The organism is Pseudarthrobacter leeuwenhoeki, from assembly GCF_055412885.1.
On sequence record NZ_JBVAYY010000011.1, the window covers coordinates 55,316 to 112,664 of the forward strand.

Annotated in this window: 51 protein-coding genes and 2 tRNA genes (2 of these 53 cut by a window edge); 45 read left to right on the forward strand and 8 right to left on the reverse strand. The window is 67.5% G+C overall.

Going from position 1 to position 57,349, the window contains the following annotated elements; genetic code table 11:
- The 4 genes from ACZYX4_RS11570 to ACZYX4_RS11585 all read left to right on the forward strand — a co-directional run.
- Positions 1 to 131: the final stretch of an ATP-dependent Clp protease proteolytic subunit gene (locus tag ACZYX4_RS11570; RefSeq protein ID WP_463876166.1), read on the forward strand. 529 nt of this gene lie to the left of the window's left edge; the window shows 131 of its 660 coding nt (coding positions 530-660); the start codon falls outside the window, past its left edge; it ends in the stop codon at positions 129 to 131.
- 216 nt (positions 132 to 347) lie between these two features.
- Positions 348 to 1,628 carry an ATP-dependent Clp protease ATP-binding subunit ClpX gene (clpX, locus tag ACZYX4_RS11575; protein WP_463875968.1) on the forward strand — a complete coding sequence of 427 codons (1,281 nt, stop codon included), beginning with the start codon at positions 348 to 350 and terminating at the stop codon, positions 1,626 to 1,628.
- A 102-nt stretch (positions 1,629 to 1,730) separates the two neighbouring features.
- Entirely contained in the window at positions 1,731 to 2,342 is a 612-nt protein-coding gene (locus tag ACZYX4_RS11580) for a mycothiol-dependent nitroreductase Rv2466c family protein (protein WP_463875970.1), read from the forward strand.
- 457 nt (positions 2,343 to 2,799) lie between these two features.
- Positions 2,800 to 3,093, forward strand: coding sequence for a putative quinol monooxygenase (locus tag ACZYX4_RS11585; protein WP_463875972.1), 294 nt, complete (start codon positions 2,800 to 2,802; stop codon positions 3,091 to 3,093).
- A gap of 95 nt (positions 3,094 to 3,188) precedes the next feature.
- On the opposite strand, the gene valS is transcribed toward ACZYX4_RS11585, so the two are convergent.
- Positions 3,189 to 5,807 (reverse strand): valine--tRNA ligase, encoded by a 2,619-nt coding sequence (gene valS / locus ACZYX4_RS11590; protein WP_463875974.1) that lies wholly within the window; start codon positions 5,805 to 5,807, stop codon positions 3,189 to 3,191.
- 203 nt (positions 5,808 to 6,010) lie between these two features.
- On the opposite strand from valS, the gene ACZYX4_RS11595 reads away from it, so the two are divergent.
- On the forward strand, positions 6,011 to 7,582 hold the full coding sequence (locus ACZYX4_RS11595; RefSeq protein ID WP_463875976.1) for an alanine/glycine:cation symporter family protein: 1,572 nt from the start codon (positions 6,011 to 6,013) through the stop codon (positions 7,580 to 7,582).
- A 17-nt stretch (positions 7,583 to 7,599) separates the two neighbouring features.
- Positions 7,600 to 8,361, forward strand: coding sequence for an SDR family oxidoreductase (locus tag ACZYX4_RS11600; RefSeq protein WP_463875978.1), 762 nt, complete (start codon positions 7,600 to 7,602; stop codon positions 8,359 to 8,361).
- A gap of 109 nt (positions 8,362 to 8,470) precedes the next feature.
- Here the strand turns inward: ACZYX4_RS11600 and ACZYX4_RS11605 are convergent, their stop codons facing one another.
- Complete coding sequence (locus ACZYX4_RS11605) at positions 8,471 to 9,493, reverse strand: endonuclease/exonuclease/phosphatase family protein (protein WP_463875980.1); 1,023 nt, start codon at positions 9,491 to 9,493, stop codon at positions 8,471 to 8,473.
- 364 nt (positions 9,494 to 9,857) lie between these two features.
- Here ACZYX4_RS11605 and ileS point away from each other — a divergent pair, with 364 nt between their 5' ends.
- The 4 genes from ileS to ndk are packed head-to-tail and all read left to right on the forward strand — an operon-like array spanning position 9,858 to position 15,507.
- The gene (gene ileS, locus ACZYX4_RS11610; protein ID WP_463875982.1) at positions 9,858 to 13,238 is read left to right on the forward strand and encodes an isoleucine--tRNA ligase; all 3,381 of its coding nucleotides are present in this window, start codon (positions 9,858 to 9,860) and stop codon (positions 13,236 to 13,238) included.
- 3 nt (positions 13,239 to 13,241) lie between these two features.
- Entirely contained in the window at positions 13,242 to 14,600 is a 1,359-nt protein-coding gene (locus ACZYX4_RS11615; protein WP_463875984.1) for a bifunctional folylpolyglutamate synthase/dihydrofolate synthase, read from the forward strand.
- A gap of 3 nt (positions 14,601 to 14,603) precedes the next feature.
- Positions 14,604 to 15,047 carry a DUF4233 domain-containing protein gene (locus ACZYX4_RS11620; protein WP_463875986.1) on the forward strand — a complete coding sequence of 148 codons (444 nt, stop codon included), beginning with the start codon at positions 14,604 to 14,606 and terminating at the stop codon, positions 15,045 to 15,047.
- A 40-nt stretch (positions 15,048 to 15,087) separates the two neighbouring features.
- Positions 15,088 to 15,507 (forward strand): nucleoside-diphosphate kinase, encoded by a 420-nt coding sequence (gene ndk, locus ACZYX4_RS11625; RefSeq protein WP_463875988.1) that lies wholly within the window; start codon positions 15,088 to 15,090, stop codon positions 15,505 to 15,507.
- Positions 15,508 to 15,653: 146 nt separating this feature from the next.
- Here ndk and ACZYX4_RS11630 read toward each other — a convergent pair whose 3' ends face one another.
- Positions 15,654 to 16,325, reverse strand: coding sequence for a vitamin K epoxide reductase family protein (locus ACZYX4_RS11630; protein WP_463875989.1), 672 nt, complete (start codon positions 16,323 to 16,325; stop codon positions 15,654 to 15,656).
- Positions 16,326 to 16,799: 474 nt separating this feature from the next.
- Between ACZYX4_RS11630 and ACZYX4_RS11635 the strand changes: the two genes are divergently transcribed.
- The 13 genes from ACZYX4_RS11635 to ACZYX4_RS11695 all read left to right on the forward strand — a co-directional run bounded on the left by ACZYX4_RS11635 (position 16,800) and on the right by ACZYX4_RS11695 (position 28,984).
- Positions 16,800 to 20,036 (forward strand): Rne/Rng family ribonuclease, encoded by a 3,237-nt coding sequence (locus tag ACZYX4_RS11635; RefSeq protein WP_463875991.1) that lies wholly within the window; start codon positions 16,800 to 16,802, stop codon positions 20,034 to 20,036.
- 185 nt (positions 20,037 to 20,221) lie between these two features.
- Positions 20,222 to 20,377, forward strand: a complete 156-nt coding sequence (locus ACZYX4_RS11640; protein ID WP_463875993.1) for a hypothetical protein — start codon at positions 20,222 to 20,224, stop codon at positions 20,375 to 20,377.
- Between the two features lie 354 nt (positions 20,378 to 20,731).
- Complete coding sequence (gene rplU / locus ACZYX4_RS11645; protein ID WP_282380108.1) at positions 20,732 to 21,040, forward strand: 50S ribosomal protein L21; 309 nt, start codon at positions 20,732 to 20,734, stop codon at positions 21,038 to 21,040.
- 61 nt (positions 21,041 to 21,101) lie between these two features.
- On the forward strand, positions 21,102 to 21,365 hold the full coding sequence (gene rpmA / locus ACZYX4_RS11650) for a 50S ribosomal protein L27 (protein ID WP_069952019.1): 264 nt from the start codon (positions 21,102 to 21,104) through the stop codon (positions 21,363 to 21,365).
- Between the two features lie 117 nt (positions 21,366 to 21,482).
- Complete coding sequence (gene obgE / locus ACZYX4_RS11655) at positions 21,483 to 23,072, forward strand: GTPase ObgE (RefSeq protein ID WP_463875995.1); 1,590 nt, start codon at positions 21,483 to 21,485, stop codon at positions 23,070 to 23,072.
- Positions 23,062 to 24,270, forward strand: coding sequence for a glutamate 5-kinase (gene proB / locus ACZYX4_RS11660; RefSeq protein ID WP_463875997.1), 1,209 nt, complete (start codon positions 23,062 to 23,064; stop codon positions 24,268 to 24,270). Before obgE ends, proB begins: the two co-directional genes overlap by 11 nt.
- A 26-nt stretch (positions 24,271 to 24,296) precedes the next feature.
- Entirely contained in the window at positions 24,297 to 25,691 is a 1,395-nt protein-coding gene (locus tag ACZYX4_RS11665) for a glutamate-5-semialdehyde dehydrogenase (protein WP_463875999.1), read from the forward strand.
- 80 nt (positions 25,692 to 25,771) lie between these two features.
- Positions 25,772 to 26,011 carry a hypothetical protein gene (locus ACZYX4_RS11670; protein ID WP_463876000.1) on the forward strand — a complete coding sequence of 80 codons (240 nt, stop codon included), beginning with the start codon at positions 25,772 to 25,774 and terminating at the stop codon, positions 26,009 to 26,011.
- A gap of 40 nt (positions 26,012 to 26,051) precedes the next feature.
- Complete coding sequence (nadD, locus tag ACZYX4_RS11675) at positions 26,052 to 26,711, forward strand: nicotinate-nucleotide adenylyltransferase (protein ID WP_463876168.1); 660 nt, start codon at positions 26,052 to 26,054, stop codon at positions 26,709 to 26,711.
- 7 nt (positions 26,712 to 26,718) lie between these two features.
- The gene (locus tag ACZYX4_RS11680) at positions 26,719 to 27,927 is read left to right on the forward strand and encodes a hypothetical protein (RefSeq protein ID WP_463876002.1); all 1,209 of its coding nucleotides are present in this window, start codon (positions 26,719 to 26,721) and stop codon (positions 27,925 to 27,927) included.
- A 156-nt stretch (positions 27,928 to 28,083) separates the two neighbouring features.
- A complete protein-coding gene (rsfS, locus tag ACZYX4_RS11685) occupies positions 28,084 to 28,485 on the forward strand; it encodes a ribosome silencing factor (RefSeq protein WP_463876004.1) in 402 nt (133 codons plus the stop codon).
- A 140-nt stretch (positions 28,486 to 28,625) separates the two neighbouring features.
- A tRNA-Ala gene (locus ACZYX4_RS11690) sits at positions 28,626 to 28,698 on the forward strand.
- A 213-nt stretch (positions 28,699 to 28,911) separates the two neighbouring features.
- Positions 28,912 to 28,984 (forward strand) — tRNA-Ala (locus ACZYX4_RS11695).
- An 81-nt stretch (positions 28,985 to 29,065) separates the two neighbouring features.
- On the opposite strand, the gene ACZYX4_RS11700 is transcribed toward ACZYX4_RS11695, so the two are convergent.
- Positions 29,066 to 29,569, reverse strand: coding sequence for a DoxX family protein (locus ACZYX4_RS11700; protein ID WP_463876006.1), 504 nt, complete (start codon positions 29,567 to 29,569; stop codon positions 29,066 to 29,068).
- An 86-nt stretch (positions 29,570 to 29,655) separates the two neighbouring features.
- On the opposite strand from ACZYX4_RS11700, the gene ACZYX4_RS11705 reads away from it, so the two are divergent.
- The 5 genes from ACZYX4_RS11705 to ACZYX4_RS11725 all read left to right on the forward strand — a co-directional run bounded on the left by ACZYX4_RS11705 (position 29,656) and on the right by ACZYX4_RS11725 (position 34,245).
- Positions 29,656 to 30,009 carry a zinc ribbon domain-containing protein YjdM gene (locus tag ACZYX4_RS11705; RefSeq protein ID WP_463876008.1) on the forward strand — a complete coding sequence of 118 codons (354 nt, stop codon included), beginning with the start codon at positions 29,656 to 29,658 and terminating at the stop codon, positions 30,007 to 30,009.
- 6 nt (positions 30,010 to 30,015) lie between these two features.
- Positions 30,016 to 31,377 carry a DUF2254 domain-containing protein gene (locus ACZYX4_RS11710; RefSeq protein WP_463876010.1) on the forward strand — a complete coding sequence of 454 codons (1,362 nt, stop codon included), beginning with the start codon at positions 30,016 to 30,018 and terminating at the stop codon, positions 31,375 to 31,377.
- The gene (locus tag ACZYX4_RS11715) at positions 31,377 to 31,625 is read left to right on the forward strand and encodes a hypothetical protein (protein WP_463876012.1); all 249 of its coding nucleotides are present in this window, start codon (positions 31,377 to 31,379) and stop codon (positions 31,623 to 31,625) included. Before ACZYX4_RS11710 ends, ACZYX4_RS11715 begins: the two co-directional genes overlap by 1 nt.
- Positions 31,626 to 31,708: 83 nt before the next feature.
- Positions 31,709 to 32,908: a class I SAM-dependent methyltransferase gene (locus tag ACZYX4_RS11720; protein WP_463876014.1), complete on the forward strand. Its 1,200-nt coding sequence runs from the start codon at positions 31,709 to 31,711 to the stop codon at positions 32,906 to 32,908.
- Positions 32,909 to 32,991: 83 nt separating this feature from the next.
- Entirely contained in the window at positions 32,992 to 34,245 is a 1,254-nt protein-coding gene (locus ACZYX4_RS11725) for an ROK family transcriptional regulator (protein WP_463876016.1), read from the forward strand.
- Positions 34,246 to 34,281: 36 nt separating this feature from the next.
- Here ACZYX4_RS11725 and ACZYX4_RS11730 read toward each other — a convergent pair whose 3' ends face one another.
- Positions 34,282 to 34,479: a hypothetical protein gene (locus ACZYX4_RS11730; protein ID WP_463876017.1), complete on the reverse strand. Its 198-nt coding sequence runs from the start codon at positions 34,477 to 34,479 to the stop codon at positions 34,282 to 34,284.
- A gap of 151 nt (positions 34,480 to 34,630) precedes the next feature.
- Between ACZYX4_RS11730 and ACZYX4_RS11735 the strand changes: the two genes are divergently transcribed.
- From ACZYX4_RS11735 to metE, 8 genes are all read left to right on the forward strand, one after another.
- Positions 34,631 to 35,626, forward strand: a complete 996-nt coding sequence (locus ACZYX4_RS11735; protein WP_463876170.1) for an AAA family ATPase — start codon at positions 34,631 to 34,633, stop codon at positions 35,624 to 35,626.
- A 2-nt stretch (positions 35,627 to 35,628) separates the two neighbouring features.
- Positions 35,629 to 36,528 (forward strand): DUF58 domain-containing protein, encoded by a 900-nt coding sequence (locus ACZYX4_RS11740; RefSeq protein ID WP_463876019.1) that lies wholly within the window; start codon positions 35,629 to 35,631, stop codon positions 36,526 to 36,528.
- Between the two features lie 20 nt (positions 36,529 to 36,548).
- Complete coding sequence (locus ACZYX4_RS11745; protein ID WP_463876021.1) at positions 36,549 to 37,058, forward strand: hypothetical protein; 510 nt, start codon at positions 36,549 to 36,551, stop codon at positions 37,056 to 37,058.
- A complete protein-coding gene (locus ACZYX4_RS11750; protein ID WP_463876172.1) occupies positions 37,058 to 38,050 on the forward strand; it encodes a vWA domain-containing protein in 993 nt (330 codons plus the stop codon). The genes ACZYX4_RS11745 and ACZYX4_RS11750 overlap by 1 nt, the downstream gene beginning before the upstream one ends.
- Positions 38,047 to 39,132 (forward strand): vWA domain-containing protein, encoded by a 1,086-nt coding sequence (locus tag ACZYX4_RS11755; RefSeq protein WP_463876023.1) that lies wholly within the window; start codon positions 38,047 to 38,049, stop codon positions 39,130 to 39,132. The genes ACZYX4_RS11750 and ACZYX4_RS11755 overlap by 4 nt, the downstream gene beginning before the upstream one ends.
- Positions 39,129 to 39,935 (forward strand): hypothetical protein, encoded by an 807-nt coding sequence (locus ACZYX4_RS11760; protein WP_463876025.1) that lies wholly within the window; start codon positions 39,129 to 39,131, stop codon positions 39,933 to 39,935. The genes ACZYX4_RS11755 and ACZYX4_RS11760 overlap by 4 nt, the downstream gene beginning before the upstream one ends.
- A gap of 341 nt (positions 39,936 to 40,276) precedes the next feature.
- A complete protein-coding gene (locus tag ACZYX4_RS11765) occupies positions 40,277 to 41,281 on the forward strand; it encodes a methylenetetrahydrofolate reductase (protein ID WP_463876027.1) in 1,005 nt (334 codons plus the stop codon).
- 28 nt (positions 41,282 to 41,309) lie between these two features.
- Complete coding sequence (gene metE / locus ACZYX4_RS11770; RefSeq protein WP_463876029.1) at positions 41,310 to 43,655, forward strand: 5-methyltetrahydropteroyltriglutamate--homocysteine S-methyltransferase; 2,346 nt, start codon at positions 41,310 to 41,312, stop codon at positions 43,653 to 43,655.
- Positions 43,656 to 43,747: 92 nt separating this feature from the next.
- Here the strand turns inward: metE and ACZYX4_RS11775 are convergent, their stop codons facing one another.
- Together ACZYX4_RS11775 and ACZYX4_RS11780 are read right to left on the reverse strand one after the other, a co-directional pair.
- On the reverse strand, positions 43,748 to 44,254 hold the full coding sequence (locus tag ACZYX4_RS11775; protein WP_463876031.1) for a DUF2004 domain-containing protein: 507 nt from the start codon (positions 44,252 to 44,254) through the stop codon (positions 43,748 to 43,750).
- Between the two features lie 63 nt (positions 44,255 to 44,317).
- Positions 44,318 to 46,213 carry a BCCT family transporter gene (locus ACZYX4_RS11780; RefSeq protein WP_463876033.1) on the reverse strand — a complete coding sequence of 632 codons (1,896 nt, stop codon included), beginning with the start codon at positions 46,211 to 46,213 and terminating at the stop codon, positions 44,318 to 44,320.
- A gap of 91 nt (positions 46,214 to 46,304) precedes the next feature.
- On the opposite strand from ACZYX4_RS11780, the gene ACZYX4_RS11785 reads away from it, so the two are divergent.
- Positions 46,305 to 47,711: an aldehyde dehydrogenase family protein gene (locus ACZYX4_RS11785; RefSeq protein ID WP_463876035.1), complete on the forward strand. Its 1,407-nt coding sequence runs from the start codon at positions 46,305 to 46,307 to the stop codon at positions 47,709 to 47,711.
- Positions 47,712 to 47,734: 23 nt separating this feature from the next.
- Here ACZYX4_RS11785 and ACZYX4_RS11790 read toward each other — a convergent pair whose 3' ends face one another.
- Complete coding sequence (locus tag ACZYX4_RS11790) at positions 47,735 to 48,667, reverse strand: LysR family transcriptional regulator (protein ID WP_463876037.1); 933 nt, start codon at positions 48,665 to 48,667, stop codon at positions 47,735 to 47,737.
- A 183-nt stretch (positions 48,668 to 48,850) separates the two neighbouring features.
- Between ACZYX4_RS11790 and ACZYX4_RS11795 the strand changes: the two genes are divergently transcribed.
- From ACZYX4_RS11795 to ACZYX4_RS11830, 8 genes are all read left to right on the forward strand, one after another.
- Positions 48,851 to 50,236, forward strand: a complete 1,386-nt coding sequence (locus ACZYX4_RS11795) for an NAD(P)/FAD-dependent oxidoreductase (protein ID WP_463876039.1) — start codon at positions 48,851 to 48,853, stop codon at positions 50,234 to 50,236.
- Positions 50,233 to 50,964: a DUF1365 domain-containing protein gene (locus ACZYX4_RS11800; protein ID WP_463876041.1), complete on the forward strand. Its 732-nt coding sequence runs from the start codon at positions 50,233 to 50,235 to the stop codon at positions 50,962 to 50,964. The genes ACZYX4_RS11795 and ACZYX4_RS11800 overlap by 4 nt, the downstream gene beginning before the upstream one ends.
- A complete protein-coding gene (locus ACZYX4_RS11805; protein WP_463876043.1) occupies positions 50,961 to 52,334 on the forward strand; it encodes a class I SAM-dependent methyltransferase in 1,374 nt (457 codons plus the stop codon). Before ACZYX4_RS11800 ends, ACZYX4_RS11805 begins: the two co-directional genes overlap by 4 nt.
- A complete protein-coding gene (locus ACZYX4_RS11810; protein WP_463876045.1) occupies positions 52,331 to 53,581 on the forward strand; it encodes a class I SAM-dependent methyltransferase in 1,251 nt (416 codons plus the stop codon). The genes ACZYX4_RS11805 and ACZYX4_RS11810 overlap by 4 nt, the downstream gene beginning before the upstream one ends.
- Positions 53,582 to 54,117: 536 nt before the next feature.
- On the forward strand, positions 54,118 to 54,363 hold the full coding sequence (nrdH, locus tag ACZYX4_RS11815; protein ID WP_463876047.1) for a glutaredoxin-like protein NrdH: 246 nt from the start codon (positions 54,118 to 54,120) through the stop codon (positions 54,361 to 54,363).
- 42 nt (positions 54,364 to 54,405) lie between these two features.
- On the forward strand, positions 54,406 to 54,876 hold the full coding sequence (gene nrdI / locus ACZYX4_RS11820; RefSeq protein WP_463876049.1) for a class Ib ribonucleoside-diphosphate reductase assembly flavoprotein NrdI: 471 nt from the start codon (positions 54,406 to 54,408) through the stop codon (positions 54,874 to 54,876).
- Positions 54,877 to 54,914: 38 nt separating this feature from the next.
- Complete coding sequence (nrdE, locus tag ACZYX4_RS11825; RefSeq protein ID WP_463876174.1) at positions 54,915 to 57,035, forward strand: class 1b ribonucleoside-diphosphate reductase subunit alpha; 2,121 nt, start codon at positions 54,915 to 54,917, stop codon at positions 57,033 to 57,035.
- 32 nt (positions 57,036 to 57,067) lie between these two features.
- Positions 57,068 to 57,349: the start of an NUMOD3 domain-containing DNA-binding protein gene (locus ACZYX4_RS11830; RefSeq protein WP_463876051.1), read on the forward strand. 513 nt of this gene lie beyond the right edge of the window; 282 of the gene's 795 nt are visible here — the first part of the coding sequence; its start codon is at positions 57,068 to 57,070; the stop codon falls past the right edge of the window.

Here is a 57,349-nt window from a genome sequence, read left to right on the forward strand (position 1 = left end):
GGACGCCGGAGCAGGTCAACAACGACATCGAGCGCGACAAGATCCTCACCGCGGCCGAGGCCATGCAGTACGGACTGATCGACCAGGTGCTGGATTCCCGCAAGATGAAGCCCCAGGCAATCTCCAAGTAGCAGGCCAGTAGTTACAAGAACTACCGGCACCGGTGCGGCCCACGTTTAAGTGGCCGCCCCGGTGCCGGCTTTCCACCCAACAGGCCCAAAGTGACCTAGAGTGGAAGATGTCACGGCTTGCGTCTCCCAAAGGCGCGTCCGTGATTCCAGTAACGGGTGCATCGCTGCGCAGGAACAGAACACGGCCGGCAGCAAGATTCTAAGAGGGGTTCACATATGGCTCGGATTGGCGAGAGCACGGATCTGCTGAAGTGTTCTTTCTGCGGAAAGAGCCAGAAGCAGGTTCGGAAGCTCATTGCCGGGCCCGGCGTCTACATCTGCGACGAGTGCATTGAACTCTGCAACGAGATCATTGAAGAAGAACTCGCCGAAGTAGCCGACCTGGGCAGTTTCGAACTGCCCAAGCCCCGCGAGATCTTTGACTTCCTGCAGGAATACGTGATCGGCCAGGAGCCCGCCAAACGCTCCCTCGCCGTCGCGGTCTACAACCACTACAAGCGCATCCAGGCCGGGCACGCCCCCAAGAGCGGCAGCCTCGCCGAAGGCGTCCATCACGACGACGTTGAGATCGCCAAGTCCAACATCCTGCTGATCGGCCCCACCGGCTGCGGCAAGACCTACCTGGCGCAGACCCTGGCCCGCCGCCTCAACGTCCCCTTCGCCGTCGCCGATGCCACCGCGCTGACCGAGGCCGGCTACGTCGGCGAGGACGTCGAGAACATCCTGCTGAAGCTGATCCAGGCCGCCGACTACGACGTCAAGAAGGCCGAGCAGGGCATCATCTACATCGACGAGATCGACAAAATCTCGCGCAAGAGCGAGAACCCCTCCATCACCCGGGACGTCTCGGGCGAGGGTGTGCAGCAGGCCCTGCTCAAGATCCTCGAGGGCACCGTCGCCTCGGTTCCGCCGCAGGGCGGCCGCAAGCACCCGCACCAGGAATTTATCCAGATCGACACCACCAACGTGCTCTTCATCGTCGCCGGCGCCTTCGCCGGCCTCGAGGAGATCATCGGTTCCCGGTCCGGGCGCAAGGGCATTGGTTTCGGGGCTCCGCTCAATGAGGTCAAGAACAATGCCGACTCCTACGGCGAGGTCATGCCCGAAGACCTGCTGAAGTTCGGGCTCATCCCGGAATTCATCGGCCGCCTCCCGGTGATCACCACGGTCTCCAATCTGGACCGGGCCGCGCTCATCCAGATCCTGTCCACGCCGAAGAACGCCCTCGTGAAGCAGTACCAGAAGATGTTCCAGCTCGACGGCGTCGAGCTGGTCTTCGACGACGAGGCGCTGAACACGATCGCCGACCAGGCGCTTGAACGCGGCACCGGAGCCCGCGGGCTCCGCGCCATCATGGAGGAAGTCCTGCTCCCGGTGATGTTCGACCTGCCCAGCCGTGACGACATCGCCACTGTCATCATCACCGAAGACGTTGTCTCCAAGAAGGCCGAGCCGACGATGATCGCCCACGACGTCAAGCGCCGCAAGTCCGCCTGATCCGGAATAAACCGGCCCCACCGCTCGCTGTCACCTGTGGTGTGACTGGTCGCTGGGCTGGCGATCTGCACCATTTTCCCGCAGACTTCCCAAGGAGAACTTGTGCCTGAAACCAATAAAGCTGACTTCTGGTTTGACCCGATGTGCCCCTTTGCCTGGGTGACCTCCCGCTGGATCAGCGAGGTGGAAGATGTCCGCGACATCAGCACGGAATGGCACGTCATGAGCCTGGCCATGCTTAACGAGGGCCGCGAGGAGCTCCCGGAGGAGTACAAGTCGTTCCTCACCAAGGCATGGGCGCCGGTGCGGGTCATCACGGCCGCCGCCGAACAGCACGGCACCCAGCACGTCAAGGCGCTCTACGACGCCATGGGCACCAGAATCCACAACGAGGGAAACAAGGACATCGCCGATGTCATCTCGAAGTCCCTCGCCGAGGTTGGACTGCCCGCGGACCTCGCAGCGGCAGGCGGGACCGATGACTTCGACGCCACGATGCGCACGAGCCACGAGGCCGGAATTTCGCTGGTGGGCCAGGACGTCGGCACTCCCATCGTCGCCTTCAACGGAATCGCCTTCTTCGGCCCCGTGCTCACGCGCATCCCGCGGGGCGAGGAAGCAGGCCGCCTGTGGGACGCCTCGGTGGCCCTGGCCGCGTTCCCGTACTTCTTCGAAATCAAGCGCAGCCGGACCGAAGACCCCGTCTTCAACTAGGGCCCGGACGGGCAAAGAACGAAGCCCGAAAGACAGCAGAGAGCCCGGCAGAACTACTCTGATGTAGTTCTTCCGGGGCTCTTGTGTATCCGGACGGCCGGGATCACAATGGACATTACCCACTTCGAAAGAAGCGGGACGCAGGAACCAAGGATTCAGTGACACTCATCCGACGCAGCCTCCGGCAAAGTCAGATGGCGGCTACCAGTGACGAGGTAGGAAGACCTGAAAATTCAAGGATCCTGCCAGATTGTCTAAGACGTCACGTGACAATCGAAAAGTCGAAGCCCCACCAACGGCAACACGCTGATGGGGCTTCCCCTTTGCCCAAAATCGCTGCAGGGCATGGTCAGCGCCGCCGGCTCCGCGGGTTGGCTTGGCTTCCCGCGGAACGGCGAGGCCGGGATCCCCGCTCCTGGCTGCCTGTGTCCCATTCCACCCCCAGCATTGGAGCGCCATGCCCGTCACAGCCCACCTTGACCTGATCCTCAGAGCGGAAGCCCTGCCCACGGCCCCTGCCGTTCTCCGCGACATTCTCGCCGGCACGCAGGCGTTTGACGGCTGCCTCGGTGTCGAGGTGCTGGTCGACAGCTCCAACCCGGCGCACATCCTTGTAGTGGAACAGTGGGCGTCGATGGAGCACGACTCCGCCTACCGCGCCTGGCGGGCAGGCGAGGGTGCGGGCGGGCTGGGGGAGCTGCTGGCCGCCCCGCCCGTGCTGACGCACTTCGAGGCTTCGTCCGGGACCTGAGCCCGGAACACCAGCAACCGGTTGAAAACGCGAGGGCCCTCCGCCCGGCGTACGCCGGGCGGAGGGCCCTCGTCTCATCGTGGACCTGCCGGGTCCTACGCCTGGGCGGGTTCCTCGGCCGGAGCCAAAACCACGTCGCTCACGGCCAGTTCGCCGCTGCCGCCCACCAGGGTCAGCTCCCGTGCGTTGGCCGCAGCCTTGAGGTCGGCCAGGCCGGCCCTCAGCTGCGTGGTGAGGGAGTCCGGGGCGGTAATGGTCGCCGAGAGCACCTCGGTGCGCTGCTTGACTTTGGCCTCTGACTTGGCCTTGCGGATTCCGCTGAGCGCGGTCCCGACGGTGGCCAGCAGCGTGGTGTCGCCGTCGATCTCGACGGCGGACGGCCACTGGGCACGGTGCACCGAACCGGTGCGCCACCAGCTCCAGACTTCCTCCGTGGCGAAGGGCAGGAACGGCGCGAAGAGGCGCAGCAGCGTGTCCAGGCTCGTCGCCAGCGCCGCGAGGACGGACGCCTGCTCGGCCTCGCCGGCCGCACCATAGGCGCGGTCCTTGATGAGCTCCACATAGTCATCGGTGAAGTGCCAGAAGAAGCTCTCCGTGATCTGCAGGGCCCGGGCGTAGTCATAGTTTTCGAACGCCTTCGTGGCCTGCAGGACCACATCGGAGAGCTGCGCCAGCACGGCCCGGTCCAGGGGGTTGCCCAGCACGGACAGGTCACCGGAAACCACCGAGTTCTCCGTGGCGCCCAGGTTCAGCACAAACTTGGAGGCGTTGAGCAGCTTGATGGCCAGCCGGCGGCCGATCTTCATCTGCGCGATCTCGTAGGCCGTGTCCGCGCCGAGCTTGGCCGAGGCCGCCCAGTAGCGGACGGCGTCCGAGCCGTACTCCTCCAGCACATCGGTGGGGACGATCACGTTGCCCTTGGACTTGGACATCTTCTTGCGGTCCGGGTCCAGGATCCAGCCGGAGATCGCGGCGTGCTTCCACGGCGCGGAGTCCTGCAGGGCGTCGGCGCGCACCGCGGAGGAGAACAGCCAGGTCCGGATGATGTCGTGGCCCTGCGGGCGCACGTCGAAGGGGTAGACCTTGGCGAAGAGCGCCTCGTCGGTGCTCCAGCCGCCCACGATCTGCGGGGTCAGCGAGGACGTGGCCCAGGTGTCCAGCACATCGGCGTCGCCGGTGAAGCCGCCCGGCAGATCGCGCTGGGCCTCCTCGTAACCGGGGGCCGCGTCCGCGGCGGGGTCCACCGGCAGCTGCGCGTCGGACGGGACGAGGGGAGCTGCGAAGTCCGGGTTTCCGTCGGCGTCCAGCGGGTACCAGACGGGCACCGGCACGCCGAAGAAGCGCTGGCGGGAAACCAGCCAGTCGCCGTTCAGCCCCGAGATCCAGTTCTCGTAGCGAGAGCGCATGAAGGCCGGGTGGAAATCGATCTCGTGGCCGCGGGCAATGAGCCGCTCGCGGCGCTCCGCGTCCCGGCCGCCGTTGCGGATGTACCACTGGCGGGAAGTCACGACCTCGAGGGGCTTGTCGCCCTTTTCGAAGAAGTTCACCGGGTGCATGATCTTCTTCGGCTCGCCGTCGAGGAGTCCGGCGGCGGCCAGGAGCTCCACCACGGCCTCCTTGGCGCTGAAGACCGTCTTGCCGGCGATCGACCCGAACGTGGCACGGCCTTCAGCGGTGGTGATCCACTCCGGGGTCTCGCCGATGATGCGACCGTCGCGGCCCACGATCGCCCGGGTGGGCAGCTGGAGTTCGCGCCACCAGGTGACGTCGGTGAGGTCGCCGAAGGTGCAGACCATGGCGATGCCGGAGCCCTTGTCCGCCTTGGCGAGCGGGTGGGCCATGACCTCCACCTCAACGCCGAACAGGGGCGAAGTGACCTTCTTGCCGAACAGCGGCTGGTACCGTTCGTCGTCGGGATTCGCCACCAGGGCGGCGCAGGCGGCCAGCAGTTCCGGGCGGGTGGTCTCGATGTAGATCTTCTCGCCGTCCTCGGTAAAGAAGGGGTAGCGGTAGTACGCTCCGGCGACCTCGCGGTCCTCGAGTTCGGCCTGGGCCACAGCAGTGCGGAAGGTGACATCCCACAGGGTGGGTGCCTCGGCCATGTAGGCGTCGCCGGCGGCGAGGTTCGCCAGGAAGGCGCGCTGGGAGATGGCACGGGACTTGTCGTCGATCGTGCGGTAGGTCAGGTCCCAGTCCACGGACAGGCCGAGCGTCTGGAACAGGTTCTCGAAGACCAACTCGTCCTCGACGGCGAGCTCCTCGCACAGTTCGATGAAGTTCCGGCGCGAGACGACGTCGAAGTCGCGCTGGTTCTTGGCGGGCTCGGCCGGGGGCCGGTAGCCGGCGTCGTACGCGGTGGCAGGATCGCAGCGCACACCGTAATAGTTCTGCACGCGGCGCTCGGTGGGCAGGCCGTTGTCGTCCCAGCCCATCGGGTAAAACACGTTCTTGCCGGTCATGCGCTGGTAGCGGGCCAGGACGTCGGTCTGGGTATAGGAGAACATGTGGCCGACGTGCAGCGAACCCGACGCCGTGGGCGGGGGAGTGTCGATCGAGTACACCTGCTCCCGCGTGGTGTCCGGGTTGAACTTGTAGGTCCCTTCCTCAAGCCAGCGCCGGGTGAGGGCGTTTTCCAGCCCCTCCAGGGCGGGCTTGTCCGGAACGTTGATAGGGGCAGTGGTGGGCGTGTCTGTACCCTGCGTGTCTTCAGCCATGGGCCCAATTCTTCCATGGCCGGCGGATTCAGCGGCGCAGGGACGGCAGGGAGGCGGCGGACCGCTCCCGCGCGCCCATCAGGCGCTGATACACAAGAACGCCGACGCTGCCCATGGAGGATAGCTCCAGAGCAGAACGCTGGTGTATGTAGGGTATTCGCAGTGTGATTGCCATCACGCCCAATGGAGGCTCTAGTAGAGGGATGTCTATCTACCCAGCGATGCCAGCTAAAGCCGCTTCCGACGAAATCGGCTGGCTGGCCGCCGTCGAAAGCGCCGCCGATACGGTCGTCCAGCCCGTCGCCGAAATTTTTTCAAGCATTGTCTTCTTTCCCCTCACCATCGGCGAGGTGAGCTTTCCGGCCGTCGTGGCATGGCTCATCGCCGCCGGCGTGATCTTCACGGTCTATCTCGGGTTCATCCAGTTCCGCGGGCTCAAGACCTCCCACGAGGTTATCCGGGGACACTACTCGTCCAGGTCCGATCCCGGCGAGGTGCCGCACTTCCATGCGTTAACCTCAGCGCTGTCCGGGACGGTCGGGCTGGGCAACATCGCCGGCGTCGGCGCCGCCATGGCGCTTGGTGGCCCCGGCGCCACGTTCTGGATGATCCTGGCCGGCCTGCTCGGCATGGCCACGAAATTCGCCGAGTGCACCCTCGGGGTCAAGTACCGGGAAGTCCACGCGGACGGGACGGTGACCGGCGGACCGTTCAAGTACCTGCCCGTCGCGTTCAAGAAGTTCGGGCGGATCCCGGCAAAGACGCTCACTGGCATCTTCGCGGTCTCCATCCTGATCTTCGGTATTGCCGGCGGCAACATGTTCCAGGCGAACCAGACGTTCGCCCAGGTGCAAAACGTCACGGGAGGCGAGGACGGTCCACTCGGCAGCGCCGGAGCCGCCTTGATCTTCGGTGTCATCCTGGCCGCGCTCGTGGCCGCTGTGATCCTTGGCGGCATCAAGTCGATCGGTGCCACCACCAGCAGGCTCGTACCGGCGATGGGAATTATCTACGTGGCCGCCTGCCTGTTCGTTATCCTCGCCAACCTGGACAACGTGCCCGCGGCCCTGGGAGCGATCGTGGCCGGGGCTTTCAATGCGGAAGGCCTGACCGGCGGCGTCGTGGGTGTCATGATCGTGGGCTTCCAGCGTGCGGCGTTCTCCAACGAAGCGGGCCTGGGTTCCGCGGCCATTGCGCACGCGGCCGTCAAGACCCACCGGCCCGTGAGCGAGGGTTTCGTGGCCATGTTCGAGCCCCTCATCGACACGGTGGTCATTTGCACCATGACAGCGCTCGCGATCATCATCGCCGGTGCGCCGAGCCTGCAGGCCGGCATCGACACGGTGCAGGCCGGCAACGGAGCCCCCGACGGCGTCATCCTGACCTCTGATGCCTTTGGCACGGTGCTCCCGTGGTTCCCGGCGGTGCTGGCCGTGGCCGTGTCGCTGTTTGCCTTCTCCACCCTGATCACGTGGTCGTATTACGGTCTCAAGGCCTGGGGGTATCTCTTCGGTCGAAGCAAGGCCTCCGAGGTCACCTACAAGAGTATTTTCCTGTTCTTCACCGTTGTTGGAACCGTCCTGACCTTCACCCAGGTGTTGAGCTTCGCCGATGCTGCACTGTTCGTCTGCGCCTTCGTGAACCTGCTCGGCGTCTACCTGCTGCTGCCGGTCATCAAACGGGAAATGCAGGAGTACCTGGCCGACCGGAAGAGCGGCAAGCTCAAGATCCTGGGTCTCGAGGACGAGGATCTGGAACCGAGCACCCAGCGCTGAGCCGTTAGGGTGGTGCCATGACTGAGGAAATCCACAACAAAGCAGCAGTTGTCACCGGCGCCAGTACCGGAATCGGCGAGGCCACCGTGCGTGCGCTCCGGACCGAGGGGTGGACCGTGTACGCCGTCGCCCGCCGCGCGGACCGGCTGGAGGCGCTCGCCGCGGAAACCGGTGCCGTCGCGCTTCCGGCCGACGTGACCGACGACGCCGACGTCGCCCGGCTCCTGGACGAGGTGACCCGCGCCGGCGGCATCGACACGCTCATCAACATCGCCGGCGGCGCCCGCGGCGCGGACAAGGTGGCCGAGGCCAGGACCGAGGACTGGGAATGGATGTTCGAGGTCAATGTCCTGGGCACCATGAAGCTCACGCGGGCGTTCCTGCCGATGCTCCGCGCCTGCGGTGAGGGCACCGTCCTGAACCTGACATCGACGGCGGGGCTGTCCGCCTATGAGGGCGGCGGCGGCTACAACGCGGCGAAGTTCGCCCAGCACGCTCTCACCGGGGCCCTGCGCCTTGAAGAGGCCGAGCACAACCTCCGCGTGATCGAGGTGGCTCCGGGTCTGGTCCAGACGGAGGAGTTCGCGTTGAACCGCCTCGGGGGCGACCAGTCGGCCGCCGCCAAGGTGTACCAGGGCGTCGAGAAGCCCCTCACCGCTGCGGACGTCGCCGACGTCGTCCGTTACGCCGTCGTGGCACCGCACCATGTCAACCTGGACCAGATCGTGATCCGCCCGGTGGCGCAGGCCGCCAACTACAAGCTGATCCGCAAGGGCTAGGGTCGTACCCCGGCGCGGCGTTCACCCGGCCCCGGAACTGCAACGCGGGGTCACATACAGCCCATAAACCCCCGGTTTATGGGCTGTATGTGACCCCGCGTTGCTTGGCCTACCCGCTGGCCGGGACGGTCAGCGTGGCCATGATGGCGGCGTGGTCCGTCCCGGCCACGCGGTGCACGGCGTAGTCCGCGCTGCGCACCGACGGGCTGGTCACCAGGTGGTCAATGGTGATGCCGGGGAGGAACATGTCCTCCATCGGCCAGGTGGGGACCAGGCGTGAGCCCTGGGCCAATCCCACATCCACCAGTTTCCTGCCTTCGCCCTGCAGGAACTCCCGGAACTCGGCGTGGTCATAACTGGCGTTGAAGTCACCGGCCAGCACCACGTTCCCGGGCCGTGATCCCAGCTGCCCGAGCGCCGCCAGGTCGCTGCGCCACTTCGGCAGGCCCACGCCCACGGGAGCACGTGCGTGGACGTTGGTCACATCGACGACGGCCCGCTGCCCGTGGGCCTCGGCCGTGAGCCGGATCACGGGCATCGGGAAATGGGAGCCGGGGACTTCACCGGTGGCCACCAGTTCGTGGACGGAGTAGACAGCATTCCCGGCGGCGCGGCCCGCGGGATCGCTTATCCTGTTCGGCAGCAGGGTGGCCAGGCCGGCAGCAGCCAGCCGGTCTTCGAGCGCCTGGGTGTACTCCTGGATCGTCAGCAGGGTGATGCCGTGTTCGCGGACCAGCCGGACGATGTCCGCGGCGTCCCCTTTGCCGAGTTTTGCATTGATGCTCATCGTCCGCAGCGCCACAGCCCCCTCCCCGGAATCCGCCGCGGCATCCCGCGCGGAGCCCGCCGCGGCGTCCGGCGCTGCCCGGGCGTAGTCCAGCGGGACCAGCCAGAAGAGCTGCACGGCCACGAGGCCGGCTGCGGTGCCGGCCATCCATCGCCGCCGGCCCAGTACAGCGAACAGCAGTGAGGCGCCGGCAGGCAGCACCAGCCACGGGGTGAAGGACACCAGCTGGACCGCGGTGGTGGGCCACTCCCGCGGCACGGCACGGAAGACGGAGACGACCACAACGGGTGCTGCCGCAAGTCCGGCCAGCCACCGCCAGCCGGAGGCTGCCCCGCCCGCAGGCATTCGTGGGGCAGCGTGGCCCCGGGTCCGGAATATCATGGGATTCAGTGTAGGCATTGCGGGCCCGTTCCAGTTGTTAGACTTCTCGTAGCAGCTTTGACCCGGCCATCACCGGTGAGCTTCCGGAAGAACGCCCCGGCGCCACGACTTTCCTGCAACGTCGTGCGCCAGGGCCGGTAGAACCGGACGGGTAAGCCCGTCACAGCAGTAATGAGCGGCCGACGCCGGTGCTCTGTCCCATCACTGGGGCCCGGCGACGGTAAGTGAGGTGGTACCGCGGTGCCGGTGTTGTCGCAAGACAGTACAGGGGCCGTCCTCGCATCCTGAATGAATCCATTTGTTCACTAGCTCAACCCAGGATGTCGAGATGACTTATTACCCTAAGGCCTCCGCCGCACCAACAGGTGCAGGCGCCACTACCTCTGCTTCCAACACCTCTGGTGTGTCGGCCTCCGTGAAGTTCCCGGAGATCGAAGAGCGCATCCTCAGGTACTGGGACGAGGACGGCACCTTCCAGGCCAGCATCGACCAGCGCCCCTCTGATCTTCCTGGCGGAAAGCCTGGCAGCAACGAATTCGTCTTCTACGACGGTCCCCCCTTCGCCAACGGCCTGCCGCACTACGGCCATCTGCTGACCGGCTACGCCAAAGACCTTGTAGGCCGCTACCAGACCCAGCGCGGACGCCGCGTCGAGCGCCGCTTCGGCTGGGACACCCACGGGTTGCCCGCCGAGCTGGAAGCCATGAAACAGCTGGGCATGACGGACAAGACCCAGATCGAGGCCATGGGCATCGACAAGTTCAACGACGCCTGCCGTGCCTCCGTGATGAAGTACGCCGACGAGTGGAAGAGCTACGTCACCCGCCAGGCGCGCTGGGTCGACTTCGAGAACGACTACAAGACGCTCAACGTCGAATACATGGAGTCCGTGCTCTGGGCGTTCAAACAGCTGCACGAAAAGGGCCTCACCTACAACGGCTACCGCGTCCTGCCGTACTGCTGGAAGGACGAGACGCCGCTGTCCAACCATGAACTGCGCATGGATGACGACGTCTACAAGAACCGCCAGGACCAGACCGTCACCGTCACCTTCCCGATCACGGCAGGGGACACCGAGCTGTCCCGGCAGCTCGCCGGCGTCCAGGCGCTCGCCTGGACCACCACACCCTGGACGCTGCCCACCAACCTGGCGCTCGCCGTCGGGCCCGGCATCACCTACGTCGTCCTGCCGGCCGGACCGCACGGCATCAAGGCGGCTGCCGCCGAGGCGCCCGTCACCGGCAGCTTCCTGCTCGCCGCGGACCTCCTGGGCGCCTACGCCAAGGACCTCGGCTACGGCGACGGCGCCGAAGGTGCAGCGGCTGCCGAGGCCGCCGTGACCTCCCGGCACACCGGCGCCGAACTCAACGGCCTGAGCTACGAGCCGCTCTGGGACTACTTCCACGACGTCGAAAAGTACGGCACAGAGAACGCCTGGCGCTTCCTCGTGGCCGACTACGTCACCACCACCGACGGCACCGGCATCGTCCACCAGGCCCCCGCCTACGGTGAAGACGACCAGAAGGTCTGTGAAGAGGCCGGCATCCCCGTCGTCCTCTCGGTGGACGAAGGCGCCAAGTTCCTGCCGCTGTTCGGCCACGGCGACCTCGCCGACATCGCCGGGCTGCAGGTCTTCGAGGCCAACAAACCGATCACCCAGGTGCTCCGCGCCCAGGGCCGCCTGGTCCGCCAGGCCAGCTACGAGCACAGCTACCCGCACTGCTGGCGCTGCCGCAACCCGCTGATCTACCGCGCGGTGTCCTCCTGGTACGTCGAGGTCACCAAGTTCAAGGACCGCATGTCCGAGCTCAACCAGGACATCAACTGGATCCCGGGCAACGTCAAGGACGGCCAGTTCGGCAAATGGCTCGCCAACGCCCGCGACTGGTCGATCAGCCGGAACCGCTACTGGGGCAGCCCCATCCCGGTCTGGCAGTCCACCGACCCGGACTTCCCGCGGACCGACGTCTACGGCTCGCTCGCCGAGATCGAGGCCGACTTCGGCCGCCTGCCGCTGAACAAGGCCGGCGAGGTGGACCTGCACCGGCCGTTCATCGACGAATTGACCCGCCCCAACCCGGACGATCCCCGCACCCCGGCGGAGGGCCAGTCCGTCATGCGCCGCGTCGAGGACGTGCTGGATGTCTGGTTCGACTCCGGCTCCATGCCGTACGGCCAGGTCCACTACCCGTTCGAGAACGAGGAATGGTTCGACACCCACAACCCGGCGGACTTCATCGTCGAGTACATCGGCCAGACCCGCGGCTGGTTCTACATGCTGCACATCCTGTCCACCGCACTGTTTGACCGGCCGGCCTTCCGCAACGTCATCAGCCACGGGATTGTCCTGGGCTCGGACGGGCAGAAGATGTCCAAGAGCCTGCACAACTACCCGGACGTCTCCGAGGTCCTGGACCGCGACGGCTCGGACGCGATGCGCTGGTTCCTGATGTCCAGCCCGATCCTGCGCGGCGGCAACCTTGTGGTCACCGAGCAGGGCATCCGCGACGGCGTCCGCCAGGTCATCCTGCCGCTGTGGAACGTGTACAGCTTCTTCACGCTGTACACGAACGCCTCCAACTCAGTTGACGGTCAAGCGTCCGGCTACGATGCGAAGCTCCGCTACGACGGCTACGCCGATACCCTGGATACGTACCTGATGGCCAACACCGGGGACCTGGTCCGGAACATGACCGCGCAGCTGGACGGCTACGACATCTCCGGGGCCTGCGACGAACTGCGCAGCTACCTGGACATGCTCACCAACTGGTACGTCCGCCGCAGCCGCCAGCGCTTCTTCGACGAGAACGTGGACGCCTTCGACGCCCTGTACACCGCGCTGGAGACGGTCTGCAGGGTCGCCGCCTCCCTGCTGCCGCTGGTCTCCGAGGAGATCTGGCGCGGCCTCACCGGCGGGCGCTCCGTGCACCTGGCCGACTGGCCGGACGCGGCACTGTTCCCGGCCAACCCGGATCTCGTGGAGGCCATGGACCGGGTCCAGCAGATTTGTTCCACCGGATCCTCGCTGCGCAAGGCCGCCAACCTGCGCGTCCGGCTGCCGCTGCAGGAACTCACCGTGGTGGCACCCGGCGCGGACGCGCTGGAAGGCTTCGCCGCCGTCGTCGCCGATGAACTGAACCTGCGCTCCGTCCGCCTGCTCGACGCCGGGAGCGCCTCCCCGGAGGAGTTCGGCATCGAGCAGAAGCTCGTGGTGAACGCCCGGGCCGCGGGCCCGCGGCTGGGCAGGAACGTCCAGCAGGCCATCAAGGGCGCCAAGTCCGGCGACTGGTCCGTGGACGACGCGGGAGTGGTCACCGCGGGAGGGCTCGCCCTCGAGCCGCAGGAATACACCCTGGAAACCGTCGTGGCGGAAGCCGCGGAAGGCGAAGGAGCGCGCGCCGCGGCAGTCCTGCCCGGCGGCGGCTTCGTGGTCCTCAACACCGAGGTCACCCCGGAGCTGGCAGCCGAAGGTGCGGCCCGTGACATGGTCCGCGCCATCCAGCAGGCCCGCAAGGACGCCGGGCTCAACGTCAGCGACCGGATCCACACCATCGTCACCGCGCAGCAGGACGTCGTCGATGCCCTGCTGGCCAACGCCGAGCTTGTCCAGACCGAAACCCTGACGGTCCGGCTGGACACCGTTGCGGCGGACGTCAAGGAACCCCAGGTCAGCGTTGTTAAGACTGCTGCAGAAAAAGTTGAGGCCTAAACCATGACCGACGAATTCTCCGTAGAAAGCGTCTACGCCGAGCTGCTGGGCCGGGCGCCGGAAAACAAGATGGAACCGCGGCTGGCCCCGCTGCACCGGGCGATGGACATCCTGGGGGAGCCGAACAAGGCGTTCCCGATCATCCACGTCACCGGCACCAACGGCAAGACCTCCACGGCCCGGATGATCGAGGCGGGGCTGCGCGCGCACGGGCTGAGCACGGGACGCTACACGAGTCCGCACCTGTCCAAGGTCACCGAGCGGATCAGCATCGACGGCGAACCGGTGCCGGATGAGACGTTCGTCCGGATCTGGGACGAGATCCGCCCGTACCTGGCCATCGTGGACGGCGAACTCGAGGCCGAAGGCCAGCCCAGGCTGACCTACTTCGAATGCCTCACCATCCTGGGCTTCGCGGTCTTCGCGGACCAGCCGGTCAACGTCGCCGTCATCGAAGTGGGTCTGGGCGGGATCACCGACGCGACCAACGTCGGCGACGGCCAGGTCTTTGTGGTCACGCCGATCTCGCTGGACCACACGGACCTCCTGGGCGAAACCACCGAGGACATCGCCTATGAAAAGGCCGGCATCATCAAACCCGGCGGCTTCCTGGTCAGCGCCGCGCAGCCCCGCGACGCGGCCCAGGTGCTGCTGGAAAAAGCCAAGGAAACCAACGTCCCGTTCCGCTTCGAAGGCGTCGAGTTCGGCGTCGAATCCCGCACCGTGGCCGTTGGCGGCCAGATGGTGACCATCCAGGGCATCGCGGGCCGCTACGAGGACTTGCTGGTTCCGCTGCACGGCGCGCACCAGGCCGAGAACGCCGCCGTCGCCCTTGCCGCGCTGGAGGCCTTCTTCGGCGCTGAAAAGGCGCTCGACGCCGGTCTGGTGCAGGAGGCCTTCGCCTCCGTCACCTCGCCCGGCCGCCTGGAGGTGGTGCGGACCGCGCCGACCATCATCGTGGATGCCGCGCACAACCCCGAAGGCATCCGGGTCTCGGCCGAAGCCATCCACGAGGCCTTCAGCTTCACCAAGCTGGTGGTGGTGGTCGGCGTCCTGCGGGATAAGGACGCCGAGGAAATCCTGCGGCAGCTCAAGGAATCCCTCGGGGACCTGGCCGCCGAATACTGCTTCACGCAGTCCAACTCGCCCCGCGCGGTCCCGGCCGAGGACCTGGCGGAACTCGCGCTGGAGCTCGGTTTCGGCGAGGGCAACATCCACGTGGCCGAAAAGCTCGACGACGCCCTCGAATGGGCCGTCGAACGTGCCGAAGCCAACGACGACCTGGCCGGCGGCGTCCTCGTCACCGGGTCCATCACGCTCGTCGCGGAAGCCCGGATCCTGCTCGGAAAGGCGGACGCGTAGACAATGGCGAAGCTCACCAAAGCCCAGCGCGAATGGCGCCCCGGCATGCCCAAGCAACGCCGCTCCACGAAAGTCATGTTCGCCTCGACGGTGCTGCTGCTGGAGGCCTTCGTCGTGCTGTTCGGCACCCTCACCGTCTTCGGGCTGCGGCGGGACGAATTCCCGCCGGTCCTGATCTTCTCTGTCGGGATCACCCTGTCCCTCGTCTACGCCGTCACCTGCGCTGTGCTGACCAGACCGTGGGGAGTGGCCGTGGGCTGGATCCTGCAGATTGTGCTGATCCTGACCGGATTCCTGGAGCCGGCCATGTTCCTGGTTGGCGGCCTCTTCGCGGTGGCCTGGTGGTACGGCATCCGCACCGGCATCCGGATCGACCGGGAGGCCGCCCAGCGGGAACGCGAACAGGCCGCCTGGGACGCAGCCCACCCCGAGGATCAAAGCAACTAGACTAATTTCCGGATCCCTACCCCAACACATTGGAGCAGCTGTGAGCACTGAGCGCACCCTCGTCCTGATCAAGCCCGACGGCGTCAGCCGCAACCTGACCGGCAGCATCATTGCCCGCATCGAGGCCAAGGGCTACACCCTGGCCGAGCTCAAGAAGGTCGACACGAGCCGCGAACTGCTGGAGCAGCACTACGGGGAGCACCTGGGCAAGCCGTTCTACGAGCCGCTCGTCGAGTTCATGCTCAGCGGACCGGTCGTCGCGGCGATCTTCGAGGGCCACCGCGTGGTCGAGGGCTTCCGCTCGCTCGCCGGCACCACGGACCCGACGACGGCCGCTCCCGGAACCATCCGCGGCGACTTCGGCCGCGACTGGGGCCAGAAGGTGCAGCAGAACCTGGTCCACGGCTCGGACTCCGTGGAGTCCGCGGAGCGCGAGATCAAAATCTGGTTCCAGGACTAACGTCCCGACCCACCCGGCCCGCTTCTGGACCCACCCTCCCCGCCGAGGTGACAGTTAAGGCCCATGTTCGTCACGAACATGGGCCTTAACTGTCACCTCGGCGTGGTTAAGCGGTGGTTGAGCGGGAGTTGAGTGCGGGGCGTGCCCTAGTAGCCCGATGTCCCGATGAAGACCTGGATGAAGGCGAAGAAGATCGTGGCGATCACGGCGACGTAGAGCAGCGCCGTGATGATCCAGCCCGAGTCGGCCAGGAGCCTGGTGGCGCCGGCGGGCAGGCGGATGGCACCGTGGGTCACGTTGCGGACGGTGACCCAGACGAACAGGGGAATCATCGCAGCCCAGACGACCATGCAGAACGGGCACAGGATGTGGATGGAGTACAGCGCCTGCGACCAGAGCCACACCACGAACGCGAAGCCCAGGGTCACGCCGGCCTGCAGGCCCAGCCAGTACCAGCGGGCAAACGTGGCTCCGGCGAGCATGCCCATGGCCGTGGTGATGATGACCGCGAACGCCACTATTCCAATGAACATGTTGGGGAAGCCGAACACCGAACCCTGCCAGGTCTGCATGACCTGCCCGCAGGAGATCCAGGGGTTCACATCGCACGCGGTCACGTGGCTGGGATCCTTGAGGACCGCGAGTTTTTCCAGCACCAGGGCCCCGGAGCCAAGCCAGCCCACGACGCCGGTGATCAGCAGGAGCCACGCCAATGGCCGGTTTCGGGTCATGGGAGGCAACGGCTGGTCCGTTACCGACGTGCTGGAGCCTTGCTGCTGCGCGGCTGCTTCGCCGGTGGCAGTGGAGATGGTGGGCATGGAATGAAAGTCCTTTGGGTCGGGTGCTTCTAGGCCGATTCTATCTCCGGAGGCTGGATGAAGTCCGGGAAGCGTCGTGCCGTCGCCAGTGTTTCGGTCCACGGTGCGGGCCGGATGCCTCGCTTACGTCTGATTTCGCGGGTCCTGTGAGACAATGATCCTGGCTGGAACCCGATCCACATCCGGATTCCGGTCCGGCGACTTTGTTCCCAAGACCGTCAATGATGAGCAGGGAGCCACGGATCCTCTGATCCCGGCTGTCCCGCAATTCCATTGGACGGCACCTGGTTGTGACGTGTAGATCAACGGGTTTCAGGACAATTCCGCCGGCCCTCCAGGGCTGCCGCACCCCACTGCCGGTGCGAACCTGAGGGTATCCAATTGACTTCTGTCAATGCCTGCGGGTGTTGACAAATATTTGCCCCAACGGGTGCCGGATGTGGCGGCACGTCGGGGGCAGGAGTGTCGCCACATATGGATAATGACCAGGTTGTAACGGCCAACGACAACGCCCACGGTGCCGGGGATCCAGCAGAAGCCGCAGCAGTGGCAACGCCGCCGAAGCGTCCTGTCCGGACCCGCCGCAAAGCCCTTCCGAAGAAGGAAACCCCCGCGGAGGCAGCGGACACGGCAGCCGCTTCCGAGGCCGCAGCAGACGCGGCCCCCGCAGCAGTTCCCGCCGAGGCGACCGACGCTGCCGGGGCTCCGGCAGCCGGAGCCAGGGCCAAAGCACCCGTCCGCCGCTCCCGCGCCCGCAAGGTCGCCGAACCGGCCGAACCCCTCCCGGCCTTCACTGCTGAGGCCGATGCCGCCGCCCCGGCAGTCGAGACCGCCGACGCCGCTGACGTTCCAGTGGAGAAGCCGGTCCGGCGCCGCGCCAGCCGCGCCAAGGCCGCTGCCCCCGTCTCCGAATCTCCGGCCGCTGAGACCCCTGCTGCGGCAGACTCCGCAGTGACGCCGGAAGCCACAGCAGCCGCCGTCCCCGAGCCGGCAGCAACAGAAACGCCCTCCGGGGCGCCCTCGGCCGGCTCTTCGCTTTTCCTTGAGCCGGGAGTGGTCCACTCGATGATCTTCCAGGCCCCCGACCTGGCCACTGCCGTGCGCCCGGCCCCGGCGGCAGCCGCAGTGGCGGAAGCCGATGAGGAAGAGGGCGAGGAAGGTGAAGGCGAGGACGCCGGAAGCCGCCGCCGCCGCCGCAGCCGCGGACGCCGTGGACGCAGCAGCCGCGGATCCGACAGCGAGCCCGGTGCGGAAAACGAATCCGAAGACGCCGGAGAAGAAGCAGAGGAGGGCTCCGAGGACCAGCTGGAAGAAGGCGTGACCTCCCGCCGCCGCCGCCGCCGCCGCCGTGGCGACGAGGACCTGGAGCTGACTGGCGGGGACGACAACGATCCGCCCAACACTGTGACCCGCGTCCGTGCACCCCGTGCGGCCGCCGAGGCGCCCGTCAATAACCGCGTCACGTCGCTTAAGGGCTCCACCCGGCTTGAAGCGAAGAAGCAGCGCCGCCGCGAATCCCGCGACACCGGCCGCCGCCGCACCGTCATCACCGAGGCCGAGTTCCTGGCCCGGCGCGAATCGGTCGACCGCCAGATGATCGTCCGCCAGCGCGACGACAGAATCCAGATCGGCGTCCTCGAGGACGGCGTCCTGGCCGAGCACTTCGTGTCGAAGACCCAGCAGGATTCCCTGATCGGCAACGTCTACCTGGGCAAGGTCCAGAATGTGCTGCCGTCCATGGAGGCCGCCTTCGTCGACATCGGACGCGGCCGCAACGCCGTGCTCTACGCCGGTGAAGTCAACTGGGAATCCGTCAACCTCGAGGGCAAGCAGCGCCGGATCGAGAACGCGCTGAAGTCCGGTGACTCCGTGCTGGTCCAGGTCACCAAGGACCCGGTCGGGCACAAGGGCGCCCGCCTGACGAGCCAGATCTCGCTTCCCGGCCGCTACCTCGTGTACGTTCCCGGCGGCTCCATGACCGGAATCTCCCGCAAGCTGCCCGACGTCGAACGCAACCGCCTGAAGCGGATCCTCAAGGACCGGCTGCCGGAAGATGCGGGCGTGATCGTCCGCACCGCCGCCGAGGGTGCATCCGAGGAAGAGCTCACGCACGACATCAACCGCCTCCGCGCCCAGTGGGAAGGGATCGAAGGCCAGTCGACCTCGACCAAGATCCTCGCCCCCGAGCTGCTCTACGGCGAACCCGACCTGACCATCAAGGTGGTCCGTGACGTCTTCAACGAGGACTTCTCCAAGCTGATCGTCTCCGGCGAGGAAGCCTGGGACACCATCGAGGCCTACGTCACCTACGTGGCGCCGGACCTCGTGGGCCGGCTGGAGAAGTGGACCAAGGACACGGACATCTTCGCCGCGTGGCGCATCGACGAGCAGATCAGCAAGGCCCTGGACCGCAAGGTCTTCCTGCCCTCCGGCGGCTCCCTCGTGATCGACCGCACCGAAGCCATGACCGTGGTGGACGTCAACACCGGCAAGTTCACCGGCAGCGGCGGCAACCTTGAGGAAACCGTCACCAAGAACAACCTGGAAGCAGCCGAGGAAGTCATCCGGCAGCTCCGGCTCCGCGACATCGGCGGCATCATCGTGATCGACTTCATCGACATGGTGCTCGAATCGAACCGTGACCTCGTGTTGCGCCGCATGGTGGAATGCCTGGGCCGGGACCGGACCAAGCACCAGGTCGCCGAGGTGACCTCGCTGGGCCTCGTGCAGATGACGCGCAAGCGGATGGGCACCGGGCTGCTGGAAGTCTTCGGCGAGCAGTGTGAAACCTGCGCCGGCCGTGGCATCGTTACCCACGACGATCCGGTGGAGCACCGCCGCGCCAACGTCGTGGCGGCCGAGCACCACGTTCCGCGGACCGAGCACCAGCCCGCCGCCCGGACGGAACGCAAGAGCCGCCGCCGTGGCAGGGGCGGCCAGGGCGCGGACGAGCAGTCCGCCCCGGCAGCAGTCCAGGCCGAGCCCACCGAGGCCGAGCGCAACGCAAAGGCCGAGGCCACCCGGGCCGCGCTGGCGAACATCGCGGCTGCGGCGCATGCCGCCCACCTCCATGGCGGGGAGGCAGCCACCGCGTCCGACGCCGGGACCCGCCGGGCCGCCCTTGAGGCAGCAGCCGAGCTGGCCGCGACGGAGGAAGCTGCCGGACGTCCCGCCGCCGTACTGACGTTCGGCGGCGAGCAGGTTACCCTGCCGTTCGTGGAACACGCCGACGAGGCAAGTGCACCCGCGCTGACCATGGACCTCCTGACCGAGGCCTTCGCCCACCTGGGTGATGCCGAGGCAGCACCGGCAGCCACGGCTCCGGCCGCGAAGGAACAGGCTGTGCAGGAACCGGCTGCCACGACAGTGAATGCGCCGGTATCGAAGGCTCCGGCGGGCCGGACCGCAACGGCCGCTCCGGCGCGCACGGGCGGAACCGGACCGGGCCGCGCCCAGGCGCCGGGTTCCCAGACCGAGGCGGAAGCCGAGCCCGGCACCTCGCGGACCCGCCGCGGACGCCGCAACCGCAGCGCCAGCCGCGCCCAGGGTGCAGCCAACGAGACCTCGGTGGAACAGCGCCAGGAAACCCGGCAGGCCGCCGCCGTTTCGGTGCATGAGGCGAAGGTTCCGGCAGCTGCAGCGCCGCCGGCCAAGCCTGCCGCGAGCGAGCCGATCATCCTCGGTGTCGGGGTTCCGGCTTCGGAGCTCTAACACCGGAACAGTTCAGCACGGCCGCGGGTGCGGTCCGGACGGCGTAGCCATACGACCGGGTCCGGACCGTGCCCGCGGTTTCGTTAAGGGATGCGGCCGGGCTGGGTCCCTGACACGGGGTCCCGGACGCCGCGGACACCGGAGGGCTGCCGGCCCGGGACGCCGTCGTGGTGCCGGGGGAGCGGGTGCCAACCCGCAGCAGCCACATGACCGGCTGCTCGCTGTCCCCGGCGCGGGCAGCCGGCAGCCGGCTGGCCATGACCCTGGCCTTCCGGCAGTCCTTCCGGCAGTCCTTCCGGCACGAGGTCGATGTCTCCGACGCGCCGCGTCTGCACGCCTGACCCGGGGAACCGGGCGGAGCCTGTACGATAAGTGGGCACGGTTCCGGAAGTCGTCGCGGCAACACCCTGTCCATACAGAGTGGCGCCTACCACGTACCTCCCTTCGGAACCAGCCTCATTTGCGGCCGAAGGCAAAATTAGCGTAGTCTAGATCTTCGGTGCTTACGCCAACACTTGGGTTATGACCTTGAGGACGCTCCACTTGATTTTGAGTGCGATTGTCCACGGGATAGCTCATGGGTCCCCCCGGGGAACCCACCGGCGTAGAGGCACAGCGTGAGCCGGACCAAAAACTTTGGAACCAGGTTCCGCACGCAAATCTAGTAATAAACGTCGAGAGAAGTGAGTTCCCCAGTGGTGTACGCGATTGTCCGCGCAGGCGGCCGGCAAGAGAAGGTTTCCGTTGGAGACTTCGTTACCCTGAACCGCGTCCCCGGTGGAGCCGGCAGCACCTTTGAGTTGCCCGCACTGCTCCTGGTAGACGGTGACAAGGTCACGTCTGCAGCAACGGACCTGGCCAAGGTAAAGGTTACGGCTGAGATCCTTGAGGACCTTCGCGGTCCCAAGATCGTCATCCAGAAGTTCAAGAACAAGACCGGTTACAAGAAGCGCCAGGGTCACCGTCAGGAATTGACCAAGGTCAAGATCACCGGTATCAAGTAACTAGTCGTTACTGTTCAGGTTTTCAGCAGATTCCCCAGAATTTTAAGGCAGGCATTTTCAAATGGCACATAAAAAAGGCGCGAGTTCCACTCGCAACGGTCGTGACTCGAACGCCCAGTACCTCGGCGTCAAGCGCTTCGGCGGCCAGGTAGTTTCTGCAGGCGAGATCATCGTCCGCCAGCGTGGCACCCACTTCCACCCGGGCGCCGGCGTTGGCCGCGGCGGCGACGACACCCTGTTCGCCCTGGCCCCCGGTGCTGTCGAGTTCGGCACCCGCCGTGGTCGTCGCGTTGTGAACATTGTGGCTGCAGCAGCTGCAGAGTAGCAACAAGTCTTAAGTCGGTGGGGCGGGCCATTAGGTCCGCTCCACCGGTGTTTTAACCGCATTACAATCATCTTGGGAGTCTTCGGGCACCCGGGGAACAGCACTGAGGAGATCCACGTGGCTAGCTTTGTAGACCGGGTAGTACTGCACGTATCCGGCGGTACCGGCGGCCACGGTTGTGTCTCCGTCCACCGCGAGAAGTTCAAGCCGCTCGGTGGTCCCGACGGCGGCAACGGCGGCAACGGCGGCGACGTTATCCTGCGCGTCGACCCGCAGACCACCACCCTGCTTGACTTCCACCACGCCCCGCACCGCCACGCCACCAACGGCGGCCCCGGCATGGGCGACTGGCGCGCCGGCAAACACGGCGAAACCCTGATCCTTCCGGTCCCCGTGGGCACCGTGGTCAAATCCAAGACCGGGGAAGTCCTCGCAGACCTCGTGAGCGAAGGCGCCGAATACATCGCGGCGGCCGGCGGCATCGGCGGCCTGGGCAACGCCTCGCTCTCCTCGCAGAAGCGCCGCGCCCCCGGCTTCGCGCTGCTCGGCATCGAAGGCGAATCCAGCGACGTCGTCCTGGAACTGAAGTCCATCGCCGACATCGCCCTGGTCGGCTTCCCCTCCGCCGGCAAGTCCAGCCTGATCGCGGCCATGTCGGCCGCGCGGCCCAAGATCGCCGACTACCCGTTCACCACCCTGATCCCGAACCTCGGCGTGGTCCAGGCCGGCGACGTGCGCTTCACCATCGCCGACGTCCCGGGCCTGATCGAAGGCGCCAGCGAGGGCAAGGGACTCGGCCACTACTTCCTGCGCCACGTCGAGCGCTGCGCCGCCCTGGTGCACGTCCTTGACTGCGGCACGCTCGAATCGGACCGTGACCCGCTCTCGGACCTTGCCATCATCGAAGCCGAGCTGGAGAAGTACGCGGTCGACATGAGCTACAGCGGAGCCGACGGCGAGGTTGTGCCGCTGAACCACCGCCCCCGCCTGGTCGCACTGAACAAGGTGGACCTGCCCGACGGCAGGGACATGGCCGAGTTCGTCCGTCCGGAACTGGAATCCCGCGGCTACAAGGTCTTCGAAATCTCCGCGACCAGCCACGAGGGCCTCCGCCAGCTTGGCTTCGCCATGGGCGAAATCGTCCAGGCAGCCCGCGACGCCCTCGCCGCCGCCCCGCCGAAGGTACACGCCCCCGTCCTCAAGCCGCGTGCGGTCAACGAATCCGGCTTCAAGATCCGCCGCGAAGAGAAGAACCTCGAACCGCTGTTCCGCGTCCTGGGCGACAAGCCCGTGCGCTGGGTCAAGCAGACCGACTTCACCAACGAGGAAGCCATTGGCTACCTCGCCGACCGCCTGGCCAAGCTCGGCGTCGAAAACGAGCTCTTCAAGCAGGGCGCCAAACCGGGCGACACGGTCGTCATCGGCGAGGACGACGGCGTCGTCTTCGACTGGGAGCCGACCATGATGGCCGGCGCCGAACTGCTGGCCGCCCCGCGCGGCACCGACGTGCGCTTCGCCGACATCGGCGACCGCCCCACCCGCGGACAGAAGCGCGATGAACAGGTCGAACGCCGCGAGGCCAAGGCTGCGGCCCGCGCCGAACTCGAAGCCGAGCGCAAGGCCGGGATCTGGACCGAATCCGTCAGCGGACGCCGCGCCGACAAGCCGGTCAAGGAGAGTGGACTGGACGCAACAGATGACGAGTAAAGCCGTCACTGTACCCGGCGGGGCGCTCTCCCCGGATCGCCGCCGGGCGACGGACCCGGCGGCGGACACGGCGACTCCCACGCCGGCCCCCGACCGCTCCGTGCTGTCCGGGGCCCGCCGGATCGTGGTGAAGGTCGGATCGTCCTCGCTGACCTCGATCAAGGGCGGCATCTCGGAAGAGGCCCTGACCGAGCTCGCCGACGCCCTCGCCCACAGGCGCAACGCCGGCACGGAGATCATTCTGGTGTCCTCCGGCGCGATCGCCGCGGGGCTCGCCCCGCTCGGTCTGGCGAAGCGCCCCCGCGACCTCGCCACCCAGCAGGCGGCCGCCAGCGTGGGCCAGGGACTGCTGATGGCCCGCTATACACACGCTTTCGGCGCCCATGGCGTCACCGTCAGCCAGGTGCTCCTCACGGCCGAAGACTTCATGCGCCGCAGCCAGCACACCAACGCCCTGCGCGCCCTGGACCGGCTGCTCAACCTCGGCGTTGTGCCCGTAGTCAACGAAAACGACACCGTCGCCACCCACGAGATCCGCTTCGGCGACAACGACCGGCTCGCGGCCCTCGTCGCCCACCTGGTCCGCGCGGACGCCCTCGTGCTGCTCTCCGACGTCGATTCCCTCTACGACGGTCCTCCCGCGCACGGCGCCAAGCGGATCCCGCACGTCACCGGCCCGCAGGACCTCGACGGTGTGACCATCGGACGCACCGGCAAGGCAGGAACAGGCACCGGGGGAATGGTGACCAAAGTGGAAGCCGCCACCATCGCCGCCGGCTCGGGCATCCCCGCCCTCGTCACCTCCACCGGCAACGCCGCCGCCGCGCTGGCGGGCAAGGACGTGGGGACCTGGTTCTCTGTCAACGGCTCCCGCAAACCGGTCCGCCTGCTCTGGCTGGCGCACCTCGCCTCTGTGGAGGGCACCCTGGTGCTCGACGACGGCGCAGTCCACGCCGTGCGGGACCGCCACACCTCGCTGCTGCCGGCTGGCATCTCCGCCGTGCACGGACACTTCGAAGCAGGCGACGCCGTGGCCATGGTCTCGGCGCACGGCACCGTGATCGCCCACGGCCTGGTCAACTACGGCGCGGCCGAGCTTCCGCAGATGCTGGGACGCTCCACGAAGGAACTCGGCAAAGCACTCGGCCGAGGTTACGACCGGGTAGTTGTTCATGTTGACGATCTGGTGCTGGTGTGAGCCTCCCGCTCGCCTAAACTGGAAGCATGACTGAGGCCCTGACACCCCGCTCCGCCGTGCTCGCCGAAAAGCTGTTCGCCGAAGGGCTGCTCCCCGCGGACGGACCGGCCGAAGGCAACCATAAAGCCGGCCCGGACACCGTTCCGGAAACCGGCGGCGCCGCCGGCGTCGAGGCAGCAGTCCACGCCATCGCCGACCGTTCGCGCCAGGCCTCGCGCAGGATGGCACGCGCCAACCGGGCCTGGAAGGACCGTGGGCTCCGCGCCATCGCGGCCGCGCTGCTGGATCAGCAGGCCCGGATCCTCGCTGCCAACACCAAGGATGTCGCCGCCGGCCAGGCCAACGGCACGTCCGCGGCACTGCTGGACCGGCTCACCCTCACCGGCGCCCGCGTCCAGGGCCTCGCCGCGGCGCTGGAGAACCTCGCCACCCTGCCCGATCCGGTCGGCAATGTGGTCCGCGGCCAGACCCTGCCCAACGGGCTCCGGCTGCGCCAGGTCAACGTGCCCCTGGGCGTCGTCGCCGCCATCTACGAGGCACGCCCGAACGTCACCGTGGACATCGCCGGGCTGGGCCTGAAGAGCGGCAACGCCGTCATCCTGCGCGGCGGGACCGCCGCTGCCGCCACCAACGCCGCCCTCGTCACCGTGCTCCGGGACGCCCTCGAGTCGGTGGGCCTGCCCGCCGACGCTGTGCAGAGCGTCGACCAGTTTGGCCGCGAAGGCGCCAACGTCCTGATGCGCGCCCGCGGCCGCGTCGACGTCCTGATTCCCCGCGGCGGTCGGGAACTGATCCAGTCCGTCGTCGCCAACGCCAAGGTTCCCGTGATCGAGACCGGCGAAGGCAACGTGCACATCTTCCTGGACGCCTCCGCGAACGAGGAGATGGCCGTGGAGATCCTGCTGAACGCCAAGACCCAGCGGCCCAGCGTCTGCAACACCGTGGAAACCCTGCTGGTCCACTCGGCGTCGACGGTGCTGCCCGCCGTCGCCGCGGCACTGCGGGCGGCCGGCGTCACCCTGCACGCCGACGAACGGATCCGCGCCGCCCTGCCGGCCACGGTCGACTCGGTCCCCGCCACGACGGAGGACTGGGCCACCGAATACATGGACCTGGACCTCGCCGTGGCGATGGTGGACAGCCTCGACGACGCCGTCAAGCACATCCGCACCTGGTCCACCGGCCACACCGAAGCCATCCTGACCAATGACCTCGGCAACGCCGAACGTTTCATCGCGGAGGTGGATTCGGCCGCCGTGATCGTGAACGCCTCCACCCGCTTCACTGACGGCGGCGAATTGGGACTGGGCGCCGAGGTCGGCATTTCCACCCAGAAGCTGCACGCCCGCGGACCGATGGGACTGACGGAACTGACCACCACCAAGTGGATCGTCCAGGGCGAGGGCCAGATCAGGGCCTAGCAACGCTGTAACATGGAACAGAAGTCCGCAACGCCGGGGATACCCGCCGTCGTCAAATCTTGAACTCACTAGGGGAGAACATGCTGTTGCAGCACATCGCCACATTCGTCACCGCCGCTGGCGAATCAGGCCACGGGGAACTCGCGCCGATCATCGCTCCGCCGCTCGTCGTTGGCGCTGTCATGTTCGCTTTGCTCATGGTCATGCTGTTCGTCACGCTGTCCTACTCCAACCTGGGCAAGCGCCACGAAGCCGTCGAGGAGCACGCGGATCCGCACCGCCAGCACCCGAACAAGCACGATCACAGCCAAGGGCACTAGTATTTCCGCCACCGGGAAGCAGCGCGGCGCCAAGCGCCGCCTGCGCCTGGGTGTGATGGGTGGCACGTTCGATCCCATCCACCACGGGCACCTTGTCGCGGCCAGTGAGGTCGCGGCCAAGTTCGACTTGGATGAAGTGGTCTTCGTGCCCACGGGCCAGCCCTGGCAGAAGATGAGCAAGAAGGTCAGTGAGGCGGAGCACCGCTACCTCATGACCGTCATCGCCACGGCGTCGAACCCCAGCTTCACGGTCAGCCGGGTGGACGTGGACCGGCCCGGGCCCACCTATACGATCGACACGCTTCGGGACCTGCACACCCTGCGTCCGGACGCGGACCTCTTCTTCATTACCGGTGCCGATGCCCTGGCCCAGATTCTGTCCTGGAAGGACATCGACGAACTCTGGTCCCTGGCACACTTTGTCGGGGTCACCCGGCCAGGCCATGTCCTGGACGGAATGGGCCGCAAGGACGTCAGCCTGCTCGAGGTTCCCGCCATGGCGATCTCCTCGACGGACTGCCGGGCCAGGGTCGCGGCGGGGAACCCCGTGTGGTACCTCGTCCCCGACGGCGTGGTCCAGTACATCGCCAAATACGGACTGTACGGCGGCGACCCGGACTCCGGGGACACCCCGGCCGGCAGTGGCGCCGCCCGCTATGACCGAAGCACCGAGATAGCCCAACCCGCCAGCATCGAATGAGTTTGCAATGAGTCAGGAACAGCCACCAATCCGCAGCCGCCGCCAACTGCGGCAGGCCAGAGCCGAACGCCTGGATGCGGACCAGGACGCCGGTACCCCAGGTTCCGGCGCGGTTCCCGCTGCCTCAAATAACGCTGCCTCAAATAACGCTGCCTCAAATAGTCCTGCCTCGAACAATCCTGCCACCCCGGAGCCTGCCGGCGTTGTAGCCACTGGCGTTGTGGACCCCGGCGAGCCCACCGAGGCCGAAGTCACCGGCCGCCGCCGGAATCCCGGCCCCGTGGACTCGGTACGCACCGCGGCCGGCGCCGGGCGGTCCTCTCAGGTCCGGGCCCGGGACCGCGCCACCTTGCGTTCCATCCTGGAACTCGCCGAAAAGGAAAGCGATCTCTCCGGTGGCGGGCCGCCCACCCGGCGCCAGCTCCGGCTGTCGCAGCTGGCGGCCGAAACTGCCACGGCAACTTCTGCCGACCAAACCGTCGCCGCCGACGGCCCCAAACCCGTCGGGCAGGAGGCCGCTGGCGGCCCCAAACCCGCCGGGCAGGCGGCCGACGACGGCACCGCCGGCCAGACCGGTCAGGGACCCAAGGGCATGACCGTGGAACAGGCCCTCGCCGCGCGTGAACTGCTGGCCCAGCAGGCTCAAAACCAGCTGGCCAAGATGGACCACATCAACGCCACCGACCCGGACGCCGTCGATCCTGGCGTGCTGGCGGAGCAGACCGCCCTGGCCGGGCGGGCAGCCCTGCTGAACCGCCGGACCGCCGCCGGGCAGAAGCCGGCCGGGCAGAAGCCGGCCGAGCAGAACAGCAAGCCCGAACCTGTGCGCAATGACCCGGCCACTGCCAACAACCTGGCCATGGTCACCCCCCTGGAGTTCGTCCAGGTGCCCGGCGTGGATTGGCCCGTCCTGAAGCGCCCGCCCACGTCCCATGTGCCAGTCATCACCACTGCAGGTCCCCGGGTTGAGCAGCCCGGGAAGTCCGGCAAACGCCCCGCGGCCGGGATCCTGGCCGCACAACAGCCTGACGATGATTTCCACGGGCGGCCCCCCGTCGCAGCGAATTCCGCCTACGGGCTTGAGCCCCTCGATGCGGAGACGGCCGGCCTCGGCAGGGCGCGGCGCCTCCGCCTCGTGCAGCTCGCGGTGCTGGCCCTTGGCCTGATTGCGCTGATCGGCGGCGTCACGCTGATCATTACTGGCCTCTCCGGCTAGCCACCTTCGTTCCTGGCCCAGCCGTTTCGGCTGGCGGCCATTCCCCGCATTTCCGCTACACGCTTTTCACCCACCCAGCTTTTTCACAACAAGCTTTTCCCAACAAGCTTTTCCCAACAAGCTTTTCCCAACAAGATTTTCCCAAAAAGGAGTCCCGTGACTGCAACAGAATCAGCCATCGCCACAGCCCGCCACGCAGCCCGAGCTGCCGCGGAGAAACTCGCCGAGGACATTATGGCGATGGACGTCAGCGAACGGCTGGCCCTGGCCGACATTTTCCTGATTGCCTCCGCACCGTCCGAGCGCCAGGTCAACGCCATCGTGGACGGCATCGAAGACGAACTCTCCAAGTTCGAGCTCAAGCCGATCCGCCGCGAAGGACGCTCCGGTGGCCGCTGGGTCCTGCTGGACTACGGCGACATCGTCATCCACGTCCAGCACGAGGAAGACCGGGTGTTCTACGCCCTGGAGCGTCTCTGGAAGGACTGCCCCGTCGTGGACCTGCAGCTTGGGGACGACGCCTCCGCCAAGACCGCGGCAGCCTCCGAAACGGAGTAGCGGCGGGAACCCAACGGAATATGCCCGATTTGGAATTTTCCGAAGGGCTGTTCTAAGATATTTGAGTTGCTTCGGAGAGATCCGGACCAAAAAGCCGGAACCTAAAGCATTTGCTGACGGGGCCGGAGCAACGAAAATTCGGGGCTGTGGCGCAGCTGGTAGCGCACCTGCATGGCATGCAGGGGGTCAGGGGTTCGAGTCCCCTCAGCTCCACCGGATCATCCGCCGGAATCGAAAGATTCCGGCGGATTTTTTTTATCCGCCGGCATGGCCGTTGTGCCTGGGCAATGGCGGCCCTTCGGGAGTTTCCCGGGACTGCCGGCGCCGGCGGCGTGTCGATTCGCGCGAACCGTAATTGTGGTTTAAGATAAACAGGTTGCTTCAGGGAAGACGGTCCTTCGCAGGAAAGTCCTACCAGGCAAATTCGGGGCTGTGGCGCAGCTGGTAGCGCACCTGCATGGCATGCAGGGGGTCAGGGGTTCGAGTCCCCTCAGCTCCACCGAAGAGGTCCTGCTCATTGAGCAGGGCCTCCTTTGTTTTGCGGGTGGCTCGCACGTGAGTGGCGGGCCCGGCCGCGCTTTCAGCGGGTTGCCTTGCCGGTCTTCCGGCTCTCCCGCCAGGCCCGCCAGGCGCCTGTGGACCACAGGGCCCACAGCACCAGGAGCGGCTGGAACAGCAGGCGGATCCCGCGGCTCAGGTCCGAATTGAGTCCGAACGAATCGGTTCCCGTGGCGAACTGGGAGATGTTGCCCGGGAAGACCGCGACGAAGAAGGCCGCCACCGTCCAGCCAAGGGCCACCCGCCACCGCCTGAGCAGCCAGAGGCCCAGCCCCAGGCCGATTTCCACCAGCCCGGAAGCGACCACCACGAAGTCCGCGTCCAGCGGCAGCCAGGGCGGTACCTGGGCGTAGAACGCCTCACGGCTCCAACCCAGGTGGCTGACACCGGCCAGGACCAGGAACCCGCCCAGCAGCAGCCTGCCGGCAGTCCGCAACCCCGCGCGCAGCCGGGAATCCGGGGAGCGGGGCGGCACCGGACGGTCCGGGGGAACCGGACCGTGGGACTGAACTGGGCTGTCGGCCATGCGGCGCCACCTTCACTCGGGGAAACCAGCTTAGCAATCCGCCCTGACCGGCACCCCGGCCCGCCCGTTCGACTAAAGTTGGGCACGTGAACGAGACCCCGCCCCCGTGCCCCGAATGCTCCAGCAAATACACGTATGAGATGGGGGCGCTCCTGGTCTGCCCTGAATGCGCGCACGAATGGTCGCCAGCCGCGGATCCGGAGTCAGAGGACCAGGCCGCCAAACCGATCAAGGACGCCGTCGGGAACATCCTCGCGGACGGGGACACCGTCACGGTCATCAAGGACCTCAAGATCAAGGGAAGTTCCACCGTAATCAAGGTCGGCACCAAGGTCCGCGGAATCCGGCTCGTGAACGGCGTCGGTGACCACGACATCGACTGCAAGGTGGACGGCGTAGGCCCCGTGCAGCTCAAATCCACCGTGGTCAAGAAGATCTGACCGGCGATGAACGGTCGTGCCGCACGATGGAAAGATGCGCTCCGCACACAGTTGTGGCCTCTCCCGACGGCGGCAGTCGCCCTGGCCGTTGCCCTGGGGACGATGTTCCCCGCGTTGGACGCTGCTGTGGAAGGCCAGTTGTCTGGGGGCACTGGCGGTCTCCTCTTCAGCGGGGGGCCCGAAGCGGCCAGAGCAGTCCTGCAGGCCATCGCCGGCTCCCTCATCACGGTTACGTCCCTGACGTTCTCCCTGACGGTGGTCACGCTGCAACTGGCCAGCAGCCAGTTCTCGCCACGGTTGCTGCGGACCTTCACCTCGGACCGGTTCGTCCACGTCACGCTGGCCCTGTTCCTGGCCGCGTTCGCTTTCTCCCTGACCGTCCTTCGAAGCGTCCGCGATGAAGGCACCGGGAACGAGGCGTTTGTCCCTGAAATCTCCGTCACCATAGCTTTCGTGCTGGCCATTGCCAGCGTCATCGGCCTGGTGCTCTTCCTGGCACACCTCACCCGGGAAATCCGCGTGGAGACCATGATGCGGCGAGTCCACGTCGAAACGCAGGACACCATGGACCGCATCTTCCCCCAGGACCGCCCGGGCCGGGGATCAGAACCGGAACCGGGACCTGGTCAGGCGGCAATCCTTATCGAGTCCGCCCACTCCGGATTCCTGACGTCAGTGGACAAAGCATCGCTCGTGCAGGCTGCCGCCGACGCGGGGGGAGTCATCCGGCTGGACCGTGATCCGGGCAGTTCCCTGGTCAAAGGCGTACCCTTTGCGACCGCATGGCCGGTCACGGCCGGGGCGACCTTCCCACCTGCCGTCCGGGAAGAGCTTAGGACCAGCGTCAACGCCGCCGTCGCCACCGGGTTTGAACGCACCAACGTCCAGGACGTCGGATTCGGTTTCCGCCAGCTGGTCGACGTCGCCGCACGGGCACTTTCTCCCGGCATCAACGACCCCACCACGGCAGTGCACATCATCGGGCACCTCTCGGCGCTCCTGTGCCGGCTGGCGGAGAGAAACCCAGGCCCCGAGCACCTCACGGATGACGAGGGGCAGGTAAGGGTGGTCCTCGCTCTGCCCACGTTCAAGGACTTTCTGGATCTGGCCATGAACCAGCCCAGGCTATATGGTGCAGCGGACCCCGACGTCGCCGCGCGGCTCCTGAGACTCCTGCAGGAGATCTCCTGGTGCGACCGGAATGGCCAATACCGGAGGGAAATCCTGGAGCACCGGGGACGGATGCGCGCGGATATCAGCGCTGGAAAATACTCACCGGCTGAAAGGCAGCATCTGCTGGACCTGGCAGCTGCTGTGGGTTCCACCGGACTTTCCGGCTCTACACACAAGGCAACCCCGGGAGGGTGATGAACGGGTCACCGTCCCCGGCGCCGGGCAGGCGGGAATACCGCCGGAGGCTGTGGGGAGCGCTCGGCGGGGGAACCGCAGGTTTCGTGCTGGCATCCGCCGCCTACCTGTTGATCACCCCTGTGCTGGAAGCCAGCCCCGGATGGGTCCGGGAGCTGCAGGGTCTGTCGTGGAATCTTGTTCCGGGCCTCACTCTGCCCGGCGCCGTCATCGGATGGATGGTGGCTGGCGCCCGGCGTCCGCGCTGAAAGCGGCGGGGATCAGGATAAGTTTGCAGGGGCCCTCATTTCAAGGTCCGAACACTGACTCAGAAGAAGGCGGCAGCTCGCGCGTGGCGGACAACACTCTTGATTCCCTCTTCTCAGAGCTGGGCAGGTTCCCGGATGTGGAAGCGGCCAACCTGCAGGCCTGGGACGCTACGGACAGGCTCCTGCTGGACACCGCCGCGGACCTGCTGGCTGCCGGGGTCCTGCAACCCGGCAGCAGGCTTGCCGTTGTGGGGGACCGCTACGGGGCCCTGACCCTCGGGGCCCTGGCTCTTTACGCCGCCCGCCCCGGCGCCGCCGTACCTGCTGGCTCCGCCGGCTGGTCCGTGCCGGTCCGGGTGCACCAGGACCTCATCACCGGTGAGCATGCCCTCCGCAACAACGCCGGGAAGCTCGGCGTAGCCGGCGGCTTCAAACAGTTGCCGCTGGGAGCCGGGCTCCTGGCCGGGGCCAACGTGGTGCTCCTGCAGCTGCCCAAGTCCCTGGCGGAGCTGGAGGAAATTGCCGACGCCATCGCCCACCACGCAGCGTCCGACGTCGTGCTGCTGGCCGGCGGCAGGCTCAAGCACATGAGCCTGGGCATGAACACGGTGCTGGAGCGCCACTTCAGCGAGGTCCAGCCCCAGCGTGCCCGGCAAAAATCCCGGATCCTGCTGGCCCGCGGCCCCAGGCCCGCCACCGGGGCCCCGCCGTTCCCGGTCGCCGAGGTCAACGCCGAGCTGGGCTTGACCGTGTGCGCCCGCGGGGCCGTGTTTGCCGGCACCGGGCTGGACATCGGCACCCGGTTCCTGCTGGATTTCCTGCCCCAGATGCCGCCGGCACGGCATGCGATCGATCTGGGCTGCGGCACCGGGATCCTCGCCGCCATGTACGCCCGCGGCAACCCCGGTTCCCGGGTCACGGCCACCGACCAGTCCGCGTCCGCCGTCGACTCCGCCAGGGCGACGGCAGACGCCAACGGCCTCGCGGCTCAAATCACCGTCCTTCAGGACGATGCCATGGCCTCGCTGCCGGAAGCCAGCGCCGATTTGATCCTGCTCAACCCGCCCTTCCACGTCGGAGCCGCGGTCCATGCCGGGGCCGGCCTCAAACTGATCGAGGCGGCCGGGCGGGTCCTCGCGCCGGGCGGGGAACTCTGGACGGTCTTCAACAGCCACCTGCACTACCAGCCCGCGCTGCAGCGGCTGATCGGCCCCACCCGCGAGGTCGGCCGAAACCCGAAATTCACGGTGACCGCCAGCATCCGGAAATCCTCCGAAGTGTGAAGCGGGGCGCGTGGGCGGTCACAGAGGGGTAACGTACGATTCTGAGAGAAGCAGTGCGTAGTCAAAGACGTTTAGGGGTATCAGTGACTGAGATCCGCCAGCCCTCGCCGCGGCGCGGAACCAATTTACCCCGCATGGGGGATTTCAACCTCACGGTAATCCTCGATGCCATCCGGCGGTCCCCGGCCGGCCTCAGCCGGGTGGAGCTGGCCCGGATCGTCGGGCTGTCCCCGCAGACGATTTCCAATATCTCCCGCCGGCTGCTGGATCAGGACCTGATCTATGAGGCCGGCAAGGAAGGCACCGGACCGGGCAAGCCGCGGACCATGCTCCGGCTCAAGTCCTCCGGAATGTACGCCGTGGGCGTCCACCTGGATCCGGCCGTGACAACGTTCGTGGTGCTGGACCTGGTCGGAGCCGTGGTCAAGCAGTCCCGGATCAAGACCCCGGGAGCCGGCGACCCCGGTGCCGTCATCGGCACCATCGCCGCGGAAATCAAGCAGCTCATCTCGGATTCCGGCGTGGACCCGGCCCGGATCGCCGGCCTCGGGATCGCCGCGCCCGGACCGATCGACCTCGAGGAGGGCGCCGTCGTCGACCCGCCGCTCCTGCTGGGCTGGGACCGCGTGCCGCTCCGCGACGCCCTGGCCGCGGCCACCGGACTGTCCACCATCGTGGACAAGGACGTCACCAGTGCCGCCGTGGCGGAGACCTGGGCGGGCGGTCCCAGCGGGGCCGGCAGCTTCGTCTTTATATACATGGGCACCGGAATCGGCTGCGGGATCGTGCTCAATGACGAGGTGGTGCGCGGCACGTCGGGCAACGCCGGGGAGATCGGGCATATTATCGTTGATCCGGAGGGCGCACCCTGCGACTGCGGCATGCGCGGCTGCGTCAAGTCCTCCTGCATTCCCCAGGTGCTGGTGGCCCGGGCCGTCGAAGCAGGGGTCCTGGACGGCACCCTCGAAGCAGTGACGGGTCCTGCCATCCAGGAAAGCTTCGCCGCGCTGTGTGCCGCCGCCTCCGACGGCGACCCGAGGGCGGAGGAGATCATCGACCACTCTGCCGTTCTTGTTGCCCGTGCCGTCTCGACCATCACCAACGCCTTGGACGTGGACCGTGTGGTCTTCGGCGGACCGTTCTGGACCTGCCTGTCGCAGTGGTATCTCGAACGGATCCCGGAGCTCGTCCGGGAAAGCAGCGCCACCCGGAAGATCCATGAGATCGAGGTGGTCGGCACCGGTGTCGGCGAGGACGTCGGTGCGATCGGCGCCGCCTGCCTCGTGCTGGAGCGCACGCTGGCACCCCGCTCGCAGCGCCTCCTGCTGGAGGGCTAGAGAGCCGGCCGGCGGACCGGTCCCGGGGCCCAGGCGTCAGTCGATGTCCTCGACGACGGTGCCGAACGGGATGGAATCGTCCAGGTGCGCCTGGTGGTCATGAGGGTGCACCACAACCCGGACACCGTGCGACTTGTCGGCCGCGGACTGCATCAGTATGGGCCGGACGGTGTTGATGAAACTCTCGCTCTTGCCGGCGAGATACTCCTGGTAGCTGGCTGGAAGCTGGATCATGGCAACAGGATAGTCCTGCGAGGGCACGATGGGGAGTGCTCCCCATTCCCGGGGTTCACGGCCCGTGCTTGGGTAGGATGGCCGTTGGCTGCCGCTGAGGCAGGCCACCGCGGCAGACCAGCTACCAGGGGGATTTCGAGTGCTTCAGACTATGGCCGCCGCGCGGATAGAACCGGCGGACCTGGCCCGCGCGCAGGAGACCCTGGCGGCCATCTCCCGCAACTTCGACGCCAAGGTGGTGGGCCAGGCCAGGCTCCGCGAGTCCCTCCTGATCGGGCTGATGACCGGCGGCCACATCCTGCTGGAAAGCGTCCCCGGGCTGGCGAAGACCACCGCCGCGCAGACCGTGGCGGAGGCCATCAGCGCGGACTTCCGCCGGATCCAGTGCACCCCGGACCTGCTCCCGAGCGACATCGTCGGGACCCAGTTGTACGACGCCGCCAGGGGCACCTTCGTGACGCAGCTTGGCCCGGTTCACGCCAACATCGTCCTCCTGGATGAGATCAACCGCTCGAGCGCGAAAACCCAGAGTGCCATGCTTGAGGCCATGCAGGAACGCCAGACCTCCATCGGGGGAGTGGTGCACCCGCTGCCGGCCCCCTTCCTGGTGCTGGCCACGCAGAACCCGATCGAGCAGGAAGGCACCTACCTGCTGCCCGAGGCCCAGATGGACCGCTTTATGCTCAAGGACGTGCTGGACTACCCCACCCCGGCCGAAGAAGCGGAGATCATCCGCCGGATCGACGCCGGAGTGTTCACTCCGGAGCAGAAACCTGCCGCCGCTGCCTCGCTCGACGCCGTCACCGACCTGCAGGGGATCGTCCGCCGGGTCTACATCGACCCGGCGATCGTCCGCTACATCGTGGGCCTGGCTTTCGTCACCCGCAACGCCGCCGAGTACATCGACGCGCGGCTGGCCGGCTTCATCGAGTTCGGCGCCAGCCCCCGCGCCAGCATCGCCTTCAGCCAGGCGGCCCGGGCGGTGGCACTGCTGGACGGCCGGGACCACGTGATCCCCGAGGACGTGAAATCGCTCGCCCACCGCGTGCTGCGCCACCGGCTCATCCTCGGCTTCGAGGCCGTCGCCGAGCAGGTGCCGGTGGAGACTGTGATCGACGCCATCGTCGCCGCCGTCCAGACACCCTGAAGATGGCGAGCCACCTCCAGCGCGTGAAGTCGAAGCTGTCGATCTTCGCGCACCGCAAGGCCCGGGGCATGCTCGAGGGCCAGTACGGCTCCGTCTCGCACGGCCGCAGCCTCGACTTCGATGACCTCCGCGCCTACGTTCCCGGCGACGAGGTCCGCGACATTGACTGGAAGGCTACCGCCCGGCATGGTTCCCCGCTGGTCCGGCGCTACCTCGCGGTCCGCCGTCAGACGCTGCTGCTGGTTACTGACACCGGGCGCAACATGGCCGCCGAGTCACGGGACGGTGAGCCGAAGAAGGACATCGCCGTGCTGGCCCTGGGGGTCGTGGGCTACCTCGCCCACCGCCACGGCGACGCCGTCGGGCTGGTCTGCGGCGACTCCGGCGGTTCCCGCGCGTTCGCGGGCAAGGCCGGCGAGGCGCACCTGGAACGGCTGCTCCGCGAAGTCCATGACACCACCTCGCTCGAGTCCGCGCCGAGCCGGCTCGAAACCCAGCTGGACTACGTGGTCCGGAACTTCTCCCAGCGGATGCTGCTCCTAGTGGTGGCCGACGAACTCCTGCCGGAAGCGGAGACGGAACGGCTGCTGCGGCGGCTGCGCGCCCAGCACGAGATCCTGTGGCTGACGGTCCGGGACGCCGACCTCCTCGGCACCGGCACCGGCTCCGACGCCTACGACGTCGCCGGTACGCCGGCGGGAACCCGGTCCGGTCTGCTGCCCGGCGGGCTGGCGGAATCCGCCGCCATCTCCCGGGCGTACGCGCGTGCCCGGGACGAACGGGACGCTGCCCGGCAGTCGACGCTGCGCCGGCTGGGGATCGCCGAAGCCGACGCCGGCAGCAGCCCCGACGTGATCCCCGCCGTCTTCACCCTCCTGGCCCGGCACCGGCGGGGTCGGTGACCGCTGTGGACGGTGACTCCATGAGCGGTGACTCCATGAAGGGTGACTTCTTCGGGCCGCTGGAGTACAGCGACTGGTTCCCGTGGGCGGCCCTGGGCCTGCTGGTCCTCATCGCGGCCTGGTATGCCTTCATTCTCCTCAGCACCCGACGACGGCCCGCGGCGCAGCAGGCCGCCCGGACCCCGGCGCCTCCCGCCGCTGCCGTGCCGGATGTGGCCCGGCTCCGGCGGGACTACCTGCAGCGGATCGACGCCGTGGACCGTGAGGCCGCGGCGGGCACCCGCTCCGGGCGTTCCTCGCACCAGGAGCTGAGCCTGCTGATCCGCAGCTTCGTCCGCGACGCCTCAGGGGTGGACGCGACGCGGATGACCCTGGCCGAGCTCCGGGCGGCGGGCCCGGAGGCGCCCGGCGTCCCGGCCGCGGCCGACGCCATCGCAGCACTGTACCCGGCGGCATTCGCCGCAGGACCGGCGTCGGGCGTTCCGGACGCGGCGCGGGCCGCGCGGGAGGTGGTCAGCTCGTGGAACTGATGTTCTGGTGGATCCTTCCGGCCGCCGCCGTGGCCGTCCCAGCGGCCTGGTTCCTCGGGCGCCGGCGCCACCGGGCCCGCGCTGCCCGGCGCCGTCCGATCGCCCACAGCGAGCGCCTCACCGCGCTGCCGGAGTACCAGGCGGCCCTGCGCACGCACCGGAACCGGCTGCGGCTCCTCGCCGCTGCCGGGACCGTGCTGATGGTGGCCGCCGTCGTGGCCGCCGCCCGCCCGGCCGAACGCAGCACCCTCCGGCCCGAGCAACACCAGCGCGACATCATCCTGTGCCTGGACGCCTCCGGGTCCATGAACAGCGCCGACGCCGCCGTGGTGGACGTCTTCGACTCGCTCGCCCGGCAGTTCGACGGCGAGCGCATCGGCCTCACCATCTTCGACAGCAGCGCCGTGCAGGTATTCCCGCTGACCGATGACTACGACTATGTCCAGGACCAGCTGAAGCAGGCGAAGAGCGCCTTCGACGGGGCCGGCAGCGGCAGCTTCCTCGACGGGACGTGGAACGGCGCGGGTTCCTCGCTGATCGGCGACGGCCTGGCGTCCTGCCTCCAGAGTTTCCCCGCGGCGCCCGAAGGGGAGAAACCCGGACGCCGCGCCCGTTCGGTCATCCTGGCCACGGACAATTTCCTGTCCGGCACACCTCTGGTCACCCTCGCCGAAGCCGGGGCCCTGGCCCAGGAACGGGAGGTCCGGATCTTCGCCCTGAACCCCGGCGACTATGACTTCGGCCCGGACGCCGGCGCGGACCAGCCCGGCGCCCGGCTGCGCAGCGTGGCGGAGGGCAGCGGCGGCGCGTACTTCGCCCTCGACAGCCCGGACGCGGTTCCCGGCATCGTCGCCGGGATCGAGGCCACCCAGGCCGCGGCGTTCCAGGGCGCACCCCGGGCCGTCGTCTCCGACCGTGCCGAGGTGCCGCTGGCCGTGGCCCTGCTGGCGGGACTGGTCCTCGCCGGAGCATCGTGGAGGCCCCGGCGATGACGCTTAACCCCATAGTGTCCTGGTGGGTCATGGGCCCGCTGGCCGCCGCCATCGTCCTGGGCCTCGGCTGGGTCCTGTTCCGCTCCCGGCGGCAGCACGCGACGGCCGGGGACCCATTGTTCCGAGGCTGGCTCTTCCGCGGCGGCCTGGTGCTGCTCCTGCTCCTCGCCGCCTGCCGGCCCGGACTCCCGGGCGGCACCGTCCAGGGCGCCGCCACGGACCTGAACGTGTTTTTTGTGGTGGACACGAGCAGCAGCATCGCCGCCGAGGACCACACCCCAGCCGGGGGACAGGCCGCCGGGGGACAGACAGCCGGGGTGCCCCGGCTCGACGGCGTCCGGGAAGACATCCGGGCCATCGCCCGGGCACTCGGCGGCGCCCGCTACTCGCTCATCAGCTTCGATTCCAGCGCCGCCGTGCGGATGCCCCTGACCGCCGACACGTCCGCGCTGGACACCGCGGTTGCCGTGCTGGGGCCCGAGGTGACCGACTACTCGCGGGGCAGCAGCATCACCGCGGCCCGGGCAGTCCTGGCCGAACGCCTCGCCACCGCCCGGGACGGCCACCCGGAACGGCCCCGGCTGGTGTTCTACTTCGGTGACGGCGAACAGACCAGCGCCACCGCACCCCAGGCCCTCGGGATTGACGGGTCCCTCGTGAACGGCGGCGCCGTCCTCGGCTACGGCACGCGGGACGGCGGCCGGATGAAGGAAAACAGCGGAGACCCCACCCGGCCGGCGGAGACGTACATCCAGGACCCGGCCGCCGGTGCCGACGCCCTCTCCCGCCTCGACGAGGACCGCCTGCGCGAGGTCGCAGGCCAGCTCGCCGTGCCCTATGTGCACCGCTCGGCCGGGGATGCGGCGGCCCCGATGCTCCAGCAGGCCACGCCCGGCACCCTGGTGCGCACAGGTGTTGCCCTCGACGGCAGGACCGAACTGTACTGGGTGCCGGCCTTCGCCGCGTTCCTGCTGGCGTTGCGCGAAACGCTGCTGGTGTCCGGCCAGCTCCGGGAACTCCGGCCCGCCCGCCGCCCGTCCCCGGGGACACCACCGTCCGCCGGCCGGGGGGCGGGCGCATGAGCGTCCGGCGCCGGCTGCTGCTGTGGTCCGCTCTTCCGGTGCTGCTGGCGCTGCTGCTCGCCGCGAAACTGCTCAGCGCCGCCTGGTTCTCCGGCCAGGCGAGCGCCGCCTTTGCCCGCGGTGACGCGCCGGCGGTGGCATCGGCCGCCGCGGTCCTGGGCATCGCGAACGTCCTCGAACCGCACAAAGCACCCTTCGCGGCCGGGGACGCCCTCGCGCTCCGCGGCGACTTCGCCGGCGCACGCACCGCGTTCGAGGCGGCCCTTGCCGCGGCCCCGCCGGCTGACGAATGCCGGGTACGGGCCAACCTGGCGCTCAGCATCGAACGGCTGGGCGACGCCGGCAGCGGCGGCAGCGGCGGCAGCGGCGGCACCGACGGCACTGACGACGGCGTCCGTCTGCTGGAGGAGGCCCTCGCCGTGGTCAGGGCCGCGCCCGCCGGCTGCTTCAACGCAGACAGTGCAGACAGTGCAGACAGTGCAGACAGTGCCGGCAGCGCTGACATCGCTGCTGGGGAGAGCCTGGAGACCGCCGGGCAGCGGCTGGAGGGAAAAATCGAGCGGCTGCGCGGCCAGCCGGAAACCGGCGAACCCGGCGAACCCGGAACGGAACCCGGAACGGAACCCGGACCGGAACCCGGACCGGAAGAGGACGGCGACGGGCCGGGGGACACACCCGACGCGCCGCTGGAGCAGCTCCGGGAGGCCGGACAGTCGGCCCAGCAGGAGCGCAACCGTGGCCTGCAGCGGGAGGAGTATCTCAACGGGACCAGCACCGGACCGCTCACGGACAAGCCCTGGTGACCAGGCAGGCGAAGAATATTCTGTGCAGGAACGAAATATGCCGTAAAGCTGCGTCTTAATTCGGGGGCGACTTGAACCGCCTGCCGGACCGGCCGTAGAGTCCTATCCAAGTTACCTCGGTAACGTGTCAGCGATCCTCCGCTCACGGCCAGCCCCACGGCGGCCCAGGAGGGTGTGGGTGCCCCCATGTGGGCCTGACATTTGCTCACGGACACCTTCGTATCAGGCGTAACAGTCGCGGCTGCGTCCTGCTGGAGTTTCCTCCGTGTTCCCCAAACTCAATTCACCGGCAGCCCCCGTTTACCGGGCACAGCTGTCAGTGTTCACAGCCAAGGACGCAAATGTCTCCACCAAGCCTTACTGACACCCATCCAAATCTTGCCGGCCCGGCGCCCGTCGCCCTGTCCTACGAGCTCTTCCCGCCGCGGTCGCCCGCTGCGGCCGAATCGCTCTGGACCACCATCGGCGAACTCGAGGCCACGTACCCGGACTACGTGTCCGTGACCTATGGCGCCAGCGGCTCCAACCGGAACACCGCCGTCGAGCTCATCAACCGCCTCGTCCAGGAAACCACCCTGCGGCCGCTGGCGCACCTGACCTGCGTGGGGAACTCCCCGCAGGAGCTCGCCGAGATCATCGGCGAACTGCTCGACGTCGGCGTGCGCGGCATCCTGGCCCTTCGCGGCGACCAGCCCAAGGACGGCGCCGCCCCTCCCGAGGGATCGCTGCGCTACGCCCAGGATCTGATCGAGCTCATCCGCCGGGTCGAACAGCGCCGCTCCGCGCTGCTCTGCGCCGGCAAGGTGGCCATCGGCGTCGCCGCGTACCCCACCCGGCACCCGGAATCCCCGAGCGAGGCGCACGACGTGGAGGTGCTGCTGGCCAAGCAGCGCTCCGGCGCCGACTTCGCCATCACCCAGGTCTTCTTCCACACCGGGCAGTACGCGGACCTGCTGACCCGGGCACGCCGGGCCGGCGTCACCATCCCGATCATCCCGGGCGTTATGCCGCTCACCAGCATCCGCCGGCTCACCCGGCTCACCGAGCTGACCGGCGTCGAACCGGACCCGGTCCTGATCGAACGGCTCGCCGCCGCTGAAACCGACGCTGACCGCACCCGGATCGGGGTCAGCGCCACCGTGGACCTGGCCAACGCGGCCCTGGACGCCGGCGCGCCCGGACTGCATCTCTACACCTTCAACGAACACACTGCCGCCCTCGACGTGCTGGACAAACTAGCCCTGCCCCGGCCGCGCAGCGGCAACCGGCACAGCGGCAACCGGCACAGCGGCGACCGGCACAGTGACCACCAGCGCACGGCCGGCGGCCGCCAGTTCGCCAGCTAACCACCCCACCAACGCTTAGGACTTTCCCATGACTGCACAGCACACTTCCACCAGCACCACACCTTTTCCGTCCGCCTCGATCCTGGGCTACCCGCGCATCGGCCGCCGCCGCGAACTCAAGAAGGCCGTGGAGGCCTACTGGGCCGGCAAGATCGACGCCGCCGCCCTCGACGCCGCCGCCAAGGAGATCCAGCTCGGCACCGCCCGGCGCCTCCAGGGCCTGGGCCTCACCGAAGCCGCCGCCGTTCCCGGTACGTTCTCGTACTACGACCAGGTGCTCGACGCCGCCGCCCACCTCGGCGCCGTGCCCGCCCGCTTCGGCAACCTCCTGAACGCCGAAGGCCAGCTCGACATCGACGGCTACTTCACCCTGGCCCGCGGCACCAAGGACCAGCAGCCGCTGGAAATGACCAAGTGGTTCGACACCAACTACCACTACCTCGTCCCGGAGATCGGCCCGGAGACCCGCTTCTCGCTGACCTCCAACCGCATCGTCGAGGAATTCGAATACGCCCTCGCCAACGGGGTCCAGACCCGCCCGTACATCGTCGGCCCGGTCACCTTCCTGCTGCTGAGCAAGGCCTCCGACGGCGCCCCGGCCGGGTTCAGCCCGTTGTCCCGCCTCGAGGACGTGCTGCCGGTCTACACCGCCCTGCTGGAGAAGCTGGCCGCCGCCGGCGCCGGATGGGTCCAGCTCGACGAGCCCGCCCTCGTGGTGGACCAGGACACCCCGGCCGCCGCGGTCCAGGCCGCCGTCGCCCGCACCTACGAGGTCCTCTCCGCCGCCGCCAACCGCCCGCAGCTGTTCGTCTCCACGCCGTACGGTGCACTCAACGGCCAGCTCGGCACGCTCGCCGCAACCGGCATCGACGCCCTGCACCTGGACGTCTTCAAGGGCGGGCTTCCCTCCGCCGCGGCCCTGGCCGCCCTGGGCAACAAGACCCTGGTTGCCGGCGTCGTGGACGGCCACAACATCTGGCGCAACGATCTTGCCGCCTCCGCGGAGAAGATCGCGGAGCTGAAGAAGTCCGTCGCCAGGCTGGCCGTCAGCACCTCCACCTCCACGCAGCACGTCCCGCACGACGTCGACGAGGAGACCCAGCTCTCCGCGCAGCTGCGCAGCTGGCTCGCCTTCGCCGACCAGAAGGCCACCGAGGTTGTCACCCTCGCCGGCCTCCTGACCAGCCCGGAAACCGTCCAGCCGGCCATCGATGAGGCCACGCGCATCATCGCCGACCGCGCCGGCGCCGACGGCGTCCGCCGCGCCGAGGTCCGGAACCGGACCGCCGCCCTGACCGGCGCCGACTTCAGCCGCTCCGGCTACGGCGTCCGCGAAGCCGCGCAGACCGAGGCCCTGCACCTGCCGCCGCTGCCCACCACCACCATCGGTTCCTTCCCGCAGACCGGCGAAATCCGCACCGCCCGGGCCCGCGCCAGCAAGGGCGAGCTCAGCACCGGGCAGTACGAGCAGCTCATGAAGGATGAGATCAAGCGCGTCGTGGAGCTGCAGGAAGAGCTCGGCTTCGACGTCCTGGTCCACGGCGAGCCTGAGCGCAACGACATGGTCCAGTACTTCGCCGAGAACCTCGAGGGCTTCGACGTCACGGTGCACGGCTGGGTCCAGTCCTACGGATCCCGCTGCACCCGCCCCTCGATCCTGTGGGGCGACGTCACCCGCAGCGCCCCCATCACGGTGGAATGGGCCCGGTACGCGCAGTCCCTGACCAACAAGCCGATGAAGGGCATGCTCACCGGCCCGGTCACGATCCTCGCCTGGTCCTTCGTCCGTGATGACCAGCCGCTCGGCGAGACCGCGAACCAGGTGGCCCTGGCCCTCCGCGACGAAATCGCCGACCTCGAAGCCGCCGGCATCAAGGTCATCCAGGTGGATGAGCCCGCCCTGCGCGAACTCCTGCCGCTGCGCAAGGCCGACCAGGCCGCGTACCTGGACTGGTCCGTGAAGTCCTTCCGCCTCGCCACCGCCGGCGCCGGGGACGCCACCCAGGTCCACACGCACCTGTGCTACTCCGAGTTCGGCGCCATCATCGACGCGATCGACGGCCTCGACGCCGACGTCACCTCGATCGAGGCCGCCCGCTCCCGCATGGAGGTCGTGCACGACCTCGAGTCCCACGGCTTCGGCCGCGGCGTGGGCCCGGGCGTCTATGACATCCACTCCCCGCGCGTCCCGGGCGAGCAGGAAGTCACCGAACTGCTCAGCACCGCCGTCAAGCACGTCCCGTCCCGCCAGCTCTGGGTCAACCCGGACTGCGGGCTGAAGACCCGCGGCTACGCCGAGACCGAGGAGTCGCTGCGCAACCTGGTCCACGCCACGAAGACGGTCCGCGCCGGACTGCTGGAAACAGCCAAGTAGCCGGCAGCCGGACCGGCCAACAGCTGAATTAACGACGCCGGCCGGTCACCTTTGACAGGTGGCCGGCCGGCGTCGAACGTTAATTGGGGGAGTCAGGACTCCCATAGGATCTCATCGTCCACGACGCCGTCCTCGTCCGCGGAGGCGACCAGGATCTCGTCGGTGAAATGCTCGCCGAGCGTGAAGTCCAGGACGAAGTAGCGTTCCGGCTGGCCGGGGAAGATGCCCACATGGCCGAGCTTGAGCGCCTTAAGGAAGACCGCGTCGGTGAGTTGGCTCGTGTCCTCGACGCCGAAGACCTTCCTCAGGTGCTCGTCCTTGATCGCGTTGCAATGGAAATGCCGGTACTCCTGCGGGCTGGTGCCGTCCTGCTCCAGTTCCTCGGCGATCATTTGCCGGACCTCGTCCACGAGTTCGGGCAGGAAGCGCAGCCGGTAGTCAACTTTGTGCATCGCCGCTTCGTCGAAGTGGTCATGCGCCTTGACGTTCAGGTCAAGCTCCACGGTCTGGCCCGCCAGTTCATGCTTGGCGGTGAAACTGTGGTCGCTCCCGTGGTTGAGTTCAACCTCTCCGAAGTGCTTGCTCGCTACCTTGTTCATACCTTCAACATAGCCCTGAAAACCGCTCCGTTCCAGCATTCCGGCGGTCTTTGTCTGGCTGGCCTACCACCGGCTCGGCGTTGCGTCGCCGCGATCCGGGACGTCCTTGACATCCTGGGACGCCCGGGGGTCATGGTCCACGACGTTGTCCACGTCGGCGATCAAAACACCGTCCGCTTCGGCGTTCTCAACCTGCAGCGCCCGCTCCGAGGCGTGTCTGGGCCTTTGCCCGGCCGCCATGACGGTGTCCACGGCGGCGGTGGACGGCTCGGGACTTGGCATGAATTCGGCGGGTACGGCGGTCCCGGTCGGGGCGCCCCGACGGCGGATCATCTGCATCCACCGGGGACTGCTGCCAAGGATGCCGTGTTCGGCGAGCTCCTCAACCTCCAGGTTGTAGAAGTCGCCGATGTGATCAACCAACTGGGCGCGGCGGGCCCGTTCGTACGCCCGGCGCTCCCTGCCGAAGGCGATGATGGTGGCCCAGCAAATCAGCAGCATGATGATGCTGAACGGCAGGGCGATGATAATCGCGGCCGTCTGGAGCGCCACCAGTCCACCGGATATCAGCAGCGAGATGGCCAGCAGCGCGGTGATGACGGTGAAGAAGGTCCGCACCCGCTTCTTCGGGTTGACCTGGCCGCCGGTGGCGATCATACCCATCACCAGGGCGCCGGAATCGGCGGAGGTGACAAAGAAGATGGTGATCAGGAGGATCACGCCGACAGTCAGGACCGCGGTGCCCGGCACGTAGGAGAGCATGTCGAACAACGCGCTGGATACGTTGACGCTCCCGTCGGGCTGCAGGAGGTTGCCCGTTCCGCCGAGCTGCACCGCCAGGGCGGTTCCGCCGAGGACACTGAACCAGAGGACACCAACCAGGCTGGGCACCAGGATGACTCCTGCGACGAACTGCCGGACCGTCCGCCCGCGGGAAATCCGGGCGATGAAAATACCCACAAAGGGGGCCCAGGAAATCCACCAGCCCCAGTAGAACGACGTCCAGGAGGCCTGCCAGGCCGCGCCGGCTTCTCCGCTGAACGCATTGACGTTGAAGGAGAGACTGACGAAGTTCTGGATGTAGGAGCCCATTGACTGCACGAACTCGCGGAGCAGGAAGGTGGACGGTCCAAAGACCAGCAGGTACAGCACCAGCATTCCGGCGGGCACCAGGTTGATGCTGGAGAGCCACTTCATGCCCTTGGTCACTCCGGAGAGGACAGAGAGCAGCACGAAGAAGGAAATCACGATGATAATGATGATTTCGGAACCCTGGCTGGGCTGCACCAGGTTGATGCTCTCAAGCCCGGCGCTGATCTGCAGGACGCCCAGGCCCAATGAGGTGGCCACACCAAAGAGAGTGCCGACGAGGGCAACAACATCGATCACGTTGCCCCATCCGCCCTGGACGCGTTTGCCCAGGAGCGGTTCAAGGGCCCAGCGGATGGACACCGGGCGCTTTCGACGGTGGATGGCGTAGGCGAGGGACAGCCCGATCACCACATAGATGGACCACGCATGCACACCCCAGTGCAGATAGGTTTGGCTCAATGCCTGTTCCGCCAGCTGCTGCGGCGTTCCCGAGACCCCCGGACGCGGATTGGCGAAATGGCTGAGAGGTTCGCTGACGCCGTAGAAAACGAGCCCGATTCCCATGCCGGCGGCAAATAACAGGGCGAACCAGGCCATCAGCGAGAACTCGGGTTCGTCGTCGTCATGGCCCAGTTTGATGTCTCCGAATCGGCTGAATCCCAGAAACAGGCTGAAGCCCACGAAGAAGCTGGTAATGAGGACGTAATACCAGTTGAAGGAATTGACGATGGTGGCCTGGATGGCACCAAACATCGCTTCGGCGGTTGCGGGAGCCAGCAGGGCAAACGCCGCAAACAGCGTCACCGTCACGGCGGCCGGCCAGAAAACCCATGGTTCGACTATGCGCGTTTTCGACTGTTCAGCCATTCTTCAAGGCTACGCGCTGGCGCCCGCAGGGCACAGGACGGTATTTCTCCTGTTTGTCGGATATCGGGCCCCGTGCCGGTACATTAGGCGGATGCAAACTGTTGCCCCCGCCGTCGCCCGCGCCCGTGCACTTTACGACAGCGGTGCCACGCGCCCGCTGGCCTGGCGGCTGGAGCAACTCGCCGGCCTGCGCCGGATGCTGGCCGAGCGCCGCACTGAGTTTACCGACGCACTGGCCAGCGATCTTGGCAAACACCCCACTGAGGCCCTCCTGACGGAGATCGGGTTCGCCGACACCGAGGCTGCGTACCTGGAGAAGAACCTCGAGGACTGGCTGCGGCCGCGCCCGGTCGCCGTGCCGCTCGCCGTCCAGCCCGCCAAGGCCTGGACCGAACTGACCCCGCTCGGGGTGGTGCTGGTGATCGGTCCATGGAACTATCCGTTGCAGTTGCTGCTCGCGCCGCTGGCCGGTGCCCTCGCCGCCGGCAACACCGTGGTGCTCAAGCCCAGCGAACAAGCCCCCGCCACCTCGGCCGCCCTGGCCCGCTGGGTCCCGGAGTACCTGGCCGGTGCGGCGGAGGTTGTCCAGGGCGGCATCCCGGAAACCACCGCCCTGCTGGCGGTGCGCTTCGACCACATCTTCTTCACCGGAGGGGAAGCGGCCGCCAAGGTGGTGCTGCGCGCCGCGGCCGAGCACCTGACACCGGTGACCCTGGAGCTGGGCGGCAAGTCCCCGGCCTACGTGGACTCCACCGCCGACCTGGCCAAGGCGGCCAGGCGGATCGCATGGGGCCGGTTCGTGAATGCCGGCCAGACCTGCGTGGCGCCGGATTACATTCTGGCCACCGAGGACGTGCTGGTTCCGCTGGAGCGTGAACTGGTCACGGCGATCGGCGCGCTCTTCGGCACCGATTCCTCCCGCAGCGAGTCCTACGGCCGGATCGTCAACGACCGGCACTTCGCCCGCATCGCCGCCCTCGCCGACGGCAGCACCGTGGTCCACGGCGGTGAACGGGACGCCGCCAGCCGCCACTTCGCCCCGACCCTGCTGCGCCCCGCCCCCGGGGACACCGTCATGGGGGAGGAGATCTTCGGCCCGCTGCTGCCGCTGGTCCCGGTCGCCGGGCGGGATGAGGCCATCCGGATCATCAACGACGGCGCCAAGCCGCTGGCGCTGTATGTGTTCAGCGGCGACGCCGACACCCGGCGGGCGTTTGCGGAACAAACGTCGTCGGGGGCGCTGTGCTTCGACGTCCCGGTGGCGCACCTGATGGTTCCGGGACTGCCCTTCGGCGGGGTGGGGGCCAGCGGCATGGGCTCCTACCACGGGGAGCACTCGGTGCGGACGTTCTCGCACGAACGCTCCACCCTGGCCAAGCCGCAGCGGCCGGACACCCTGGCGCTGATCTACCCGCCCTACACCAAGACCAAGCACCGGCTCATCAGCGCGCTCGCCGGGATGGGGACCGGGTTCTTCAAGCGTTTCCGTAAACGCTGAGTCAGCCCCTGCTCAGCTCTGAGTCAGCGCCGGCGCGGGAGGGCCGGCTTCAGGGCGGGGGAGTTGAAGGTGTCGGCCAGGAGTTCGACGAAGAGCTGGACCTGGGCGGTCTGCTTGTCGTTGATCAGCAGGGCAAAGACGTTGCGGGCCAGCCGGATTTCGGGAACGTCCAGCACCACCACCCCGGCCGGGCGGTGCAGCAGGGCCAGTTCGGGTACCAGTGCCGCGCCCAGCCCGGCCGCGGCCATCTCCAGGCTCGCGTGGAAGTCGTCGCTGTACGCCACCACCCGGGGGTGCAGGTTGCAGCTGGCGAAGAGCCGTTCGATCACCGTGGCGTCGGAAGTGCCGGGGTGGTGCACAATCCACGGCATGTCGGAGAGGTGGTCCGCCGCGACCTTCGACCCTGTGCCGATGCCCCAGGCCGCCGGGAGCACCACCCGGAAGTCGTCGTCGCCGATCCACTGCCGGTTCACGGTGTGCGGCCACGCGAGGCCTGACTGCCCCACCTGGTAGACCAGGGCGACGTCGAGTTCACCGCCGGTGCGCAGGCCCTGGATGGTCTGGGCGGGCTCGGCCACGGAGACCCGCAGGTCGATGCCGAGTTTCTTCCAGGCCGGGTTCGCCAGGATCCGCGGCAGCACATAGGTCGCCAGGCTGGGGAAGATGCCGAGCCGGAGTTCCTGCCGGGTGGTGTCCCCGGTGCGGGAGGCCGCCGCCATGAGCGTGTCGATGTCCGTGAGTACCTTGGCCGCGTGCCGGGTCATCACCAGGGCCGCTTCGGTGGGCTGGATGCTGCGCGCCGAGCGCTGGAACAGTTCGACGCCGGTGTCCCGTTCCAGGGCGGACATCTGCTGGGAAACGGCCGACGCCGTGTAGCCGAGCCGGGTGGCGGCCGCAGCGAAGGATCCCAGCCGGGTCACTTCGACGAGGGTCCGCAGATGGACGGGGTTAATCAAGGGCTGCCCTTCGCAGGTTCCGGTGAGGCGGGACCGCAATCCCGCTTCATTCTGGCACATTGGTTCGAAACGAACAGTTGCAAAGTCGCACACATCCGTCCGCCCTCCGGCGACGAATTGTCCATAAGACGATTCACCCGGATGATTCAGGCAATCGGTGTACCAGCCAACAGGAGCAGATCAGTGTCAGATGCAGCAGGGATTCCCGAGGGCCGGCGAGTAGCCGTGATTGGCAGCGGTGTGGCGGGTCTGAGCGCTGCCTACGTCCTGAACCGGCAGGACAGTGTGACCCTCTTCGAAGCCGATGCCAGGCTTGGCGGCCACGCCCACACCCACGACGTGCCGCAGGCCGGCGGGCCCGTGCTCGGGATCGATACCGGCTTCATCGTCCACAACGAACGGACCTACCCCACGCTGCTGCGGCTCTTCGCCGAACTGGGCATCGAGACCCAGGACTCGGAAATGAGCATGTCCGTCCGCTGCGATGGCTGCGGCCTGGAATACGCCGGCGCCCGGGCCAAGGGCCGTGGCATCCTTCCCCGGCCCTCCACCCTGCTGCGCGGCCGCTACCTGCTGATGCTGATCGAGGTGATGCGCTTCTACCGCAAGGCCCGCGCCCTGCTCGCGGAGGAGGTTAACGCAGGCGGGCCGGAGCTGACCCTGGGTGAGTTCCTGGCGCGGGAGAAGTTCAGCAGCTACTTCATCTCGCACTTCATGACCCCGATCGTCAGCGCCGTGTGGTCCTGCGACCCCACCACCGCCCTGGCCTACCCGGCCCGCTACCTCTTCACCTTCCTGGGCCACCACGGCCTGCTGGGTGTCTCGGGCTCACCGCAGTGGCGCACCGTCACCGGCGGCTCGCGCACGTACGTGGACAGGCTCGCGGCCACGCTGCCGGACATCCGCCTCTCCAGCCCGGTCACCGGGGTGCGCCGCCACGCGGACGGTGTCGAGCTGACCATCATGACCGGTACGGGAACACCGGCCACCGAGACCTTCGACGCCGTCGTGATCGCCACCCACCCGGCCCAGGCACTGGGCATGCTCACCGACGCCTCGGCTGCCGAGCGGGATGCGCTTGGCGGGATGCCGTACTCGGTCAACCACACTGTCTTCCACCGCGACGCCGCCGTGCTGCCGTCCAATGACAACGCCCGTGCGTCCTGGAACTACAGGCTGCCCTCCTGCGACGCCCGGCCGGACAAGGTCCTGGTCAGTTACGACATGACCAGGCTGCAGAGGCTGGCCCCGGTGGACATGGGGCGCTACATTGTCAGCCTGGGCGAATCCGAGCTGATTGAGGACACCACGGTGATCGAGCGCATGGTCTACGAGCACCCCCAGTACACCCCTGACTCCCTGAAGGCGCAGCAGCGGATCCTTGCGCTCGGCGACGGCCGGCTGGCCTTCGCCGGCGCCTACCATGGCTGGGGATTCCACGAGGACGGCGCCCTCTCCGGGGTCCGGGCCGCGGCGCGGCTGGGACGCGAGTGGGACGACGCCGGCACCGCTCTTGATACGGTGTCCCTAGACCCGGATCTGCAGACCGTCCCCGCGGAGGGCTCATGAGCGCCACTGCTGCCATCTACCGAACCTCCATCGCGCATGTGCGGCGCACTCCGCTGAAGAACGCGTTCACCTACCGCAGCTACAGCTGGTATGTCGACGTCGACCGGCTGCCCGCACTGCCCCGCCTGCTCCGGCCGCTCGCCGGCTTCCGCGTCGCGGACCACCTGGGCGACCCGGAGGGCACGCTCCGCGGCAACGTCGAGGCGTTCCTGGCCACCCGGGGGATTGACCTCGACGGCGGCCGGATCTCCATGCTCGCCGGCGCCCGGATGTTCGGGCACGTGTTCAATCCGCTGAGCCTGTTCTGGTGCCACGATGCCGCCGGGGAGCTGCGCTGCGTCCTCGTAGAGGTCCACAACACCTATGGCGAACGGCACTGCTACCTCCTCGAAACGGACGACGCCGGCCGGGCCAGCGTCCCCAAGGCGTTCTACGTCTCACCCTTCAACGACGTCGAAGGCCAGTACCGGATGAAACTCCCGGAGCCCGGCGACCGGCTCGCCGTCTCGATCGTCCTCGAGCGTGAAGGGCAGCAGCCCTTCATCGCCAGCATGGACGGCGACCGCCGCGACGCCACCGTGCGCAACATCCTCGCCGCCGCGCTCGCGGTCCCGCTGGCACCGGTGCGCGTCTCGGTGCAGATCCGCTGGCAGGGAATCAAGCTTTGGGCACGCCGGCTGCCCATCATCAAACGACCACACCACCCTTCACAGGAGGCAGTCCAGTGACTATGACCGAAGCGACCGGATCCGGCTCTGCACGCCGGGCCACTGCGGCCGCAGCCCCCTACACCGTCCCGCAGCCGCCCGCCGTGGTCGACGCCGGCATCTGGCCCAGCATTGCCGCCGCCCCCACTGGCCTGAAGGTCGCGGTGGCCGGCCGCGCCGCCGAGGCCATCTTCAAGGCCGCGGTCCGCCACCTGCCGCTGGAGGTCCGCTACCCGGACGGCACCGTCCTGGGCAAGGCGGCCACACCCGGGCAGAGCCACCCCGTCATGACCCTGAACCGTCCCGGGGCGTTCGCGGCCCGGCTTGGCGACGGCGGGCTGATCGGTCTGGGTGAGTCGTTTATGGCCGGGGACTGGGACGCCGATGACCTCACCGCCGTCATGGAGGTCTTCGCCGCCCGCGTGGCAACGCTGGTGCCCGAGCCGCTGCAGAAACTCCGCGCGCTCTACCTGCCGCGCCAGCCGCGGAAGGAACGCAACACCGAGCAGAACACCCGCTCGAACATCTCCCGGCACTACGACCTCTCCAACGAACTCTTCGGCACCTTCCTGGACGACACCATGACCTACTCCAGCGCGCTCTTCCCGGAGTCCGGCGGGGCGCTGACGGGCGTCGCCTGGAACGGCCTGGCCGCCGCGCAGCAGGCCAAGATCGACCGGCTGCTGGACAAGGCCGGCGTCGGAGCGGGCACCCGGGTGCTGGAAATCGGCACCGGCTGGGGCGAGCTGGCCCTCCGGGCCGCGCAGCGCGGCGCCACCGTCTACTCCGTCACCCTCTCCAGCGAGCAGCAGGAACTGGCCCGCAAGCGCGTCGCCGACGCCGGGTACACCGACGCCGTCACGATCGAGCTCAAGGACTACCGCGCCGTCGAGGGCGAGTACGACGCCGTCGTGTCCGTGGAGATGATCGAAGCCGTGGGCTTCGAGTACTGGGCCACCTACTTCCAGACGATCGAACGTGTCCTGGCCCCCGGCGGGAAGGTCGCCATCCAGGCCATCACCATCGCGCACGACCGGCTGCTGGCCACCCGCTCCAGCTACACCTGGGTGCACAAGTACATCTTCCCGGGCGGCGTCATTCCCTCCGTGCGGGCCATCGAGGACATCACGGAGAAACAGACCGGACTGCGGGTGCGCGAACGCCTTGCCATGGGGGAGCACTACGCGCAGACGCTGCGGCTCTGGGAGGAGCGCTTTATGGCCCGCTCCGCCGACGTCCATGGGCTGGGCTTCGACGAGATCTTCCAGCGCATGTGGCTGTTCTACCTCTGCTACTCCCGCGCGGGCTTCGAGACCGGCTACCTCGACGTGCAGCAGATCGTCCTGGACCGCCGGACAGCAGGCGAGTCCAGCAACGGATCCGGCGCGTGAGCGCGCCGCTCGCGGCACTGATCGAGGAGGTCCTGCGACCGCTGGCCGGCGGGGAACTCCCGGTCCGGCTCGTGGTGTGGGACGGCAGCGAGGCCGGACCGGCCGGCGCCCCGGTGGTCCGGCTGAACTCACCGGACGCCATCCGGCGGCTGCTCTGGGCGCCCGGGGAGCTCGGCGCCGCCCAGGCCTACGTCACCGGGGAACTGGACGTCGACGGCGACCTCAACTCCGTGCTCGAGCACCTCTGGAAGGTGGTCCGGGACCGGGGCCTCTCCGGCGTCCGCCCCACCCCCGCGGTGCTGGCCGGCGTCGCACGGATTGCCCGCGCCGCCGGGGCGCTCGGGCCGCCGCCCCCGCCGCCGGCCAGCCAGGCCAGGGTCAAGGGCAGGCTGCACAGCCTGGTCCGTGACCGCGCCGCGATCAGCCACCACTACGACCTCAGCAACGACTTCTACGCGCTGATCCTGGATCCGCAGATGGCCTACTCCAGCGGGTACTGGACGGGCCCGCATGCGGACGGTGCGCAGGGCTACGGGCTTGAGGACGCGCAGCGGGACAAACTGGATCTGGTCTGCCGCAAGATCGGCCTCAAACCGGGGATGCGGCTGCTGGATGTGGGCTGCGGCTGGGGCTCGCTGAGCCTGCACGCCGCCCGGCACTACGGCGCCGAGGTCGTCGGTGTCACCCTGTCCGGGGAGCAGAAGGCGTTCATCGACGCCCGCATCCGCGAACGCGGCCTCGAAGGGCACGTGGAGATCCGAATCCAGGACTACCGGGAGATCCCCGACGGGCCGTTCGACGCCGTCGCCTCCCTGGAGATGGGCGAACACGTCGGCCAGCGCAACTACCCCCTCTACGCCGCCGCGCTCTTCACCAACGTGATGCCCGGCGGCCGGGTGCTGGTCCAGCAGATGTCCCGGCGCGGCAAGCACCCCGGCGGCGGGCCGTTCATCGAATCCTTCATCGCCCCGGACATGCACATGCGTCCGGTGGGGGAAACATTGGGCTTCCTGGAGGACGCCGGCCTGGAGATCGAGAGCGTGCAGGGCATGCGGCGGGACTATGTGCTGACCCTCGAGGCCTGGTACGCGAAGTTCGAGGAGAACCACGCGGCCGCCGTCGCGATGATGGGCGAGGAGATCGCCCGGGTCTGGCGGCTCTACCTCGTGGGGGCGCTGCGCAGCTTCACCGAGCGCCGGACGGGCGTGGAGCAGATCCTCTGCAGCCGGCCGGAAGCCGGGACGTAGGCAACGACAGTTGGCCCCATAGCAGCCACTGTTAGGCGCCTCACGCTGTGAAAGGCGGGCACCCCCCCCGGGGTGTCCGCCTTCTGCGTGTTTCCGGACACCGCGTCTTGTGTTTAAGGGCACCCCGGACCGCCGTCCGCACTGTCCGCGACACGCCGTCCGCCGGACGACACGCAGGGAGTTAATTGTGCAAAGGTACTCCACAGCCTGTGGATTTCGTCCGTCAAAACGGCGGAAATCCGGACATTTTGAGGCACCCCGCCTGTGGACTGGCGGTGCATAAAATGACATACTTGTAATACATCATCTTGGGGTCCACATCGGGCTCGTGCACTACATGTAGTATCGAACTACAGTTCCAGCGGAGCAGCAGTGCTCGCCAGGCAAGGCCAGTAACGGATCAGGATTCCTGTTCCGGACCGGCCCGCCCGGACGACTGGCATTTCAGACGCAACAGAGACTCAGCTCAACAGCCGCAGCTCCTGCGCAGTACATATTTTGCAGTACCAAAGACTTCCACAAAGGGGACAGGGACCATGACCGTAACGGTTTACACGAAGCCGGCCTGTGTTCAGTGCAACGCGACATACCGCGCGCTGGACAAGAAGGGCATCACCTACCAGAGCGTCGACATCTCGCAGGATGCGGATGCCCTCGAGCGCCTGAAGGCCCTCGGCTACATGCAGGCCCCGGTTGTCGTCACGGACCAGGACCACTGGTCCGGTTTCCGCCCGGACAAGATCGCAGAACTGGCGCAGGCCTACTCCTCCGCCGTGGCCTGAACCGCTTCGAACGAAAACACGTCAGATGAGGTGAGTAACTCCATGGCACTGGCAACAGCCGCCGCGACGCCTACAGCAGGCGACGTCCGGACCACAGGCAGCCACCTCATCTACTTCTCCTCCTCCTCGGAGAACACCGCACGCTTCGTTCGAAAGCTGGGCGTTGACGCAGCCCGGATCCCGCTCCATGCGCGGGAACCCGCGCTCGTGGCCACCGAACCCTACGTGCTGGTGCTTCCCACCTACGGCGGCACCGGGGGAGAAGGGTCCGTTCCGAAGCAGGTCATCCGCTTCCTGAACGATCCGCGCAACCGCCAACAGCTCCGGGGAGTCATCGGGGCAGGCAACACGAACTTTGGGGACAACTACTGCATGGCCGGCGACATCATCGCCGCCAAATGCCAGGTCCCGCACCTATATCGATTTGAGCTCATGGGGACGCCGGAAGACGTCAGCCGAGTACAACAAGGATTGGAACAATTTTGGACACGACTGTCGCAAGAACAGAAGTAGCCGTCGAGAAGCACACCGTCCCCGGTGAGAAGCCGGTTATGCCGGCTGCCTTCCAGGGCCTGGGCTACCACGAGCTCAACGCCATGCTGAACCTCTACGGCCCGAACGGGGAGATCCAGTTCGAGGCGGACCGCGAGGCGGCGCACCAGTACTTCCTGCAGCACGTGAACAACAACACCGTGTTCTTCCACGACCTCGAGGAAAAGCTCGACTACCTCGTGAAGAACGAGTACTACGAGCGCGAAACCCTCGACCAGTACACGATGAACTTCATCCGCGATCTCTACAACCGCGCGTACAAGAAGAAGTTCCGCTTCGAGACGTTCCTGGGCGCGTTCAAGTTCTACACCTCCTACACGCTGAAGACGTTCGACGGAAAGCGCTTCCTGGAGCGCTACGAGGACCGCGTCTGCATGGTGGCCCTGCACCTGGCCCGCGGCGACGAGCAGCTCGCGCTGCAGATGGTCGACGAGATCATCGAGGGCCGCTTCCAGCCGGCCACCCCGACCTTCCTCAACGCCGGCAAGCGCCAGCGCGGCGAGCTGGTCTCCTGCTTCCTGCTCCGCATCGAAGACAACATGGAGTCGATCGGCCGTTCCATCAACTCCGCCCTGCAGCTGTCCAAGCGCGGCGGCGGCGTGGCCTTCGCCCTGACCAACATCCGCGAGGTCGGCGCGCCGATCAAGCAGATCGAGAACCAGTCCTCCGGCGTCATCCCCGTGATGAAGCTCCTCGAGGACAGCTTCTCCTACGCCAACCAGCTCGGTGCCCGCCAGGGTGCCGGCGCGGTGTACCTGCACGCCCACCACCCCGACATCTACCGCTTCCTGGACACCAAGCGCGAGAACGCGGACGAGAAGATCCGCATCAAGACCCTCTCGCTCGGCGTCGTGATCCCGGACATCACCTTCGAGCTGGCCAAGAAGGACGAGGACATGTACCTGTTCTCGCCGTACGACGTCGAACGCGTCTACGGCATGCCGTTCTCCGACGTCTCGGTCACCGAGAAGTACTACGAGATGGTGGACGATTCCCGGATCAAGAAGACCAAGATCAAGGCGCGCGAGTTCTTCCAGACCCTCGCCGAGATCCAGTTCGAATCCGGCTACCCGTACATCATGTTCGAGGACACCGTGAACCGGGAAAACCCGATCGACGGCAAGATCATCATGTCCAACCTGTGCTCCGAGATCCTCCAGGTCTCCCAGCCCACGACGTACCACGATGACCTGTCCTACGACCAGACCGGCAAGGACATCTCCTGCAACCTGGGTTCGCTGAACATCGCCAAGGCCATGGACTCGCCGGACTTCGGCCTGACCATCGAGACGGCCATCCGCTCGCTCTCGGCTGTTTCGGACATGTCCAACATCACCTCGGTGCCCTCGATCGCCCGCGGCAACGACCAGAGCCACGCCATCGGCCTGGGCCAGATGAACCTGCACGGCTACCTGGCCCGTGAGCGGGTGCACTACGGTTCCGAAGAAGGCATTGACTTCACCAACATCTACTTCTACTCGGTGGTGTTCCACGCGGTCCGCGCCTCCAACCGGCTGTCCATCCAGACCGGCCAGACCTTCGGCGGCTTCGAGAAGTCCAAGTACGCCTCGGGTGAGTTCTTTGACAAGTACACGGACCGGGAATGGGTCCCGCAGACCGCCAAGGTTGCGGAGCTGTTCCAGAACATCCACATCCCCACGCAGGATGACTGGCGCGAGCTGAAGGCTTCCGTCATGGAGCACGGCATCTACAACCAGAACCTGCAGGCCGTCCCGCCGACGGGCTCGATCTCCTACATCAACAACTCCACCTCCTCGATCCACCCGGTGGCGTCCAAGATCGAGATCCGCAAGGAAGGCAAGCTGGGCCGCGTGTACTACCCGGCGCCGTACCTGACGAACGACAACCTGGAGTACTACCAGGACGCGTACGAGATCGGCTTCGAGAAGGTCATCGACACCTACGCCGCCGCCACGCAGCACGTGGACCAGGGCCTGTCCCTGACGCTGTTCTTCAAGGACACCGCCACCACGCGCGACATCAACAAGGCCCAGATCTACGCCTGGAAAAAGGGCATCAAGACCATCTACTACATCCGTCTCCGCCAGCTCGCGCTGGAAGGGACTGAGGTGGAGGGCTGCGTCAGCTGCGCGTTGTAACCGATATCGGTTGATTTCGGCAAGGAGATGAAATGATGGAAACGACGACGGCGTCGGGCGGCTTGGTCTACGGCATCCGACTTCGGCGGGAGTTCGAGTACCGCTACGTCGGCATCACGACCAAAACGGCCAGTCGTCGTTTCCATCAGCACTTTCGCGTGGCAGCAGAAGGGCGCAAGACCCCCTTCTACGATTGGCTTCGGAAGCATGACCCGGCGGACGTTATCGCAGATGAGCTGGACTGGATTGAAGGTCTGCCCGAACTGGGGCAGGCCGAGGTCGATTGGATCAGCTACCTGCGACGTGAAGGCGAC

Excerpts from the sequence above, each read along its gene's own strand:
- ACZYX4_RS11700 (WP_463876006.1), bottom strand. The coding sequence starts at position 29,569 with ATGGCCGACAGCCCAGTTCAGTCCCACGGTCCGGTTCCCCCGGACCGT.
- clpX (WP_463875968.1), top strand. The coding sequence starts at position 348 with ATGGCTCGGATTGGCGAGAGCACGGATCTGCTGAAGTGTTCTTTCTGC.
- ACZYX4_RS11735 (WP_463876170.1), top strand. The coding sequence starts at position 34,631 with ATGGCCGCCGCGCGGATAGAACCGGCGGACCTGGCCCGCGCGCAGGAG.
- ACZYX4_RS11615 (WP_463875984.1), top strand. The coding sequence starts at position 13,242 with ATGACCGACGAATTCTCCGTAGAAAGCGTCTACGCCGAGCTGCTGGGC.
- ACZYX4_RS11755 (WP_463876023.1), top strand. The coding sequence starts at position 38,047 with ATGACGCTTAACCCCATAGTGTCCTGGTGGGTCATGGGCCCGCTGGCC.
- nrdI (WP_463876049.1), top strand. The coding sequence starts at position 54,406 with ATGGCACTGGCAACAGCCGCCGCGACGCCTACAGCAGGCGACGTCCGG.
- ACZYX4_RS11585 (WP_463875972.1), top strand. The coding sequence starts at position 2,800 with ATGCCCGTCACAGCCCACCTTGACCTGATCCTCAGAGCGGAAGCCCTG.
- ACZYX4_RS11710 (WP_463876010.1), top strand. The coding sequence starts at position 30,016 with ATGAACGGTCGTGCCGCACGATGGAAAGATGCGCTCCGCACACAGTTG.
- ACZYX4_RS11745 (WP_463876021.1), top strand. The coding sequence starts at position 36,549 with ATGAGCGGTGACTCCATGAAGGGTGACTTCTTCGGGCCGCTGGAGTAC.
- ACZYX4_RS11715 (WP_463876012.1), top strand. The coding sequence starts at position 31,377 with ATGAACGGGTCACCGTCCCCGGCGCCGGGCAGGCGGGAATACCGCCGG.
- ACZYX4_RS11630 (WP_463875989.1), bottom strand. The coding sequence starts at position 16,325 with ATGCCCACCATCTCCACTGCCACCGGCGAAGCAGCCGCGCAGCAGCAA.
- ACZYX4_RS11680 (WP_463876002.1), top strand. The coding sequence starts at position 26,719 with ATGAGTCAGGAACAGCCACCAATCCGCAGCCGCCGCCAACTGCGGCAG.
- ACZYX4_RS11750 (WP_463876172.1), top strand. The coding sequence starts at position 37,058 with ATGTTCTGGTGGATCCTTCCGGCCGCCGCCGTGGCCGTCCCAGCGGCC.
- nrdE (WP_463876174.1), top strand. The coding sequence starts at position 54,915 with ATGCCGGCTGCCTTCCAGGGCCTGGGCTACCACGAGCTCAACGCCATG.
- ACZYX4_RS11740 (WP_463876019.1), top strand. The coding sequence starts at position 35,629 with ATGGCGAGCCACCTCCAGCGCGTGAAGTCGAAGCTGTCGATCTTCGCG.
- proB (WP_463875997.1), top strand. The coding sequence starts at position 23,062 with ATGACGAGTAAAGCCGTCACTGTACCCGGCGGGGCGCTCTCCCCGGAT.
- valS (WP_463875974.1), bottom strand. The coding sequence starts at position 5,807 with ATGGCTGAAGACACGCAGGGTACAGACACGCCCACCACTGCCCCTATC.
- ACZYX4_RS11780 (WP_463876033.1), bottom strand. The coding sequence starts at position 46,213 with ATGGCTGAACAGTCGAAAACGCGCATAGTCGAACCATGGGTTTTCTGG.
- ACZYX4_RS11730 (WP_463876017.1), bottom strand. The coding sequence starts at position 34,479 with ATGATCCAGCTTCCAGCCAGCTACCAGGAGTATCTCGCCGGCAAGAGC.
- metE (WP_463876029.1), top strand. The coding sequence starts at position 41,310 with ATGACTGCACAGCACACTTCCACCAGCACCACACCTTTTCCGTCCGCC.
- ACZYX4_RS11605 (WP_463875980.1), bottom strand. The coding sequence starts at position 9,493 with ATGCCTGCGGGCGGGGCAGCCTCCGGCTGGCGGTGGCTGGCCGGACTT.
- ACZYX4_RS11785 (WP_463876035.1), top strand. The coding sequence starts at position 46,305 with ATGCAAACTGTTGCCCCCGCCGTCGCCCGCGCCCGTGCACTTTACGAC.
- ACZYX4_RS11595 (WP_463875976.1), top strand. The coding sequence starts at position 6,011 with ATGTCTATCTACCCAGCGATGCCAGCTAAAGCCGCTTCCGACGAAATC.
- rpmA (WP_069952019.1), top strand. The coding sequence starts at position 21,102 with ATGGCACATAAAAAAGGCGCGAGTTCCACTCGCAACGGTCGTGACTCG.
- ACZYX4_RS11620 (WP_463875986.1), top strand. The coding sequence starts at position 14,604 with ATGGCGAAGCTCACCAAAGCCCAGCGCGAATGGCGCCCCGGCATGCCC.
- ACZYX4_RS11775 (WP_463876031.1), bottom strand. The coding sequence starts at position 44,254 with ATGAACAAGGTAGCGAGCAAGCACTTCGGAGAGGTTGAACTCAACCAC.
- ACZYX4_RS11760 (WP_463876025.1), top strand. The coding sequence starts at position 39,129 with ATGAGCGTCCGGCGCCGGCTGCTGCTGTGGTCCGCTCTTCCGGTGCTG.
- ileS (WP_463875982.1), top strand. The coding sequence starts at position 9,858 with ATGACTTATTACCCTAAGGCCTCCGCCGCACCAACAGGTGCAGGCGCC.
- ACZYX4_RS11765 (WP_463876027.1), top strand. The coding sequence starts at position 40,277 with ATGTCTCCACCAAGCCTTACTGACACCCATCCAAATCTTGCCGGCCCG.
- ACZYX4_RS11665 (WP_463875999.1), top strand. The coding sequence starts at position 24,297 with ATGACTGAGGCCCTGACACCCCGCTCCGCCGTGCTCGCCGAAAAGCTG.
- nrdH (WP_463876047.1), top strand. The coding sequence starts at position 54,118 with ATGACCGTAACGGTTTACACGAAGCCGGCCTGTGTTCAGTGCAACGCG.
- ACZYX4_RS11670 (WP_463876000.1), top strand. The coding sequence starts at position 25,772 with ATGCTGTTGCAGCACATCGCCACATTCGTCACCGCCGCTGGCGAATCA.
- ACZYX4_RS11800 (WP_463876041.1), top strand. The coding sequence starts at position 50,233 with ATGAGCGCCACTGCTGCCATCTACCGAACCTCCATCGCGCATGTGCGG.
- ACZYX4_RS11600 (WP_463875978.1), top strand. The coding sequence starts at position 7,600 with ATGACTGAGGAAATCCACAACAAAGCAGCAGTTGTCACCGGCGCCAGT.
- ACZYX4_RS11635 (WP_463875991.1), top strand. The coding sequence starts at position 16,800 with ATGGATAATGACCAGGTTGTAACGGCCAACGACAACGCCCACGGTGCC.